We start from the raw sequence: 56,627 nt of genomic DNA on the forward strand, positions 1-56,627 counted from the left end.
GTGCAGCGACCTGGAGGCAAGCTGGAATGCCGACGACGCCAGCGGTGAGCGCCGAATAGGGTACCCGCTTCCCCGCGCCGACAGCCATAGTTGGCTCTGTCTAGAGGGCAGTTCGATTGCGCAAATGATGGCGAAGATTTGCGGTGTGGATTTGCGCGGCGATCGTTTCCTCCAAGGCGAGGTCGTACAGACGATCGTAGCGCGGATCAGCGCGGTTTTAATCCGCGAAATTACGGCCGGGTCCTACGGCTTGCATATGCTGACTGATTTCGCCTCAGCCGACTATCTATGGGATGTCCTCCAGGATGCTTCCACTGAATTTGGTGGCGGCTTTGCCGGAAATGGGAGGATCTAAAATAGCCACCTATCACTTCAATTCAGACAATGGCGCGCCGGTCTGCGAACAGGTGATGAACGCGCTCGTGAACTGCAACCGAGGCGTCGAGGTGGCCTACGGAGCAGATCAATTCACCGCAACCTTGGCCCAGGCCTATTCGAACTTTTTTGAGCGTGAAACCTTTATTTTTCCGGTGCCTACAGGCACCGCAGGCAACGGTCTCGCGCTCGGCGCCATCACGCCGCCGTATGGCACGATCTTTTGTCACGGGGGTGCCCATATCGTGACGACCGAAGCTGGCGCTCCGGAGTTCTATAGCGGGGGTAGCCGCATGACTTTGCTGAAGGGTGAGCACCATAAGATATCGCCTGCCATGCTCGAGGACAGCCTGCAAAGTCACGGTATCGGCAACGTGCATCATATGGCGGTCAGCGCACTCAGCCTTACCCAAGCCACGGAAGCCGGAGTCGTTTATGAACTGGACGAAATACGAGCGCTGAGTGCGATAGCGCATGAAGCAGGCATGAAAGTCCACCTTGATGGGGCACGCTTGGCGAACGCCATGGTTCATTTGGGCGTAACGCCAGCCGAAATGACCTGGAAGGCCGGGGTGGACATTCTTACCTTTGGCACGATCAAGAATGGAACCATGAATGCCGAAGCAGTGATTACCTTCGATCCTGCAATTGCCAAGGTACTGAGCGTTTTGCACAAACGCGCCGGGCACCTATGCTCAAAGATGCGCTACATGTCCGTGCAGCTCTTGAGCTACCTGGAGGATGATCTATGGCTGCGAAATGCTCTTCAGGCGAACTGGAACGCCGAACAAATAGCTGGTGCCTTAAGGCAGTGCGCAGGTGTTGAGCTGGTTCAGCCAGTGCATATCAATGAAGTGTTCGCCATTCTGCCGCCGAGCCTTCTGCAAGCACTCCGGGACAAGGATATCCATCTAAGGCCGTGGAACTTTCAGGCCAAAGGTCAAGGCGTCCGCATTGTCATGTCCTACTGCGACAGCACAGAGCAAATTCAGCGGTTTGAACAGGCCTGCCGCGAGCACGGACCTTCCCAAGCTTAGAGCCCACCCGGGGTTCACCCTCTGATTGCGCGATGTGATCAACGAGCGGCAACGAGATTTTAGTAGCTCCCAGTTGGAAAGCAGCGCGATGCTCGAATATGGAATGATCGTTGATGCCGCCCGGGTTCTCGAAGGTGTAACACGGGTTACGCCCTTGCTCGAATCCGAACTTCTCAACCGCCGTCTTGGTTTCCGCTTCCTCGTGAAAGCCGAGTGCTTGCAGCGCACCGGATCGTTTAAGATTCGTGGAGCTTACGTCAAGATCGCGTCGCTGAGCAAAAAGGAGCGCGCGGCGGGTGTCGTGGCCTTTTCATCCGGCAACCACGCTCAAGGGGTGGCCGCCGCGGCGGCGGAAATGAATGTCCCATCCACCATAGTCATGCCGCAGGATGCGCCGGCCGTGAAACTGCGCAACACCGCCCAGTACGGGGCCAAGGTGATTACATACGATCGGGTCACGGGCGACAGGGCCAAGATCGCACGAGATGTGGCCGAGCAAACGGGCGCGACTTTGATTGCCCCCTACGATGACTATGTCTTGATGGCGGGGCAGGGAACCGTTGCACTGGAAATCGTCGATCAGCTGGCCAAACTGAAAACGTCCGCGGACGCTCTGGTGTGCCCCGTTGGTGGTGGCGGGCTGATCGCTGGCATCGCCACCGCCATGGCAGAGTTGTCCCCGGCGACCACTATCTGCGCGGCTGAGCCGGAACATTTCGACGATACCAGGCGATCGTTGATAGCAGGCGAGCGCGTTGGAAATGGACCCGGGTACAGCTCGATCTGCGACTCGATCGTAACGCAAATTCCAGGTGAGAAGACCTTTTCGATCAATCAGAAACTTATCTCCCACGGCTACGAAGCGTCGGAAGCTGACGTCATTTTCGCGATGCGATTATTGGCGGATGAGATGAAGATCGTTGCCGAACCCGGTGGAGCAGCTGCGGTTGCCGCGGTCCTGCGGCACCGCGAAATGTGGAGTGGCAAGACTGTCGTTGCAGTGGTATCCGGGGGGAACGTGGATCTGAGCGCCTGGCGCGAATTTCTGAGTTAACCTCCTCGCCGAATCGCAACGTTTGTCGTGGTCGGATGCAAAAGGCCGGCCCGAAAAGCCTCGAGCAACTTTTGCGGGCAACTTCCCGCCTCACGAATTGGCGGGACCTTTCCCGATAACCTGTAAAGGCAACGAATGACCACCTTTATCCTGACGGCAACGTGTCAATCAACGCGAGGAATAGTAGCCGCCATCTCCGGCTTTCTCTGCGAAATGGGCTGCAACATCATCGACAGTTCGCAATTCGACGATCTCAGCACTGGTCGCTTCTTCATGCGCGTCTCCTTCATATCAGAGGACGGGAAAGGAGCCGAAGCGCTTGCCGAGGGGCTAAGGCCGATCGCCGAAAAGTTTCACATGGAAGCAGAGCTTCACATCCAGACGCAAAGGATGAAAGTGCTGTTGATGGTCTCGGCGTTCGGGCACTGCCTCAACGACCTTTTGTACCGTTGGCGGATCGGGGCACTCCCGATCGATATCGTCGGCGTCGTCTCGAACCACTTCGACTACCAGAAGGTAGTGGTAAATCACGATATTCCCTTCCACCACATCAAGGTGACGAAGGAGAACAAACCCCAGGCGGAGGCGCAGCTCATGGACCTTGTCGAGCAGACAGGTACCGAGCTGATTGTTCTCGCCCGCTATATGCAGGTTCTTTCAGACGCAATGTGCCGCAAGATGTCGGGCAGGATCATTAACATCCATCACTCCTTCCTGCCGAGCTTTAAGGGAGCTAATCCCTACAAGCAGGCGTATGAGCGCGGCGTGAAGCTGATCGGTGCCACGGCCCATTATGTGACGCCCGATCTTGATGAAGGGCCAATCATTGAGCAGGATACGGTGCGCATCACGCACGCTCAAAGCGTGGAAGACTACGTCTCAATGGGCCGTGACGTTGAAAGTCAGGTCCTGGCGCGAGCGATTCACGCCCACATCCATCACCGCGTCTTCTTGAACGGCAACCGCACTGTCGTCTTCCCGGCGAGCCCAGGAAGCTACGCATCAGAACGCATGGGTTAAATTTGGCCCCCTGAGGACGCATACTTGTCGTGAGAGGCACCGTCCACCGCCTATTTGCCTTCGATTATTCTTCGCACTGGCTGTGCCTCTTGCTGCGCTTGCAGAGTGCGCCGTTATTGCTGATGCGGCGATGCTGTTCGCCAAGGAGCCGTCCGTTCAGAAATAAACGTGCTCAAGAGGAATGTCGTTCCACATGTTTGCAGGTTGCCCACCTCGAGATCGCCCAGCCCTTCCGGGAATTTTCCAGCACAGTCCAGATGAGCAGGCGTCAAAAGGTCTTGCTTCCAAGACCAATTGTATCGCTATGGTGGGCTTGGACCCGGACGGAAAACAGTTGTCGTTCCTGGAGCATTGTTCGAGCGAACAAATTCGCTCCTTAGATTTCGAACTGTTTCTTGCATCAAAGCGATCTCTTGGGAGGTAACGAAGTGGGGGCGGGCAGTCTTATCCCAAAGAGTGAATTCATCGGACTTGAGAACTTGACCCACCTGGCCGCGGGTGGTGAAACGCCGGTTCTGATCAGCAATGCTGCAGCGGTGACACGATTTATGGTCGACAAGGGTGTTGGCATGCCGGGGCGCGATCGAATGTTTGCGACCGCGACCAGGGCAAGGGAGCGCCTGGCCAGGCTCCTGGCGCTAGATCGCAGGAGATTGCGCTCCTGTGGAACGCAACTGCGGGCCTCCACGCGGTCGCTGTTGGAATAGACTGGCGTCCGGGCGACAACGTGGTCGTCGGTGCAAGTGAATTCGCATCTCTTCTTCACATTTGGCAGGCTGCTGGGATCGAACTGAGGAGAGTTGGGGCCGGCCCTTGCGCCACGTTAGATGAGGTTGCCGATGCGGTGGATTCACATGCGCGAGCGATCGTAGTCAGTCACGTTAGCTACCTTACCGGTGCGCGAAGCGATCTTGCTGCTCTAAGAGAGATTGCCGACAGGTGTGGAGCGCGGCTCGTTGTCGATGCATCGCATTCGCTCGGCGTCGTTCCTGTAGACGGTTCGCTTTGCGACGTCGTTGTTTCCTGTTGCTATAAGTGGCTGCTGGGAACGCATGGGGTCGGAGTGTTCTTCGTAAACTCCAAACGATGGCACCAACTCGAACCAAAGGCAGTCGGTTGGAACTCGGTTATACACGAGGCGGAATGGCGCCAACGGACCAGCTTTCACTTGAAGCCTACAATAGAGAAATTCGAAGGAGGTAACCCCAGCTTTATGAGCATCTACTATCTCGAGAACGCTCTGGCAACGCTCGAGGAAATCGGAATCTCCAGAATTGAATCGCATGTTCTTGAGCTTGGCCGAGCGCTGCTTGACGGGCTTAGTCGTTTGGGCGTTGATCAGCTCACACCTGCGAGACCAGCGGACAGGGCCGGCAATGTATCGATTGCAACGCCCCATTCCGAACAAATGGAGTTGCGCGAGCGCGGAGTTTTGACCTGGGGCGGCGATGGGCGACTGCGGATCTCAGTCCACGCCTACAACGACATGGCAGACGTGGATCGTGTGCTGGAGAAGATAAAAGCGCTTGGACTCTTTCCTAAGTGTCTATCGATTTGAAGTCCGTAAGTCGCATAATTGGCTTTCTGTCATGTGGGGATCGTATCACGCTCGTGCCATGCTCCCTGCGAGCGGAACCCCTGCGGCGTCCGCAGATAATTGGCCCGGAAAATCCGGTTTAGATGCGAGCCGTCGCAAAATCCGCACTCAAGTGCGATCTCGGAAATGGACTTCTCCGTTCTCAGCAAAAGATGGCGTGCGTGATCAAGCCTGATCTGCATGTAGACGGCTTGAGGTGAGCCACGGAGTTCCGACCGAAAGTGGCGTTCAACTTGTCGTTTGCTTATGCCGAGCTTTTCCGCTAAGCGGCCGATAGTGAGCGGGACTTCAAGGTGATGTTGCATCATCAGCACGGCTCGTTTCACAATTTCGTCCCGGACGACGATCTGTAGGCTTCCAGTTGGCTGGGCCGTCTCACCCTTCGCCGCCTCGTTGAACATCATGATCCGCAAGCTCTTGGCGGCCAGGGCTTTACCGAGATGACGGTCGACGAGGAAGGCGGCGAGATGGGCAGCGCTCGCGCCGCCGGAACAGGTAAGCCGGTCTCGATCGACTACGAAAATCTGATCAGAAACAGCCTGAAGCCCTTCGAAGTGCCTGAGGAAATCTGAACCGTGGAACCAACTGACACAACACTTGTAGCCACCCATTAGGCCGGCGCGGTGCAAAACGAACGAGCCCGTACACAGCCCTACGAGTGGTATGCCTGCCTCGGCAGCTTGTCGAAGATGGTCATCGAACCGCTCGTCGACCAGGAGGCTTTCCTCTTCGAGAACCCCGCCGACAACCACTAGGTAATCGAAGCGGCGAAGGTCTCCGATCCGTTCATGCGGAGAGATTGCAACGCCGCAGCTGGACAGGATTGGCGACATGTCAGGCGAGATAATCCGCCACTGGCAGCGGATCGGGCGGCTGCGGTCCCCTTCGTCGGCGGCTAGACGCAGCACGTCAACGAAATTGGCAAACGCCCCTAGGGTAAACCGATGGAACAAGAGAAAACCGACGGAAAGCGGGGCCACTGCTCGGTCTACCTTTTGTGCCAGCTTGGCCGATGAAACGGGGCCTTGTCGCAAATCTACTGTCATGGCGACGCAAACGTCCTTTCGCGGATTTTCCCCGTCGCTCAAATGGGGCGCGAGCCGGTTATCCCGTGTCGCTGAGAGAACACGGCGGAGAGTCTGACATGGTCCACCACTGGTCCCGCGACGCTTGGGCGTCCGTACCTGCCAATGAGCCAGTTACCGTAGCCCTTTACTTGGCGCACGGGTTCGAACTCCTTTCTCTGTCGTCCGCCCTGGACGTCTTTCGCCTCGCCAACAAAGCGGCTGGACGGGAAGTCTTTCGTTGGCGTACGGTTTCGCACCTGGGCCAAGCCGTGCGGGCCAGCTGCGGTCTTGTTGTCGCAGCCGACGCAGACCTGGCCCAAGAACGCAGATATCTGCTGCAGCCTGAACGACCTGCACTGGCTCTCGTCTGCGGCGATGAGCCTGATGAAGGTCGTGAAACCAAGCTGTTGAGCGCATGGTTGCGCGAATGCAGGCTGCGCCGCATTGACACGGGCGCATTCGGAAGCGGTGTCGCTGCTTTGGCGAAAGCCGGTCTGCTCAATGACCGCAAGTGCGCCGTCCATTGGGAGGCATTGCCGGCCTTCAACGAGCGGTTTATGCGCGTAGAGGCGGCGGCGACCGTCTACGAAGTCGACAACAGCGTCTGGAGCTGCGCCGGCGGCACGGCAGCATTCGATATGATGGTCGAGCTTGTAAAACTTCATTGCGGAGAGCCTGTCGCGGTCAATGTTGGGGAGCTCGCCGTGGCTGGACGTGTCCGCACAGGCGATGAACGTCAGCGGCTGCCTTTGCTGCGCCAGCATGGCAGGCTCAATCCCACTGTCGTGAAACTCATCGAGTTGATGCAGAGAAACCTGGCTACACCGCTCACAATGGCTGACCTCGCGGCGGCCGCGGGACTGTCGCGGCGCCAAATTGAACGCCTGTTCCGCAATGATCTCGGCCGTTCGCCCTGCCGCTACTTCCGGGAATTGCGGTTGGAACACGCGAAACTCCTGCTCGCCCAGTCGGCGATGCCAGTCCTTGAAATTGCTGTGTCCTGCGGCTTCGTATCCGCCTCCCACTTTTCGAGGTGTTTCCGCGAAGCGCATCAGATGGCGCCTCATGAAGCCCGGAATTTGCCGACTGGGAGGTTTCTCGGCGTGTCAACGCCAAGACCGGCCAGCGGTGACACACCCTCAGACACCTGCTCCTCTCCAACGCTTGCTTAGCGTGATTGCTGGTGGCCTCAATAGCCGTCTGCCCGGTCGAACAACGGAAAGACATCAAGCCCGCGCTCAAGACGGCGCACATTGTTGGCGATTACAGTTGCTGCGCTCGCCGCGAATGTTGCGCCAGACATATGCGGCGTTACGAAGACCTGGGGGTGGGACCAGAAGCGATGTTCAGCACGAAGCGGTTCTTGGGCGAATGCGTCCAATGCGGCGCCGGCGAGATGACCGCTGTCGAGAACATCCAACAAGGACTCGTCATGGACGACCGCGCCGCGGCTGATGTTGATAAAAAAGCTGCCCGGCGGCATGGCCGAGAATATCTTGCCGTCCAGGAAGTGTCGCGTCTGGGGGGAAAGGGGCAGGGCGTTGATAACCACGTCGTTGCGGCTCAAGAACTCGGGAAGGGAATCTGCTCCGGAATAGCACGCGATTCCTTCGATCTGTCGCGCAGTGCGGTCCCAACCGCTCACCGCGTAGCCGAAATCGCGGATGCGGCTTGCGACTTCCGTGCCGATGCGGCCCAAGCCTAATACACCAGCGCGAAACTCTCTCGTAGGGACGATCTGTTTGCGGTGCCAGATCCGGTCCTTCTGCTGGGAACGGTAGTCCGCGTAACGCCGGTGGAAGGTGAGCACCCAGTACAGGGCATGGGCAGCCATGTCGCGCGCGACGGCTGGGTCAGCGAGCAGGATCACCGGAACGTCGGGCAAGCTTGCATCTGCAACGAAATGCTCGGCACCGGCCCCGAGCGAGAAGATTGCCTTGAGATTCGGATAGCGATTGAGATCGCCGGCAGGGTGGTTCCAGACCATCGCATAGACGACTTCTTTGGGGTCGATGGGTTCACCGAACACTTTCACGAGCAATTCAGGAAGCTCGCGGCTGATTTCTCTTCGCCAGCTTTCATTGTCGTAGCCATGGTTGTTCAACAAGATAGTCATCGGTTCGGCCATCACAGTTGGAGGAGAATCGGCTCGCACGGAAAGGACGGCTGGCCGTTGGACCTCCGTGCAAACTTCTGCAGACGAATGAACGCTGGAAGCCCGGCCGGTGTCTGCCGGGGTTCAAGCTGTCAGATTAGTAGCGATACGAAGGATCGACCCGGTCGCACTGGCGCAACAGGGCTGGCCATTCATACTTGCCGAGCGGAAAATCGTCGTACTGACGATGCGCCAGACGCCAGATGTCTTCACGGCTCTTATCCAGCCTGAGGCCCGTGGAATACGCATCGATCAACACCCGGCACGCACGGACCGTGTAATATAGGTTCATGAAGGCTTCGCCCGCATTAGCACCGACCGCGAGAAACCCGTGGTTCTTCATGATCAGGCATTTCTTGCCTTCGATGTTCTTGGCAAGACGATCCCGCTCCTCAAGGGTCAGCGACAGGCCTTCCCAGTCGTGGTAGCCGATGTCGCCCCACAGCATTGAGCCGTCCTGCGTCAGGAATTCCAGGCCATCCTGTAATGCTGTGATGGCCAGGCCTGCGGGCGCGTGGCTGTGGAAGACCACTTTCATGTCATGATGGGTGTTGTGGATCGCTGAATGGATGACGAAACCCGCAGTATTTACGTCCGGCGGGCCATAAAGAACCTTTCCCTGCTCGTCGACCTTGATCAGGTTCGACGCCGTGACCTCATTATAAAGCAGGCCGAAGCGGTTTAGGAGGAACTGGTGATCGGTACCCGGAACCCGCATCGTGATGTGGTTCCAGATCAGATCGTCGTATCCGTACATGTTGGCAAGGCGATAGAGCGCGGCAAGGTCGACGCGCGCTTCCCATTCTTCCTTGGAGATGTTGGCGTGGCCGCCCTGGACGCTGAAGTCCTCGGCTTTCATCTCGTATGCCATTGGTAATCCTTTCGCTAATGCGTTGTCAGGTGGAACGAAGGAAAGTGCCGTTTTGCTCTTCCAGGAGTTTCACGGCCATCAGATGGTTTTGATCGAAACCATATTTGTCGACGGCTTTTTTGTAGACCCCCTCGACTTGCTCACACATCGGCAGCGTGGCGCCGACAGATGCTGCCAGCTCTAGGGTCAAAGCCATATCTTTGTGCGCAAGCCCGAGTGCAAATCCCGGGTCATAGCTGCCGTCCAGAATCGCCGGGCCGTAGCGATTGGCGACGTAGCTCGCTCCGGTGCTGCCCTGGATGATCCCCAGCATGGTATCGGCGGGAACCCCACCTTTGACCCCGAGCATGAGGGCCTCGCTGAGGGCCACGGAGTTGAGGTAGCAAAGCACGACCTGAGCAATCTTGGCGACGTAGCCGGCTCCATGAGGCCCTAGGTGCATGACCCGGTTGCCGATCTTGTCCAGGACCGGCTTGCAGCGGGCAAAGACTCGGGCGTCTCCTCCGACCATGATCATCAGCGTCCCGGCGGCGGCGCCTTCAATCCCGCCGGAGACCGGAGCATCAAGGAAATCGACCCCGCGAGCCTCGGCGGCCGCGCGGATGCGGCGCTCGCATTCGAGGTTGTTCGTTGAGAGGTCGATCCACAACGCACCTTTTGGCAATGCCGCGACAATGCCTTTCTCGCCGAGCGCCACAGCCTCGATGATCTTCGGGTTTGGCAGGGAGGTGAACACGATGTTGGCACCGGAGGCGGCCTCGGACGCTGTCGTAGCCGTTGCGATCGCCTGGTTGCCGGCTGTGACTCCTGTCGATCGGACGGCATCGACCTTGTTGGAATCGAGGTCGAAAAGCGCGAGCTCGTAACCGGCACGCGCCAAGTTGCTCGCCATAGGCCCGCCCATATTGCCCAACCCGATAAATGCAATCCGCATAAATGTCTCCGTTCAGGGGCAGCCGGCGCTTAACATCCGAAGAGCCCGCCCGAATTTGGCATATCTCCAGCTGGCCCAGTCATCACTGGGTCCCGCATTCCACTCTTTCTCACCCGCATTGACGTGGCAAACGAATATAATTATCGAGTCATATCGAAGAATTCGATTTAAGGACGACTTTGCGGTGAACATTGAGCACATTCGGGCATTCTTGGAGGTTGGCAGCACCGGCAGCTTCCAACATGCCGCCGACCAGTTGAACGTCACGCAGTCGACCATCAGCGCTCGGATCAAGTCCCTCGAGCGCCGGCTGAACCGCCAACTGTTTCACCGTAAGCGCAACGGAGTGGCCCTGACGACGGGCGGGCATCAGTTCCACTCCAGCGCCATCAACATCGTCCGGGCCTGGGAGCGCGGCCAGCAAGTCGCAACTCTGCCGGAAGGCCTGAATGCCTTCGTCACGCTGGGAGTCGAGGACAATCATTGGCCCCGCGTGGTGCCCGGCTGGCTGCAGCGTATGGCCACGGCCTTGCCGGATGGAGTCGCGAGCGCCATCGCCGAGCGCTCGGATACGCTTATGGAGAAACTCCGAGCCGGACTGCTCGACATTGCCGTGCTTTACGATCCGCGCCATTGCGCGGAGGCGCGCATCGAACCGCTCGTCAGCGAAGAACTCGTGATGGTTTCGACAAAACCGCGCGCGGTGGAGAGTGGGGTTGTACCGGGTTATGTTTTCGTAGATTGGGGGGATACATTCCGGGCGCAGCACAGCATGCATTTTCCGGGCGTCTTCAGCCACAAACTCACGATCCGCAGCGCCGCGGTGGCCATGGATCACATCTTGGCCAGCGGTGGTTCGGGTTATTTCCTGGCCGAGTCCGTGGCACCGCACGTCAACTCCGGCCGCCTGCATGTGGTCGAGGGGGCGCCGCGCTTTCAACGAACAGTCTTCGTAGCCGTTCGTATTGACGTCATTGCGCCGGAATTTATCGAAACCGCTGTGAAGGCCTTGCGCGAGGCGATCGCCTGAAGCTCCAACCAGCACAAAGAAATCCCATGAAAATCACCGCGTTGAAGACCCGACTGACGGATGTGCCATTTGCGAAGCCGATTACCACAGCCATTCACAATATGCGTTCGGTCGGCTGCCTGCTTGTCTATCTGGAAACAGATGTCGGGCTCGTAGGCCAGAGTTATATTTTCACGCTGAACGCAGTCCGACTCAAAGCCTTCGACGAGATGGTCCGCGGCTTTTCGCATCGCATTGTGGGCCAGGATCCCCACTATGTGACGGCGATCAATTCAACCATCTGGTCTGAAATCAATCCAACTGGCTATGCCGGCGTCACGATCTCGGCGCTTTCCGCGCTCGACACGGCCTGTTGGGATCTGGTCGGCAAAAGCACGGACCGGCCACTGCATCACCTTTTCGGGGCGTGCCGGGATCGCATCCGCACATACGCGAGCGGCGGCCTTTGGCTTTCCCAAAGCATTGACGAAATGGTTGAGGAGGCGGCGACCTTTCTAAACCAGGGCTTCCGGGCGATGAAGGTGCGCGTCGGTAATACAGACCCGCGAATGGATTTCGAGCGCGTCAAGGCAGTCCGAGAGGCCGTCGGACCTTCTATCGAAATCCTGACGGACGCCAACCAGGCGCTTACGCCAAAGCAGGCGATCCGTCTTGGCAGGATGCTTGAGGAGCTCGACATCGGCTGGCTCGAGGAGCCGGTATCTGTCCATGACCTCGTGGGCCAAGCCGAAGTTCGCAATGCGCTCGACATGGCGATTGCTTCGGGTGAGACGGAGTGGACACGCTTCGGCATCCGCAACACGATCGACGCGCGCGCGGCCGATGTGTTGATGCCGGACCTCCAGAGGATTGGGGGGCTTACCGAAATGCGCCGGGTGGCGGCCTTGGCGGAAGCGTACTGCCTGCCGATTTCGACCCACATTTTCACCGAGCACAGCCTGTGCATTGCCGGATCTGCCGCCAATTGCATCTCCGTGGAACACATGCCGTGGTATGGCCCGCTGTTCCGTGAAGAGATGGAGATCGTGGACGGCGACATCATCATACCCACCCGTCCGGGCACTGGTTTTACCTTTGACGAGGCTGCTGTAACGCGCTTGGCCATGGACTGACGAGCCGCCCTGACATCGAAGAAGTCGATGTCAGGGTCGAATTATATTCGTTAGTTAAATGCTCGGTATTCCTCTAATTCCTAACATGGGGAACCGTCCCGGTAGCTCCGACTGCCGGGGACATCGCCTGGAATGGAACACCAACAGGAGAAAACAATGCTCTCACACACGCTTAAACTCACTGCCGCAGCCTTTATCGCTACCATCGCCGCGACCGCGGTTGAAGCGAAATGCGGCGATGTCACCATCACGGAAATGAACTGGGCCTCGGGCTCGATCGTCACGGCCGTCTCCAAGTTCCTGATGGAGCAGGGCTACGGCTGCAAGGTCACGGTTGTTCCTTCGGCTACCGCTACTGCGGTCACATCGGTTGCAGAGACCGGCCGTCCCGATATCGTCACCGAACTCTGGCTCAACGGCGCGCCAGCTTATCCAGCATTGGTGGCCGCTGGCAAAGTTAAGACGTTGGGCCATGTCCTGACCCCCGGCGGCATTGACGCATGGTGGGTCCCACAATACCTGGTTGACGAACATCCGGAACTTGCGAAGATCGACGGCATCCTGGCCCATCCCGAGTGGGTCGGCGGAAAGTTCCATAATTGCCCCGAAGGCTGGGGTTGTAAGATCACAAACGATCATTTGGCTGAGGCTTTCGATCTGAAGGGCCACGGCATCGACGTTTTCAATCACGGCTCCGGAGAGACGCTAGCAGCGGCGATCGCCGCGGCCAACGAGAACAAGCAGCCTTGGTTCGGTTACTACTGGGGTCCAACATCCGTTCTGGGCAAGTACAAGATGGTCAAGGTCGACATTGGCCCGTATGTCCCAGAGATCCACGCCTGCAACGCGGTGGAAACGTGCAAGACACCCGGTAAGTCGGCCTATCCGCCGGCAGAGGTGGTGACGGCAGCGACAACGGATTTCGAGAAGCGGGAGCCCGAGATTGAAGCGCTCATGTCCAAGGTGACCTTCACAAACGAGCAGATGAGCGAGACGCTGGCCTGGCAGGATAGCAAGAAGGCTTCGGCTGACGAATCGGCGGTCCACTTCCTGACGACCTACAAGACGGTGTGGGCGAACTGGCTCAGCCCCGAAGCCAAGGAAAAGCTCGCGGCAGTCCTGAAGTGAGATCAACAGGCGCGCTCACCGGGCCCACCGCCCACGGGATGTGTGAGCCTAGTGGTTAACTTGGCAAAATGCTTGGCGGTACCTCAGGCACATCGACAAGCACCTCTCGGTCAATTCTGGTGGCCGCGCCCCGACGGGCGTGGCTGCCGGATTGCAGCGATTTAAGGCTCGACATGTCAGCTTACGAAAAAGCTTTTGACTCGCTGGGACTGCGGTCCTGGTGCGACGCCGGCGCCATTGGCGGTCCCATGTCGATGGACGATCTACTTGCCAAGGCCGGCGCGGCGGGGACCGGCCAAACCGAATCTTTCCCGTTTCCATCCCTGGACGTCCTCAATAAGGCGTGCGGCGCCATCCCACGCACCCGCGACATGACGGCCGGCTTGGAACGCCTGTTCCTGGACGTTAAAGACCCCGTCAAAGTCATTCTGGACCCTGTGACGCAGCCCTTGAGCTGGGCTTTGCGCAACGCCATCGATCTAATGCAGTCACTTCCTTGGTGGGCGGCGATCCTGATCCTGGTTGCCATCGCCCATTTCGCCGGACGTCGCACCGGCGTGACGATCTTCGTGCTATCTGCGTTCCTGGGGTTGGCATTCATCGACCATTTTGGCTACGCGATGCAGACGCTCGCCATCATCATGGTCTGTACATTCATCTGTGTCCTGTTCGGCGTGCCAATCGGCATCGCGATGTCACGCAGCAACCGCTTGGAGCGTTGGCTGACGCCTTTTCTGGACCTGCTGCAGACGCTGCCGACCTTCGTTTACCTCATCCCGCTGATTTTCCTGTTCAGCGTCACGGAGCCGAAGCTGTACGGCATCGCGATCATTCTCTATGCGATCGTGCCGTCGATCAGGCTAACGAACCTCGGCATACGGCTGGTGGACAAGGACGTTCTCGAGGCGGGGGAGGCGTTCGGCATGACCTCCTGGCAAAAGCTCTATCGCGTCCAGCTGCCCCTCGCCCTGCCTAACATCATGGCCGGTATCAACCAGACCATCATGCTGTCGTTGTCCATGGTTGTCATCGCTTCGCTTGTGTCCGCGCCCGGCCTCGGAACCCTTGTCCTTCGCGGCATCAACAAACTTGAACTTGGCGTCGGCCTTGTCGCGGGTCTCGGCATTGTCCTCCTGGCCATTGTTCTCGACCGGGTGAGCAGGGCTGCCCTCCAGCGCGTCAACAAGATGCATCAGTCGCGGACATGAGCATGACCGAGAGCTTCGTATCCATCCGCAACCTGTACAAGATCTTTGGAAATAATGCTCCCGGCATGGTGTCCTACGCGAAGGCGGGGATGCACAAGAAGGATATGCTGCAGGCCCATGGCCATGTGCTTGGGCTGCGCGACATCAATGTGGAGATCAAAAAAGGCGAAATCACAGTGATCATGGGCCTTTCGGGCTCCGGAAAATCGACCCTTATCCGACACCTCAACCGCCTCATCGACCCCACGGCGGGTGAGGTCATAGTCAACGGGACGGACATCATGAAACTCGATCGGGCGAGGCTCCAGCAGCTACGCCGGACCCAGATGTCTATGGTTTTTCAAAAGTTTGCGCTCCTACCGCATGAGACGGTCCTCCGAAACGCCGGCATGCCATGCTCGGTGCGCGGGGACGGCCGGGCCAAAACCGACGAGACGGCCCGCAAATGGCTCAGCAGAGTCGGCCTCGCGGGCTCGGAGGCGCTATATCCTCACCAACTCTCGGGAGGCATGCAACAACGCGTCGGCCTCGCGCGGGCTCTGACTTCAAACTCGGAGCTTATGCTCATGGACGAAGCCTATTCGGCGCTGGACCCGCTCATCCGGTCAAGCATGCAGGACCTTCTGCTGGAATTACAGAAGGACCTCCAGAAGACCGTAGTCTTCATCACCCATGACCTCGATGAGGCGCTCAAGCTCGCCGACCATCTGGTGATCCTGAAGGACGGCGAAATTGTCCAGCAAGGGGAACCGCAATACATCCTCCTCAACCCGGCCGATCCTTACATCGAAGACTTCGTCAGCGACATCAACCGCGCCCGGGTGCTTCGCGTCCGATCGGTAATGGAAAAGACGATCGCCAAGGATGATGGCTATGAAGTTCTCGACGGGGACGAAACCCTGGAGCATGCGATCCTGCGATCCCACGGTGCCGCCGACAAGTCATTTGCGGTGCACTCGGAGGGGACTCGAGTCGGCACTCTTAAGATGAGTGACGTTCTGAGGGCGCTCGTACCCACGGCGGCGACAGGCCGGAATCACAGCAACGTTTAGGTCAGGACCACGACGATGGGTTTTCCTTGGCGCTCTTCAACCGAATGGACATGGCTGTTGCCGAACAAATGCCGTAGGCCATGGCTGCGAAGATTTTTGCAAAGGGTTTTCAGGGATCCCAGAAAGTGAACCCATGAGTCCTCTGATGACAGCTTACGGGGCCTTGGTTTTGGGCATTGTCTCAGAGGCTATCGGATCATCCCTGTTGCCCAAAACACAGCAATTTACGAAGCTTGGACCGACTGCGGCTGCCATCGCGAGCTTCATCATTGCGTTGTTCTTTCTCTCCCATGCCCTGAAATTGATACCCCTTGGCCTGACTTACGCTATCTGGTGCGGTATCGGCATGGTGTTGACAGCGGCGGTGAGCGTCTTCCTTTATCGGTCGCCTTTGACCTTCCGGCAATTATTGGCATCCTATTCATCATTTGCGGCGTGGTGGTAATCAATGTTTTCTCGAACAGTATCGGACACTAAGAGATCAAGCGCTTCAAAACGATAGTTTCGCGCCCGCTCCGAGCAGCTCCGCCAGCAAGCGGTCTCGAGCGCGGAAAACAACAGCCTTTGGAGGCGATCCTGCTGAAGATCGGACGCGTGACCTATGCGGGCGTCGTTGGTTGCCGAGCATGGCAAGATGGTTCATCAAGCGCGCGACTCCGAATGTCCAAGGTGCACAGTCCTGGCTGTGGCGCATCCGGTTGACGGACCGCCGAAGACGCGGCGTGGCCACGGGATGGTGTTCCCCACCTTGTGGCTAAAGCCCTTTGCCCGGCTCGTGTTGTCTTCGACCGGCTCAAAGAGCGTCCCAAGGAAAAGAACCGCCCGATCACGATATTGATGATGCGTCCGATCATCTTCAAGACCAGATCGGCCGGATATGCAGCTTTCGCCAGCGTCGACGGGATCGGGCGCCAGCCTTCAACTCCAGCCAACGACCTGTCCACCAGCACATGCATCGTCCGGCCGGCAGAAGCTTGGCGATCGTAGCCGCGCGCTTCAGCTTTAGCCCACGCACCGGTAGCACTGCGATCGCAAAGTTCCTGACTTTGCGGACTGCAATGTGGCTGTCAATTGTGCCGAAAGGAAAGCTCGATCCCAGGGCAATTCCACTGCGGCGGCAATCGCAATCCAGCCACGTCTTTCCATCAGCACAGCCTATTGGATCCCTCAACGCCGAAGGGTCCTACACCAGCTCGGCCTTGTGAAAACACCGGCTTGCCTCGGTCATTCCCACCACAGCCCGAGGTTCCCGTTGACGAAGATCATATAAGTTATAAGTTGACAGCGGATTCGAAGCGGGGCGTGTGACAGAGTTTGGTTCGTATGTGCCGCATCTCACGTGATCCTCGCTTTCTGGCCTTCGAAGCTCTTCTGTGCTGGCCAACGATGAGCTGCGTCATCCGGATCGGTCGAGGATCAACGGTGATCTTCGGCGCATTCCAGCCGAATGAGCGGTTCCACAATCAAGAATTTCATAGGGCTACCATGAGCGAGACAGAAAATATCTATGTCGTAACCGGCGGCACGCATGGCATCGGCGCCGCCTGTGTCCGGCGCCTTGCCGAGCAGGAGAACGCCGCCGTCGTCTTCACCGGTCGCGACCAGGATGCCGCGCGAGAAATCGTATCCAGCATCGCCAATGCACATTTCATCGCCTGTGATGTGCGCGACGAAGCCCAATGCCGAACGGTCGTCAATACCGCGATGATGCTCGGGAATGGAAAGATCGCCGGACTGGTCAACAACGCCGGTATGACGGGGCGAGGGGCTTTCGAGACCGCCACCCTGAGCGATTGGGACGAAATCATGACGGTGAATGCGCGCTCGTCGTTCGTCTTTACCAGCGCGGCGCTGCCAGGACTGCGCGCGGCGCGCGGATCGGTGGTGATGATGTCATCGGTGGCCGGGCTGATGGGCGAGGAGGGTTTGGCCATCTACTCGGCCTCCAAGGCCGCGCTGATCGCCTTGACCTTATCGCTAGCATTGGAGATCAGCGACGTTCGCTTCAACGCCGTTTGCCCCGGCCAGATCGCAACAAGGATGATGGCGGGCACGCTTGCCATTCCTGGCCGCAGGGCTCTGCTGGAAAGCCGCATTCCAGTGGGTCGTTTGGGAACTCCCGAAGACGTGGCCGAGGCCGTAGCTTGGCTGTTGTCGCCAGCTTCATCCTTCGTCAACGGCATCGTCATGCCGATCGACGGCGGCGAGAGCGCGGGGTTGAAGACGCTCACCCTGCCTGAAATTAGCACCAGCGTATGAAAGCCTGTTGACTTATAACTTATAAGTAGTACGGTGGTGATGTGAATGAGCGACAGCGCGGACGGACCCTAGGCGCATTCGCCGAAACGGTGACTTCCACGCATCGGCAGGTATCTCTGCTCCCAAGGCAGACCGGGGAGCCGGCGAATTTGCCGGCTCCCCACCCGGGAACACTCGAAACAAATGGGGAATCACATGACCAAGAATCGCGCTTTCCAATCCATGCTCGCGGCGGCTTTCGTCACCAGCGTGGCCGTCCTGCCCAACGCCGCCCAGGCCAAGGATTGGTGGCCCTTCAAGATCAACGCGGCCAAGGGCGGCGATCTGAAAAAAGTCGAGGCGCTCGATTATGTGCCGCTGGAAAAGGCCGAGAAGCCCTGGAACCTGTGCGTCTTGTTTCCGCACCTCAAGGACAGCTACTGGGTCTCGGTCGACTACGGTATCGTTGAGGAAGCAAAGCGCCTGGGTGTCAAAGTGACGGTCCTGCAGGCCGGCGGCTATGACGCGCTGCCCAAGCAGCTGTCGCAATATGACGATTGCGTCGCATCCGGCGCCCAGGGCATCCTCGTCGCAGCCATCTCGGAAGCCGGTCTGGCGGCCAAGCTGAAGGAGGGCGACGCGAAGGGCCTTGTCCAGATCGCCGTCGCCAATCCCATCCTGGAAACTCCGATCACCGCTCGCATCACTCCCGATACCTACCAGAAGGGCTTTCAGGAGGGTGAGTATCTGAAGAAGTACCTCGGCGACAAAAAGACGACCGCGATCGGCCTGCCGGGTCCGCAGGGATCGGGTTGGGCGGAGAGCTATATGGCCGGCTTCCGCGACAGCACCAAGACCGGCAACATCAAGCTCGCGGCCGAGCTCTACGGTGAGCCCGGCGTTCCGCAAAGCCTGCGCCTCGTCGAGGACGCGTTGCAGACCTATCCGGATCTCAATGTCATCTGGGGCGGGGCAGCGGCGGCGGAAGCCGCCGTCAGCGCCGTCGCCGACGCCGGCCGCGACGATGTCGTGATCATGTCGTCCTACGAGAACCAGACGATGCTGAAGCTGGTCAAGGAAGGCAAGGTGCTCGGCTTTGCCGCCGAGTATCCGGTCATGATGGGCCGCATCAGCGTCGACCTCGCGGTGCGCGCCTTGGAAAAGAAGGAGTACGAGAAGGTTCTGCTGGTGGCGCCGGGCATCGTGACCAAGGACAACGTCGACAAGATCGACCCGACGCAGATTTTCGCGCCCGATGGGTGGAAGCCTGAATTTTCGGTACAATAGTCGCATCTTCGATGGGCGGCAGACCTCGGCCTTGGCCTGCCGCCCTTTTTGCTTCGATCTCGGTGGTGTCAAAAGATGCTTGAACTTACGGGTATGACGAAGCGTTTCGGGGGTGTGGTGGCGCTTGACGGCGTCGACTTCACACTGCTGAGCGGCGAGGTCCATGCCCTTCTTGGCGAAAACGGCGCTGGCAAGTCGACGCTTATCAATCTGATAGCGGGAACCTACGGCTGGACCGAAGGCTCTTGCCGTATCGACGGCCAAACCATTTCCGCGCTGACCCCTCAGAAATCCCGCGATGCCGGCGTCGCGGCTGTGTTCCAGGAATTCAGTCTCGTCCCCGACCTCACGGTCGAGGAGAACCTGTTTCTTGGACGCGAGATCAAGGGAAGGCTTTTCCTGAATCGGCGCGCGATGCGTGCCCGCGCGGAAGAACGCTTCCGCGACATTGGCTTTCACGTCGAGCTGGACAGCAAGATCGAAACGCTGACCCGGGCGCAAAAGCAGATGGTCGAGATTGCCAAGGGCATGCTTTCGGATGCCAAGATACTCATCCTCGACGAACCGACCGCGTCGCTTACCGACGGTGAAGCGGAAAAACTGTTCGCCGCCATCGCGGGCCTCAAGGCTCGGGGCGTCGGGATCATCTATGTGTCGCACCGCATGGCCGAGATCCGTCGGCTCGCTGACCGTGTCACGGTCTTGCGAGGAGGGCGCAAGATCGACACAGTGGCCATCGCCGCGGCATCGGACGCGACCCTGATCGAGATGATGGTCGGCCAGCCGGTCGAACGACTTTATCCGTCAATCAGCCAGCGCCCCGCCGAAATCGTGCTGGCGACCAGGGGGCTGCGTGTCTCCGGTAGCGTGTCGGACGCCTCCATCACGGTCAGGGCTGGAGAAATCGTCGGCCTGGCGGGCCTGGTTGGCTGCGGTCGTAGCGAACTTTGCCGGGCCGTGTTCGGCCTGGAGCGTGTGACGTCCGGTGAGATCGAACTCCATGGCGCGGTGGTTCGAGCGCCAGTGCCGCACAGCATGTTGCGTGCTGGACTTTGTTACTACCCAGCCGATCGCGGCGCCGAGGGACTGGCGCTTAGCCGCCCGGGCCGCGAGAACGTGACCATGGCGGCGCTCGACGACCCGAGACTGTCCCACGCCGGACTGCTCAAGTCCTGGCGCGAACGCCGGGCGATAGCCGCTCCGTTGAAGACACTGGGTCTGCGACCGATGGCGCCGGAACGCGCGGCGTCGTCCTTTTCGGGAGGAAACCAGCAGAAACTCGTGCTGGCGCGCGGCCTGATGCGGCCGGTCTCGGTCCATATTTTCGATGAACCGACAGTCGGCATCGACGTCGGCGCCAAAAGCGAGGTCTACAGGCTTATGAAAAGCCTGGTGGAGAACGGCGCGGCCATTCTGCTGTCATCGTCCGAACTGCCAGAGCTCGTTCATCTGGCGAACCGCGTCTATGTCATGCGCGAAGGGCGCATAGTCGCCGAACTCAAAGCCGACGGCATCACCGAGGCCACCGTGCTGCGTCACTATTTCGACGCCGAAACCGGCGCCACGGAGGCGGCATGAGCCCTGACACGCTGCGGCGACGTTTTGTGGAAACCGGCGGGATCGTCATCCTGCTTCTGGTCGCGGTTGCGGCCGTGGCCGCGATCGTCGAACCGCGTTTTCTGAACCGCCTGAACATCCTCAACGTCCTGCGCAATTTTTCCTTCCTGGCGATTCCGGCGATCGGTCAGATGATCGTCATGACCACCGGTGGCTTTGATCTGTCGGTCGGCGCCACCATGGCCTTGGCGTCCGTGGTCACGGCCGCGGCGATGGCCGCGATGCCCGACGCAAATGGGGTCCAACTGCTGGTCCCAGTGGCGCTGGCCTTGACCAGCGGCGCTTGTGTTGGCCTGGTAAACGGCACGCTGGTGGCGCGGCTTTCCCTCTCACCCTTCATGGTGACATTGGCATCGTTGTCGATCGTCGCGGGAATTACGCTCTATTACACGCAGGGCATCCCGATCTATGGCGTTTCCGACGCCTTCGTCGATGCCATCGGGCGAGGGCAGGTGCTTGGCCTGCCGCCGGTCTTGCTGCTGGCGATCGCGGTGATCGCCATCGCCATCATTCTGCAGCGTCGGACCGCGCTCGGGCGCCACTTCTACGCCGTCGGCGGCAATGTCGGTGCCGCCCGGCTGTCGGGAGTGCGCACACACCGTGTGCTGATTACCGCCTATGTGCTCTCCGGTCTTCTGGCCGCGCTCACCGGCGTGCTGATCACCGCCCGCATCGGCTCTGGCCAGTCGACGATCGGCGGCACGCTGGGACTGGAGACGATCGCCGCGGCGGTGATCGGCGGCGTTTCGTTGCGCGGCGGTTCAGGCCGTGCCGAGAACGTCGCCATGGCTGCGCTATGCCTGGCGATCATCGCCAATGCGATGAACCTCACGCAGATCGACAGCAAATTCCAGACGCTGGTTCTGGGCTCGGTGCTCATCGGCGCACTGGCTTTCGACCGAATTGTTCAGGGGAGGCGGGCCAATGTCTGATCGTCCAGACATGGCGGCTCCGGTTGTTCTTGACCGCGCTCGCCCGGACATCCGCCAGTTCGCGGCGCAGGCCAAGCTGCCGGGGCTTGTATTCCTGGCCCTGCTGGTTCTCGGTCTGCTCGACCCGCGCATCGTTTCAAGCGGCAATCTCTGGAACATCGCGATCCAGACCAGCTATCTCGCACTCTTCGCCATGGCGCAGACAATGGTGCTGCTGACGCGCGGCTTCGACCTTTCGCTTGGTTTTACCGTCTCGCTCGTCAGCGTCATATCGGCGATGGTGATGACCGGAAGCGGTGATATGCCGATCCTGTGGGGAATCGCCGCTGGCCTTGGCGTCGGGCTGCTGATCGGCGGGCTGAACGGCTTCCTCATCGCCGGTGTCGGCATCAATCCCCTGGTGACGACGCTTGGCATGGCCAACATTGTCATGGCGCTGGCGGCAACCGTCAGCGGCGGCTTTCCCGTGCCGGGCATTCCCGAGGCCTTCACGGACGCCTTGGCGGAGGGACGGCTGATCGGCATTCCGGTGCCCATCCTGTTCGCCGCGCTGTGTTTCGCACTGCTGTTCCTGGTCCTGCGCTTCACCGTGTTCGGGCGCGGCCTGTATCTCATCGGCGCCAATCCTCGCGCGGCGAAGGCGGCGGGCGTTCGAACCGGACGCGTCGTTGCGATCGACTACGTGGTCTGCTCGCTGCTGGCCGCGATTGGCGCCATGCTGCTCACCGCGCGCACCGGCTCGGGCGAGCCCAATCTCGGCGGCAACCTGACCCTGGAATCGATAGCGGCGGCGGTGGTCGGTGGCGTGCGGCTGAGCGGCGGCGAGGGAGGCGTCACCGCGGCTCTGCTCGGTGCCCTGTTCATCACCATCATTTCCAACGCCATGAATCTCATGCAGGTCGACGGCTATCTGCAGCAGGTTCTTTTGGGCCTCATCATTCTGGCCAGCCTGATACTGGGCCGCGATCACAAGAAACGCTAACAGCTTCGGACCTTAAATGGCATATCAAGTCTGCATCGATATCGGCGGAACCTTCACCGATTGCCTGGTCTCCGAGCCCGGTGGGAAAATCTCGATCTTCAAATCGCCGACGACGCCCGGCGAATTCGAGAAGGGATTCATCAACGTGCTGCACGTGGCGGCGGCCGGATACGGGCTCGATCCCGCGACGTTCATGACCAAGATCGACTTGATCGTACACGGCTCGACCGTCTCGACCAACGCGCTGGTCGAGCGCAAGACCGTCAAGGTCGGGTTGATCCTCAACGAAGGACATCAGGACATCCTCGTCTTGCGCGAGGGCCCGCGCAAGGGCGCCTTCCAGTGGCGGCTCGACTATCCGGAGCCTTACGTCCCGCGCCACCTGACGAAGACGGCGCGGGGCCGCGTCGATGCGCGCGGGCGGGAGCTCACGCCTTTGTCGAGATCCGATGTCGAGGCGGCGATAGCCGACTTCCAACGCTATGGGGTTGAAGCAATAGCAGTCGGTCTGCTTTGGTCCGTCGTCAATCCTATCCATGAAACAACGGTGCGCGATATCATCGCGCAGGCATGGCCGGAGATCCCGGTGACGCTTAGCCATGAAGTCAATCCGATGTCGCGCGAGTACAAGCGCATCATCGCGGCCGCCATAGACGCGTCGATCAATCCGATCGTGCGCACCTATATCGAGGACTTGCGGCGAGCACTTTCGCAGGCTGGTTTTCAGGGCGAGCTGCTGCTGGCCAACTGCGTCGGTGGAATGATGCCTCCCGCCGAGATGCTGCGGCGGCCAATCTACAGCGTCATGTCGGGGCCGACGCTGGCGCCGATGGCGGCGCTGGCGCTGAGCGACGAAGCCAATGTCATCGTCGGTGACATGGGCGGCACCACCTTCGACGTCTCGGCTTTGCGCGACCACCAGATCATCGTCACCCCGGACAGCATGATCCACGACGACTCGCTCGGCATCGCGAAGGTGGATGTGAGATCGGTCGGCGCCGGCGGCGGGTCGATTGCCTGGGTAGACGACGGCGGCCTGCTGCGGGTCGGTCCACAGAGCGCTGGCGCGCGGCCGGGGCCGGCATGCTACGGAGCGGGCGGCACCGCGCCGACGGTCACCGATGCCAATGTCGTGCTCGGCATCATCGACCCGGACTATTTTCTCGGCGGGCGAATCAAGATCAGCCGCGAACTGGCCGAGAAAGCGGTTGCGAGCATCGCGACGCGGCTCGGCATCCCGCTGCTCGACGCGGCTTACGCCATCCAGACCACCAGCAACCACAACATGGTCGGGGCCATCGAGGAAATCACCATTCGCGAGGGCATAAACCCACGCGACAGTTTCTTTGTCTGCGGCGGCGGTGCGACCGCCATCCACATCGCCGAGATGGCCGACATATTGGGCTTGAAACGCTACATGATCCCGCGCTTCATGGCTGGGTTGAGCGCGTTCGGCGGGTTGATCTCTGATATTACGCGCGAGGAAAGCGCGGTTTTCCTGACCTCGACCCGGCGCTTCGACGCCGCCGGCGTCTCCGACATCCTGGCGCGGTTGAAGGTGTCGGGCGAGGCATTCCTCGAACAGGCCGGCGTTGAGCCCGAGCTGCGGCGTTTCGAGTTCTCCTTTCTTGGTCGCTACGAGTACCAGTCCTGGGAGATCGAGGTCCATTTCGAGGCCAATGAGGCGCGCCTCGAAGCGGAAAAGCTCCCAAGTCTCGTCGAAGCGTTCCATCAGATGCACGAACGCATCTATTCGATCAGATCCGACCGCGACATTGTCGAATTCACCAACTGGAAGCTGCGCGCGGTGGGCAAGCGGGCTAACCAGGATGCCTGGAAAGATTTCAGGCTGGCCGACCAGGCGACGGCGCCGGTCGCCAAGACCCATCGGCCAGCTTATTTGCATGAAACCCGGCGGACGAGCTCTCTGCCTGTTTACGACATGGACCAGCTGGGCGCGGGGGCGGCGCTTGATGGGCCATGCCTGGTGGAGGCGACGACGTTCACCGCCTTCCTCAAGGACGGACATCGCGGGCGCGTCGACCCGCAAGGCAACATCGTCGTGACCGTCGATTGACACCAACCTTCCCGAACAAGGCACCGTAAAATGAATTCACCTGTCATTCGCCTGGAGACGCCAACGCGCCGCGTCGATCCGTTCCTGATGTCGGTTCTCAAAAGCCGGTTCGAGGCGGTCGTGCGGGAAATGACGCTGGTCGTGATGCGGGCCAGCCGCTCGGCGGTTATCAAGAACGCCCGCGACCTGAGCTGTGCGATCCTGACCTATGATCACCGCCTCGTTTCCACCGAGGACGCGCTGCCGATCCACGTCATGTCGATGGATCTGGCGACCCGTCCGATAACGGAGTTGTTCGACGATATCGCCGACGGCGACATCTTCCTCAACAACTGCCCATACACGGGCGGCACGCATCATGCCGACCTGATCATGGCGATGCCGATCTTCTTCGATGGCAAGCCGCTGTTCTGGGCCGTGGCGCTTTCCCATCACGCCGACACCGGCGCGCCGACGCCTTCGACCTATCTGCCATTCGCCAAGAACGTTTATGAGGAAGGCATCCACTTTCCCTGCGTGCGCGTGGTCGAACAGCACCGGGAGAAGCAGGACATTCTGCGCATCGGCATGATGCGCAACCGTGTTCCAGACATCTGGCTGGGCGACGTGCGCGCCCAGATCGGCGCCTGCAGGACCGGTCGACGCCGTCTATTGGAACTGCTTGAAAAATACGGCCGCGACACGCTGCTGGATTTCGTCGAGGACTGGTTCGACTACGGTGCGCGTCGCGCCATGGCCGAGATCGGCAAATTGCCGAAGGGCAAGTTCTCCTACGAAGTCCGCCATGACCCGGTCCCCGGCGTGGCGGAGGAGGGGATCCCGGTCAGGATCACCATCGATGTCGACCCTGAAGCCGGCGAGATCACGGTCGATGTGCGTGACAACATGGACAACGTCCCTGGCGGTCTCAACCTTTCGGAAAACACCTGCACGGGCTCATGCCGCATTGGCGTCTTCAACAATCTCGACGACGGCATCCCGCACAACGAGGGCGCCAAGAGCCGGATCAAGGTGTTGATGCGGGAGGGAAGCGTGGTCGGCAAACCGCGCTACCCCGTAGGCACCTCGGTGGCGACCACCAATGTCAACGACCGCTTGATCATCGCCGGGAATTGCGTGTTCTCGACCATGGGAGAACCGTATGGCCAGGCCGAGAGCGGCTCGCACCTGCCAGCGGGGATCGGCGTAATTAGGATCCGTTCAAGGATGGGCAGCCCTACGTCAACCAGGTCTTCATTGGCTACGCCGGCGGCGGCGCGCGTCACGGCTATGACGGCTGGTTGACATATTGCGGTCCGGCGAATGGCGGCCTGATCGCGCTGGATTCCGTGGAGGTGGATGAATCCATGTATCCCATCATCATTGAATCGCGCGGCGTGGTGGCGGACACGCAAGGCATTGGCGAGTTCGAGGGCGCTCCCGCGGTGGGCGGTGTCTTCTATCCCGTCGACCATGAGATGACACTGGTCTACTCGGCCGACGGCACAACCTTTCCGCCGCGTGGCGTGCTCGGCGGCGGTGACGCCAAGGCCAGTCATAGTGCCAAGCGCGGCACGGACGGCAAGCTGGTGGAATTGCCTGCGTTCCATGAGGAGGCGTGTCGCGCCGGCGAGCGCATCGAGTTCGTTGCCTGTGGCGGCGGTGGCTACGGCGACCCGACCAAGCGCGATGTCCGCCGTGTCGCGGCCAGCGTTGACCGCGGCTGGCTGACGAGCGAAGCGGCTCGCCAATCCTACAAGGTGGCCCTGGTGCTGGACGCCGAGCAGGGCGTCTGGGTCGTCGACCAGGATGCCACCGCGCGCCTTCGGGCGGCCTGAGCCAGCGCGAAGGGAGGTCGCCAGCAAATGACCGGCGGCTTCGATCATGCCCGCTTGGCGGCCGCGTCCTGCTCGTCGAAATACCGCAACAGGTTCATGCCACCGCGCACGATGTCGCGTTCGATCGCCTTACGCGCCACCTTCTTGTTGCGGGTCCGGAACGCTTCGATCAGCGTCTCGTGCTCCTCCGCGCCGATGTAATCGTTCTCGGCCTGCAGATAATACACGTTGAGGATAGGGCCCATCGAGACCCACAGGCTTTCGATCTGGGCGATCAGCATATCCATCTTGGACAGGCGGTAGACGCCGAAGTGGAATTCACGATTGGCGCGACGGGCGCGGTCAGCATCGCCGGAGGTTTCGCCGGCCACGAAATCGCGATGGATCTCGACCAGTTTTGCAATGTCCTTCTCCGAAACATGCTCGACAGCGAGTTCGGCGGCTAGTCCCTCGAGCGCGATGCGAATGAGCCGGACCTGCCAGTAACGCGACCGGGTCAGCTCTGGAACGGTGATGAACCGTCCTGACCGCAGTTCCAGCGCCTGCTCGCTGACGAGCCTGAAACAGGCCTCGCGCACAGGCGTGACGCTGGTGCCCAGCCGTTGCGCCAGATCCTGCATCAACAGTCTTTCGCCGGGCCGGAAATTGCCGGCGATCAGGGCTTCGCGCAGCGAGATATAGGTTCTCGCCGACAGACTGCCTTGCTCGATTGGCTGCATCGTGCTCATGGTCCACCGCTGCATGTTGGCCGCACCGAATCGGCAACGGATAGGTACGAGCAGCTCTTATATCCTATAAGTCCGGTTGCGAAAAAGGCTAAGAACTGGCGGGTTTCCCAGCGGAGAGCTTGCGCAGGATTGTCTCGATGATATCCAGCGATTTCTCGACTGTCGCCCGGTCATGGCTCCCTGACAGGTAGAGACGCTTGAGCGGAAGCGGCTGGCCGATCAGCCGGTTCGCCACCATCTCTCTGCGGAATGCAAGATCGAAAACATCGTCATTGCGCAGCAGGTCCTGATAGTCGCGGTAAGGCCCGCTGAGGAAATAGATCAGCCAGACCGAGCCAAACCCGGCGCTCTGCGCGGGCAGGCCGAGGCGATCGACAATGCCGTCCAGCTGCGTGCGCATGAAAGCGCCGAGGGCAAAGAGACGGTCGTAGAAGCCTGGTTTCGACAGCTCCTCGATCGTCGCCTGCATGGCGGCGAGCGTCGACGGTGTCCCGTTGAAAGTACCGCCCATGAACACGGATCCTTCCCCGGTCCGGCCGACGAGCGCCATGAGATCGCGACGACCGGCCACCACGCCGACGGGATAGCCTGAGGAGGCCGCCTTGCCGAAGGTCGCCAGATCAGGCGTGACGTCGGCGATCGACTGATAGCCGCCGAGCGCGTGGCGAAAGCCGGTGATGACCTCGTCGAAGATCAGCACGACACCATGATCGCTGGTCAGGCGACGCAGGTCGCGCAGGAAAACATCCGTCGCGATCACCGACCCCATATTGTGAGCGATTGGCTCGATGATGATCGCCGCGACCTCGCCTGGATTGGCCTTGAGATAATTCTCGACGGCCTCGGCATCGTTGTACGGCAGCACGATGGTATGTCGGGCGGCGTCCTCAAGGATGCCGGCGCTGATCGGGTCGTACTTGCCGACCGCCTGCGCGTGCGACTGCACGTTCATGGCGACATAGTCGTGCCAGCCGTGATAGCCGCCTTGAAACTTGATGAACCGCTTGCGACCGGTGGCGGCACGGGCAAGACGCAGGGCGTGATAGGTTGCCTCCGATCCCGAGTTGCAGAGGGCGACGAGATCCGCGCACGGGATGCAGTCGACGAGGGCCTCCGCCACCTCGATCTCCAGCCGCATCGTTCCCGCCCCGACAAGATCGATGTCTTCGGATACTGCCGCGATGCGTTCGCGCACCGCCGGATGACAGTGGCCAAGCACGTTGGCGCCGAAGCCGCAATGGAAGTCGGTGTACTGGTGTCCGTCGACGTCGTAGAGAAACGCACCCTGCGCCCGGGCGAAGACATGCGGCGCGCCGAGCCTGCGGCTCGGGCTGAGCAATCCGCCCGGCATCACCGCGCTGGCACGTTCGATGAGTCGGGTGGTGTTATTCTGATCGGTCATCGGAATGTTCGTGCATGGTTATGGTTGTCCGTCAGATCAGCCAAGGGCTTCCAGGACGGTGGCCTCGATCCCCGCCGCGTCCAGACGGTAATGCTTGTAGAGATGCGTTGGCGGCGCGATGAGGCTGTATTCGTCACGGATGCCATGGCGTATCAGCCGTGCCGGGCTGCCCGCCTCCGCCAGGATTTCCGCCACCGCGCCGCCCAGACCGCCGAGGATATTGTGTTCCTCGATCGTTAGAACGAAGCGGGAGTGAGCGGCGGCCGAAAGCACGGCCTTGGTATCCAATGGCTTGATCGTATGCATGTCGATCAGCCCGACGGATTTGCCCGCCGCGCGCAGCGCGCGGTAAGCCTCCCGCGAGGGATGGACCATCGAGCCGCAGGCGATGATGGTCAGGTCCGATCCTTCGCCGTGAACGATCGCCTTGCCAAACTCGAAGTGGACGCCGTCTTCATAGACTACCGGTTCCTGGCCGCGGCCAATGCGGAAGTAGATTGGCTGCGCATGATTGACAGACGCCTTGACGGCGGCCGCCAGTTGCGGGCCGTCGGCCGGCGCGACGACCGTGAGGTCGGCGATGCTTCGCATGATGGCAAGATCCTCTGTCGCATGGTGGGAGGTGCCGTAGAAGCCGAGTGAAATACCGGCATGATGACCGATCAGCCGTACCGGCAGAGCCGAATAGGCGACGTCGGTTCTGATCTGTTCGCAGCACAGCAGCGCCAGGAAAGAAGCGAATGTTGCGACGAACGGCATGGCGCCGGTGCTGGCCATGCCGGCAGCAGCCGAAACCATATTCTGTTCTGAAATGCCAAATTGGGTGAAGCGTTCGGGAAAGCGCTGCGCGAACCGCACCAGCCCGTTGGAATATTGAAGGTCGGCCGTACCGACCACGACCGGATAACCCTCTTCGACCAGATCGATGAGCGCATTGGCCAGGTAACTCAGGCCAGGCGCGCGCGCGTTGATCTGGCGGTACTGCCAGGAGTTGGCATCGATCGGGCCGTTCATTGTGTTTTGCCTCCGCGCTTGATCTCTTCGGCGGCCAGGGCCTCGTCCGATGGCGCGAGATAGCCCAGATGCCAGCCGGGTTCGGTTTCCATGTAACCAACGCCCTTGCCTTTAGAGGTCTTGGCAATGATGCAGACGGGCCGGGTGCGATCTGCCTCGGCCTTCAACTGTCGCAGCAGCGTCGCGAGAGCGACGACGTCGTGCCCATCGACCTCGTGCACCCGCCAGCCGAACGCCGCCCATTTGTCGGCCAACGGTTCGATGCCGATGATGTCATCGACCTGCCCGTCGAGCTGGTATCCGTTACGATCAACGATGGCGATCAGATTGCCGGCCTTATGGTGGGCGGCAGATAGCGCCGCTTCCCAGACCTGGCCCTCCTGCATCTCGCCGTCGCCGAGCAGGACATAGACGTCGAAGCGCCGGTTGGCGGCACGGGCGCCGAGCACCATCCCGAGGCCGCCGGACAAAGCATGGCCGATCGACCCGGAGCTGAAGTCGACGCCGGGTACCTTGCGCATGTCGGGATGATCGCCAAGCGGATTGCCGAGCCGGGTGTAGCCATCGAGGACATCCTTGGAGAAGAAGCCCCAGTCGACCAGCAGCGGGTAAAGGCCGACCGCGGCGTGTCCCTTGCCCATAAGGAAGCGGTCGCGGTCCGGCCATTGCGGCTCGCCGCGTCTCAGCCGCATCGCATCGTAGTAGAGCGTGGCGAATATTTCCGCGCAGGAAAACACAGACGAATAATGCCCAACCTTGGCGATCTGGATGAGGCGCAGCGTCTCGAGCCGGACGAACTCTGCCCTGTCGCGCAACAGGGCGATCCGCTCCGCGTCGGGTGGCAGGGCGTTGTTTGAAGGAGTGGGTGCGTTGGCCATTGGGCGTCACTCTCGGGATCATTTTTTCTCGACAACTTATAAGTTATAAGATATTCCTGGCCGAAGCAACCGCCTATCTGGTCGCAAGGAGAATTTTGATGAACAACGAATCGCGCGTGCTGGACATGGCCAGGCACTTTCATTCCCAAACCGATCCGCGCCTGCATGAGGATCATGGTCCGTTGACGATCGTTGCCGGCGAAGGCGCGACGGTCACGGATGACGCGGGCAACCGCTATATCGAGGGCATGGGCGGACTCTGGTGCGCCTCGCTTGGCTTCAGCGACAGCCGGCTGGCCGACGCGGCTGACCGCCAGATGCGCAAGCTGGCCGTCTATCACACCTTCAATCACCGCTCGAATGAGCCCACCGTCGAGCTCGTCGAACAGCTTACCGCGTTGGCGCCGTTCGACAACGCGCGCGTCTTTCTGGTCGGCTCCGGTTCGGAAGCCAATGATACGATGGTCAAGCTCGCCTGGTATTACCAGGCGGCGCGGGGGCGTCCGGAGAAACGCAAGATCATCAGCAGGTTTGGCGCCTTCCACGGCAGTACGATCATGGGCGCGGCGCTGAGTGGCCTGCCGCACATGCACAAGTCCTTCAACCTGCCGCCGCTTCCCGTTGTATTCGCGGCGCGACCGTTCCACTATCTCGATAGTCTGCCGGGCGAGGCGGAGCATGACTACGCCACGCGCCTGGCCCGGGAACTCGAGGCCCTGATCCTGGCGGAGGGGCCAGAGACGATCGCCGCGATGATCGCCGAGCCAGTCATGGGCGCCGGCGGCGTGCTGGTGCCACCGGAGGATTATTTTCCAAAGGTTCAGGCGGTGCTGCGCAAATACGACATCCTGATGCTGTCCGACGAGGTGGTCTGCGGCTTCGGACGCACCGGAAACTGGTTCGGCAGCCAGACATTTGGCATGGAACCGGACATGCTGTCGGTCGCCAAGGGGCTTTCTTCCGGTCACCTGCCGATTGGCGGCGTCATTATCTCCGACAACGTCTACCAATGCGTCGCCGACGAGGCCCACAAGGTCGGCGTGTTCGGCCACGGTTTCACCTATTCCGGCCATCCGGTGACAGCGGCCGTCGCCGCCGAGGCGATCAGGATCTACCGCGAGATCGATCTCGTGAGCCAGGCGCGCCGTCTCGGCGACTACCTGCATGCAGCGCTCGCGGACGCGCTCAACGACCATACACTGGTCGGCGAGGTCCGCGGCCGCGGTTTTATCGCGGGGATCCAGATCGTCGAGGATCGCGCCACCCGTCGCGCTTTTGCGCCGGAGCTGCGAATTGGCACCGATGTTGAGCGGCGGTGCCGCGAGCACGGCGTGATGATCCGCAATATGGGCGACGTGCTGGCGATCTGCCCGCCGTATGTGATCACCCCCAATGAAATTGATGCCATGGTTGATGGCATTCGGGCAGCTCTTGATGAGACCGCGGCGGAGCATCTTCGGACCGGCCAGTTGGCATGAACCCGCGGGGCGAGGCGGCGAGACATCGCGCCTCGGCGCGAGCGCGCATGGCCGTGTCGTTCTGCCGCGCGACAAGGGCGCTTCGCTAAGGCGCGAGCCGCAGCATGTCGAATCCTGATCACCATAAGCCGAACGGAGGCCAGACCATGCTTCAGAAAACCAGCCATTTCATGCGGCAGGCCAATCTCATCAACGGCGAATGGGTGCAGGCCGACAGCGGCCAGACGGTCGACGTCAACAATCCGGCCACCGGCCTCAAGATCGGCACCGTGCCGAAATCGGGCAAGGCCGAGACCCGCCGCGCCATCGAGGCCGCCGCCACCGCCTTCAAGACCTGGCGCAAGACGACTGCGCTCGAGCGCTCGAAGCTGCTGCGCAAGCTGCATGACGCGATGATGGACAATCAAGACGTGCTAGCCGAGCTGCTGACCATCGAGCAGGGCAAATCGCTGTTCGAATCCAAGGGCGAGATCGGCTCGGCCGCGTCCTACATCTTGTGGTTCGCCGAAGAAGGCCGCCGCACCTATGGCGACGTCGTACCGTCGCCGTGGGCGGACCGCCGCATCCTGGTGACCAAGGAGCCGGTCGGCGTCATCGCCGCCATCACGCCGTGGAATTTCCCGTCCTCGATGCTGGCCCGCAAGCTCGGCCCGGCACTCGCCGCCGGCTGCACCGCGGTGGTCAAGCCGGCTTCGCAGACGCCGTACTCGGGTCTGGCCTGGGGCGCGCTCGCCGAGGAAGTCGGCTTCCCCAAGGGCGTCGTCAACATCCTGACCGGCTCGGCCAGCGAGATCGGCGACGAGATCTGCGCCAATCCGCTGGTGTCGAAGATCACCTTCACCGGCTCGACCGAGGTCGGAAAGCTTCTCATTCAGAAGTCGTCGGTCACCGTCAAGAAAGTGTCGATGGAGCTCGGCGGCAACGCGCCGTTCATCGTCTTCGATGATGCCGACGTCGAGCGGGCGGTTGCCGGCGCGATCACGGCCAAGTATCGCAATTCCGGCCAGACCTGCGTCTGCACCAACCGCTTTCTCGTCCAGGCCGGCATCTATGACAAGTTCGTCGAGAAGCTCGCCGCCGCCAGCAAGGGCCTGAAGGTCGGTTCGGGCCTCGAAGAGGGCGTGCAGCAGGGGCCGCTGATCGACGAGAAGGCGGTCGAAAAGGTCGAGGAACTGATCGCCGATGCGACGTCGAAGGGCGGCAAGGTCGTTGCCGGCGGCAAGCGCCATGCGCTTGGCGGCTCGTTCTTCCAGCCGACGGTCATCGCCAATGCGACGCCCAAGATGCGGTTCATGAAGGAAGAGATCTTTGGCCCGGTCGCACCCGTGTTCAAGTTCGAGACCGAGGAAGAGGCAATCGCGCTCGCCAACGACACCGAGTTCGGCCTCGCCTGTTATTTCTACACCGGCGATCTCGGTCGTGCCTTCCGGGTCATGGAAGGCCTGAAATACGGCATGGTCGGCGTCAATGAGGGCCTGATCACCACGCCGGAGGCACCGTTCGGCGGCGTCAAGGAATCGGGACTCGGCAAGGAAGGCGGACATCAAGGTATCGAGGACTACCTCGACACGAAATATGTCTGCATCGGCGGACTCGGCCTCTAATGGGCCGGCTTTGCCAACGCCTCACACCACCTCCAGAGAACAGCCGCACAAGCTAGTCTACTACAGAACCATTCTTCCGGATCTTCTCGAAAACAAACAGCTTGCCTTCGCGCACGCTGCCTTCAAGTGATCTCGCCTTCGCCAGATGCGCCGCAATCGCGCTGGCCAGCATGCAGCCCGTCCCGCGCATCGATACGGCAAGGCGCGGTATGTCAAAGCGGATTGGTTCTTGATCCAAGCGCAACAGAATATCGGTCGATCGAGGTCCAGCCGCGTGGCCGCCCTTGATCAGCAGGGCCTGCATCCCGGCCACCAGCAATTCCTGGCCTTGCCACACTGCGCCGCCTTCATCCACTGCTGGCTCTGAGCCAACAAGAAGCGCCAGCTCCATGAGATTGGGCGTGACGAGGCGGCAAAGCGTCATCAAATTGCGCTTCATGGCGGCGACGGCCCTTGCGTCCAGCAGCGCCCGGCCTGACGTCGAGGCCAGCACCGGATCGAGCACTGCCGGCACCTGCGGATTTTCGCGTAGCACAGCCGCGACGGCAACGACGATCTCGGCCGTTGCGAGCATGCCGATCTTAATTACCGCCACCTTGTTGGCCTGCAGCGCGGCGCGCATCTGATCGGCCACAAGATCGGGCTGCGAAGGATGGATTTCCATCACGGCTTCGTGCGTCTGCACCGTCAGCGCTGTGACAGCCAGGCAGGTGCGCACGCCAATGGAAGAGATCGTCTCGATATCGCGTGCAATTCCAGCCCCACCGCTGGAGTCTGATCCGCCGACCACGAGCACATGCGGTTCTCGCCTCAGCGCCATGGCTTTGTCTTTTCGATCCATTCTCGCGTGCGCGCTTCGGGATCGGCATTCAACGTGATGTCGGTGACCACCGCCGCGCTGTCCGCGCCAGCCTCGAAGATACCGTCGAGCCGGTCAGGGGTGAGGCCGCCAATGGCGACCAATGGGATGGGTGCTGCCCGGCGCTTCCACTCGCTGATCCGCTCGAGCCCTTGCGGCGCCCATTTCATCTGCTTCAGGACGGTGGGATAGATGGGGCCGAGCGCGATATAGTCGGGCTCGGCAGCGATGGCCGTTTCCAGTTCTAGATGATCGTGCGTGGAAAGCCCGAGCTTCAATCCGGCGTACTTAATCGCCAGCAGGTCGGCCGCAGCCAAATCCTCCTGGCCGAGATGGACGAAGTCGCAGCCTTCCTCGATTGCCGTGCGCCAATAGTCGTTGACGATCAGTTGGCAACCTTGGACCGCGCAGACGCCGTTCGCGCGGCGGATTTCCGTCCGCAGCGTGGCCTCGTCCCTATCCTTGATGCGCAACTGAACCAGCTTGACGCCAAGCGGCACCAGCCGTTCGATCCAGGCGGAGCTGTCGACGATCAGGTAGAACGGATCGAGCTTCATGAAAAAACCGCCCTGCCAATTGTCGGCGTCGACGGCACGGCGACGTCGCGCGGTTCGAGCATTCCCGAGCTGAAAGCTTCACGGCCGGCATCGACCGCCTTGCCGAACGCACGCGCCATGCCGACCGGATCGGCCGCCTTGGCGACCGCGGTGTTCAGGAGTACGGCATCAAAGCCGAGCTCCATGACGGTTGCCGCGTGCGACGGCCGTCCGAGCCCCGCATCCACGATCAGCGGAACGCCTGGGAAATGGCCGCGCATCGAGCGCAGCGCCGTGATGTTGATCGGTCCGAGAGCGGAACCGATCGGCGCGCACCACGGCATCAAGACCTTGCAGCCCGCCGCAAGCAGCCGCTCGGCAACGACAAGGTCGTCGGTAGTATAGGGGAATACAGCAAAACCGTCCTCGCACAGGATGCGGGCGGCTTCGACCAGACCGAACACATCCGGCTGCAGGGTGTCGTGGTTGCCGATCACTTCGAGCTTGACCCAGCTCGTACCGAAGACTTCGCGCGCCATTTTCGCAGTCGTGACCGCTTCCTTGACGGAGTGGCAGCCAGCAGTGTTGGGCAGGATTCTGACGCCGAGCGAGCGGATCAACGACCAGAATTTTTCGCCGGCCCTGCCGCCTGCCATTTCACGGCGCAAGGAGACGGTCAGCACCGACGTGCCCGACGCCTTGACCGCATCGGAAAGGATAGCCGGCGAAGGATATTGAGCCGTGCCGAGAAGCAGGCGGGAGGGAAGCGTCGTCCCGAGAAGATCGAACATGGCTAGCCTCCCTGCATGGGCGAGAGGATTTCGATCCGGTCGCCGTCGTTCAATTGGAATTCCGCCCGGCTGGCTTTGTGCACGAGGTCGTTGTTGACGGCGGTCGCGAGCCAATCGCCCTCATAGTCAAGCGCGGCAAGCAGCTCGGCCAGCGTGGTGGCGGCAACCTCATGCACTTTGCCGTTGACCATCAGTTTCATGAGCAAGCTCCTTGGTTCCGTCTTGATTGAAAACCAGGTCGGCAGCCTGGCGCGCCATGGCGGGAGCCAGGAGAAAACCGTGACGATAGAGCCCGTTGATCGCGATGATCTCACCGTTCGTTTCGGCGCGCGGCAAATTGTCGGGAAAGGCTGGACGGACGCCAACACCGGTTTCAACGATCTCGGCCTCGCCAAAGGCCGGATGGAGGGCATAGGCGGTACCCAGCAGCTCCAACATGGAGCGCGCCGTAACCGGTCCGGCGGACTGGCTTTCAATCATCGTCGCACCAACCATGAAACGGTGGTCGGTGCGCGGCACTGCATAGAGTGGAAAGCGCGGATGCAGCAGCCTGACCGGGCGCGACAGCGAGGTATCAGGGGTGCGCAGGATGAGCATTTCGCCGCGAACGCCGCGCAACCTGTCATCGGCGGCTGCCATTCCCGTGCAATCGATCTGACGATCGAAACCAAAAACATGCTGGGCGTCGGCGCCGAAGTGGAATTCGACACCCATGGCCGCGAGCTTGTCATGAAGCGCTGCCATCGCCTGGCGCGGATCGAGATGGCCCTCATCGGGAAAGAGCAATCCGCGGCGGAAGCGGCCGGCTAAGTCGGGCTCCAGCAAGGCAATTTCATCTTCCTCGACGCGCCGATAGCCCGTCGTGCGGCTGGCGAACCGGTCGAGCTCGCCCGCATCGCGCGGCGCGGCCACGACCAGCGTTCCGGTCCGCGTCACCTGGCCGGGCGTTGCGGCATCCCACCAGTCGGCGGCACCGCGCCCGAGATCCAGCACCGGCTGCTCGGCGCTTTCGCGCTCGCACCATGGCGCCAACATGCCGCCGGCGAACCACGACGCATTGCCCCCAAGGCCAGGCCTTGTCTCGGCAACGGAAACCGCCGCGCCGCGTGCGGCGAGCTCGAAGGCGGCGGTGAGGCCGGCAACGCCGGCCCCTTTGACCAGCACCTTCATGATGGCTCATGCGCCTGTGGCGAAAGCGGTGCGCCGGTCTCGTCCGCCGGCACGTAGAGATCGCCGCCCTCGCGGTATTTCGCCGCCATCGCCGCCATGCCCTCTTTCTGTGCCTCGGCGCGGATGTCGTGAGAGATACGCATGGAGCAGAATTTCGGTCCGCACATCGAGCAGAAATGCGCCACCTTGTGCGCCTCCTTGGGCAAGGTCTGGTCGTGGAAGGACCGCGCGGTTTCCGGGTCGAGCGACAGATTGAACTGGTCCTCCCAGCGGAACTCGAAGCGCGCGCGGGAAAGCGCATCATCCCTGACTTTCGCTGCCGGATGGCCCTTCGCCAGGTCGGCGGCGTGGGCGGCTATCTTGTAGGTGATCACGCCGATCTTGACGTCGCTGCGATCGGGAAGGCCGAGATGCTCCTTGGGCGTGACGTAGCAGAGCATGGCGGTGCCGAACCAGCCGATCATCGCGGCGCCAATGCCTGAGGTGATGTGGTCGTAGCCCGGCGCGATGTCGGTCGTCAGCGGTCCAAGCGTATAGAACGGCGCCTCGCCGCAGACAGCGAGCTGCTTGTCCATGTTCTGCTTGATCTTGTGCATCGGCACGTGGCCGGGGCCCTCGATCATCACCTGGCAATCCTTCGCCCAGGCGATCTGCGTCAGCTCGCCAAGCGTTTCCAACTCGGCGAACTGCGCCGCGTCGTTGGCATCGGCGATCGAGCCCGGACGAAGGCCGTCGCCGAGCGAGAAGGAGACGTCGTAGGCTCTGGCGATGTCGCAGATCTCGGCGAAATGCTCGTAGAGGAAGCTCTCCCGGTGATGGTGCAGGCACCATTTGGCCATGATCAAGCCGCCGCGCGAGACGATGCCCGTGACCCGGTCAACGGTCAGCGGGATGTAATGCAGCCGCACGCCGGCGTGGATGGTGAAATAGTCGACGCCCTGTTCGGCCTGTTCGATCAGCGTGTCGCGGTAGACCTCCCAGGTCAGATTCTCGGCAATGCCGTTGACCTTTTCGAGCGCCTGATAGAGCGGCACCGTGCCGATCGGCACCGGCGCATTACGCACGATCCATTCGCGGATGTTGTGGATGTTGCGGCCGGTCGAGAGGTCCATCACCGTGTCGGCGCCCCAGCGGATGGCCCAGACCATCTTTTCCACTTCCTCGGCCATCGACGAGGTGACCGCCGAGTTGCCAATATTGGCGTTGATCTTCACCAGGAAATTGCGGCCGATGATCATCGGCTCACTCTCGGGATGATTGATATTGGCGGGAATGATCGCGCGTCCGCGAGCCACCTCGTCGCGCACGAATTCCGGCGTCACGAAGTCTGGAATCGCCGCGCCGAAGGCTTCGCCGTCGCGCTCAAGCTGGCCGCGCAGCATCTCGCGGCCAAGGTTCTCGCGGATGGCGACGAACTCCATTTCAGGCGTGATGATGCCGGCGCGCGCATAGGCAATCTGGGTCACTGCCTTACCGGCCTTAGCTCTGAGCGGCCGGTTGCGTATGGGAAATTCCGGTGTCAGGCGCTCGCCAGTCGCAAATCCATTGTCTTCCGGCTGGACATGACGGCCGTCATAGGCTTCGACATCGCCGCGTGCCGTAATCCATTCATGGCGAAGCCGGGCCAGGCCTTTTTCGATACTGGTTTCGACAGTCGGGTCGGTATAGGGGCCGGACGGATCGTAGACGGTGATGGGCGGCTCGCCGGCCGTCGGGTGGACGGAGATTTCGCGCATCGGCACCTTGATGTGCGGATGGAGGACGCCAGACTTGTGGATTTTCCGTGAGGCAGCCAGCGGCCCTGTCGACACGGCGGGGGTGAGGGCATTCATCTTTAGGCTCCTTTGCTCATGCATTGGAGACCCAGTTCTGTGCCGGAAGGATGAAAAGACGCTTCTGTGGACCTGCCGAAACAGGACCTCGGGCGTGAACTCCCGCAGAGCGCTTGCACCGTCCCTACGCCAGTATGAACTGGATCAGGTTCAACGGGTCACTGCGCCGCGAAAGCCAGCAGTATCTCAGCCCCTTGCCGGGACTCCCCTGGTGAATGCCTCAGGTTGAACGGGCCGGCGCGGCTTTGTCAAGCGCATTTGGCCCGCCCACTGTCAAATCAACCAGGACCGCGTCGTCTTCTTGGCAATCTGGCATCTGCCCCTGCTCTGTTCCACATCCTATTTGGGTGCAAGGCCACCACTCAGCGGAACCCTCAGAGAAGGAAACCGTCCAGATTTGGCTAGTCTGCTCGACGATAAGTCCAGAGCTGTGCCGGCGGTATGTTGCGGACGACGAAGTCATAGTGGGAAACCACGTAACGGTCTGGCATCTTGATCACCGGCGACAGAGGTCCGTATGTGATCTGAATCACGGGCCGGCCGGCAGGAATACGGGCAAGCAGATCCTCAACCAGCGCGACACGCTGTTGCATTGGAAAGCTCAACAGCGGGACTGCACTTATAACACAATCGAACTGTTCACCTTTGCGCTCACCCAGCGCTTCGTCCAGCGCAAATGCGTCGCCCAATCTGAAGTCCACATTCGGAAAGCGTTGCACCAGGCCGTCGTAGAAAATCCTGGAATATTCGACTGAAACCAGCTGGCGCGGCTTGATTCCCCTGGCCAGGATCGCCTTTGTGATGACACCGGTTCCCGCGCCAAGCTCCAGAATCGGCAATCCTGACCGTGGGTTCACCACGCTTGCCATCCGGCGTGCCGCATAAACCGAAGTGGGAATAAGGGCTCCCACGCCCTTCTTGTCCTTCTGCCAGCCTTTGAAGAATTGGACTTCTTCCTCAAACCTTTTGCCGAGCCGCTCCTTCAGTCGCAAAATCATATCTTCTCCCTGCGTCAGCCGCTTACCCAACGTCATGAATTTGGCAAAGCGCGTTTTGGCCAATCTCGCCACCCTTTACAAGCCCGTTAAGACTGCTTGCCTGTCACGACGCGGTCAGCATGAATTGCCCATTAACGCACTTTCATGTTTGCTGGGCCTATGTTTCGCCCTCGCCTGCTGCCCGAAAAAAGTTTCCCGAGCTATGCGTATCTGCCCGGCAAATATCCGCATCCGGTGCGTGATCCCTTGGGCCACAGTTACCGATCAGATCCGGTGACCGTCGCCGTTGGCGAAGCGCTTGGCTCAGATGTGTTTCGATGGGGAATCGACCTTTTCAATCACGGCTACTACTGGGAAGCCCATGAAGCCTGGGAGCCTCTCTGGCAGGCTGCGAAACAAAGTGCTCAGCACCGCCTGTTCTTCAAGGGACTAATCCTGTTGGCGGCGGCCGGCGTGAAGATCCGTGAGGGAAAGCGGGTGGCTGCGGCGCGCCATGCGACAAGAGCTGCAGGGCTTTTTCGTCAGGTGGGGAGTCCGGGCGGCCTGTTTGAGAAAGCACTGGGAATGACACCTGCCGCGCTCGCTGAACATGCCCAAGCGATCGTAGCTTACCCGGTTGTTCTCCGGGAGCCAAAGTCTGCCGAGCCTGAGCCCGCCTTTAATTTCATACTCGCACCAGTATCCGAGAGCGTTTGATCGGCAATTCAGTGGTTCAAGTGTCCAGCTAGCTTTGTAGCAGGAAATGGGCTGTGAAAACCGCTCACCACCCGCATGCGTCACAAACAATAAGAGTGCAGTAATGTTTTATGGGCAACTCGCGGCCGCTTCGATGTCGATGGTCTTGAAGGTCGGGGGGCTGACCGGTCGCGCTCGTAGCCAATCGATTGATGACAGAGATGCCGGCCAGGCTTCAATGACGGGGATGGCGAAAAGCTGAGTGCTCGGGCTTGCGGGCCGAGCTTGTCGGCCGCTCGATGGAAAGTGTCATTTGAGGTGGGGTCTCGGCCGCGTGCAGCTGAAAGACACGCTCGTCCAGTTCCTTGTCCACTTCCGTCAGACGATGATTGAGGCGAAGGTAGTCCGTCCAGGTCGGCGTGCGAAACGTTTCTGTCCAATGCATAGGCTTCTGCAAGTTCCGCTGGAGCGTCCAGTTCCGAGCACCGACGCGGCTGTGTACATGGCGCCGCTGCCGCATGAGGTCGAGGAAGGCCTCGAGATTTCTCTCGGCTATCAGATATTCGACCTTGACCACGATCGGGCCGCTCCTCGGCTTCAAATTGAGAGAGACAGCTGGGGCATCGAATTCCTCCAAGGGATCGGGCTCGGAGTCGCGGCGCTCGCGAAGAGGAAAGAGAACGCCGGCTGCAGCGACGATCAACAGGGCTCCAGCGGAACCCTCTAGCGCCCAGGTCAGCGAATGGTTTTCGGCCACCGTGCCCCACACCCAGCTGCCTAGCGCGATGCCACCATCTATCAAAGCATAGTAGATCGAAATGGTGCGCCCCACGACCCAGCGCGGGCTCGCCAGCTGCACGCTCACACCAACCCCGGACCAGGCGGTGACCCAGCCCGCGCCGCCCAAGGCGAGTGCGATTGCCGCCACCGCAATCGAAGTTGTCAGTGCCAGGGAGAGAGAACACGCCGCGCAGGCCACGCAGGAAAGCCTCATCAGCCTTTCTTGCGACAAGCTCCGTCTGAACAGGCTGTTGGAGAGGCCGGCGAAGACGGCACCGGTCCCGAAGCCGGCCATGAGCGCGCCATAGGCAAGCGGGCCTCCTCCCAGCTGGTCGCGGACAACCACCGGCAGCAGCGCGAGTATGGCGATGCTCGCCAGGCCAAAGAGGGTTCCGCGCGCGATCGCTGCCTTGATCTCCGATGACATCGCCGTGAAGCGCAGCCCGTCATAAATTGCCGTCCTCATCGACTCGCGTGGAAGAGGGGAAGAACGAACCTTCCACTTGCACCGCCAAATGGTGGCCAAGGGTACGAAATAGGTGAGCGTGGTCAGGGCGAATGCCGCCATGAGGCCAAATGAGGCAACCACAATGCCGCCGAGCGCCGGGCCAACAGTCCGGACGGTGTTGAAGCCGACAGAAAGCAGGGTGACGGCAGCGGGAACATCGCGTCGATCCACGATATCGCCAACCGACGCTTGCCAGGCCGGATCATTGAGAGCACCGCCGCTTGCGATCAAGAAACTGAAGCCGAGGATCATCCACGGACTGACAAAGCCCAGCGCCACGGACGCCGTCAGCATCGCGGACGCAATCACCATAAGGCACCGACCGGCGAACATGACCCGGCGCCGGCTGAAATTATCGGCGAGAGCCCCGGCAAAGACGGACAAGACGAAAGCGGGCAGGTTCGATGAAGCCTGCACCAACGCAACCATCAGATCGGAAGTGGAGATCGTTGCCATCAGCCAGCTGATGGCGACAGTCTGCATCAACCAGCCGAGGCTTGAAACCTGCGTCGCGAGCCAGATCGAACGAAAGGTGGGCTGCAAAAGTGGCCCAAAGGTCGTTGGTGCAGCCAAATCTTCGTTTGATCCAGCCACCCTACTCATTTTGCGAACCTTTGCTTTCCGTTATTGTCGTTTCCCATGTAATCTAGGCTGAACCGTGGCGGCTGGAAGAATAGAGAGGAACTGTTTGCCTCCGACGAGTGCAGCACAGTTTCCTCGGCATTGAGGGTCGCGGCACGCGGGCGTGGGCCGGCTCACTCGCCTTCGAAGATGTCTTGTTAAGGTCGGATTCACTTGTCGCTTAACGCACCAGGCTTCATCAACGCGCACTTTGCCGAGCGATGCCTTTTCGCGAAACGCGACCCTGTTCTTTGTTGAAGACTCATTCATCAGCGGCTTTCGATGCGCTGCGTGTGGCTTAGGGAGAGTGAGGACGCTTGCAGATCTTCGACAGGATCGATTCACTGATAGGCGCAGACGATTGCCGGGCCGCGATCGAAGAGGCGCGCGCCTTGCTACTTCGATTCGAACAAAGGTCTGATGCGCTCACGCATGCGATAGACGACTTTCTGCTCGACCTGATAACGCTGGCTTTCATTGTTGAATGTTACGGACGCGGCTTTGAACTTTTGGCGCGAACGCTGGCCCGTAGAAGACTGGCAAAGGTCAGGCTTTTGTCGGAAGGGGTCGATTCCGCCAGAGAGAAATGACGCCCAAAGCTTGTTGCTAACCGGCTATCGCGCCGCGTTCCGCCACAGTGACGAAGGCAATTGACGACGTTCGACCACCAAAAAATAGGCGGAAAACCGGGGCCCTTTATGAGGCAGACTGGGTGCGGATTGTTCCGCGAATCTGAAAACTCTGGGTCCATTTCGTGGCGTCCGGCCGTCCGCTGGCCTTCATCGCGGCAATCGCCGCCCGCCGCCTCAGATGCCGCCCATGCAGAGGTACTTCATTTCAAGATAGTCTTCGAGGCCATGGCGGGAACCTTCCCGCCCGATGCCGGACTGTTTTATCCCACCGAAGGGCGCGGCTTCTGAGGACATGCGTCCTGTGTTGATCCCCACCATGCCATATTCCAGCGCCTCGGCCACACGCCAGACACGCTTCAGGTTCGAAGCATAGAAGTAGGCGGCGAGGCCGTATATCGTATCGTTGGCCTCACGCACGGCCTGATCAGCATCCTCGAAGCGGATAATCGGCGCCAAGGGTCCAAAGGTCTCTTCTTGCGCCAGGATCATTTCCCTTGAGACGTTGCTGAGGATCGTCGGCTGGAAAAAGTTGCCATTGCTGCCGATCCGGCCGCCGCCACATCGGATCGCGCCACCTTTGGCCAAGGCATCGGCAATGTGAAGTTCGACCTTGGCCAGTGCATGCCCGTCGATCAGCGGACCGATGGCGACACCTGGATCGAAGCCGTCGCCGACCTGAAGCTCACGGACACGCTCCACGAATTTGGCGACGAATTCGTCATGAACGCCCGACTGGACGTAAAGCCGGTTGGCGGAAACGCAGGTCTGGCCGGCATTGCGAAACTTGGCCTGGATCGCGCCGTCGACGGCAGCATCGACGTCGGCATCATCAAAGACGATGAAAGGCGCATTGCCACCCAACTCTAGACCGACTTTCTTTATCTGGTCCGAGCACTGGCGCATGAGCAATCGGCCGACCTCGGTCGAACCGGTGAAACTGATCTTGCGGACCTTGGGGTTGAAGCAGAGTTCGCGGCCGACCGTATCGCCTTCGGAGGCGTAGATGAGGTTGACGACGCCTTCGGGAAACCCGGCAAGGTGGGCCAGAGCAAACATTGCACCTGCCACCAGGGGCGTCTGTTCAGCAGGTTTGAGCACAATAGTGCAGCCGGCGGCGAGAGCCGGCGAAATCTTGCGCGCAACCATTGAAGCCGGAAAGTTCCAGGGCGTAATCGTACCGACGACGCCGATCGGCTGTTTGATAACCAGCATGCGACGGTCTGCAGAGGGCGCCGAGATCGTCTCGCCGTAGATGCGGTTGGCCTCTTCGGCGTACCATTGCAGATACGCGGCCGCATGCGCCACCTCAGACTTCGCTTCGGCGAGCGGCTTGCCCATTTCCGCGGTGAGAATGGCGGCAAGATCATCGGTGTGATCGACGATCAGTTGGTGCCAACGCCAGAGGATGTCGCTGCGCTCGCGCGCGGTCAGTGCGGCCCATTCAGGTTGCGCCACGCAGGCTTTGTCGATCGCCGTGCGCGTCTCCTCAACACCCATGTCGGGCAATTCCGCCAGCACCTCGCCGGTCGAAGGGTTTGATACCTCGAAGGTCCGCTCACTTGCTGGGGTGCCAAGAGCCGGCACCCGGTCAATGGCTCCGAACAGCTCGCGCGACTTCAGGTGGCGAAGCAGTGGCTCGTACAGGGGCAAACCCGTATCCTCCTCGATGCGTGTTTAAACGCGACGTATTTTGGATTTATCCGCGCGCCTCAGCTATCGCATAGGGCCTGGGTGAAGGGCCACTAGGCCCACTCGGTTCCACTCTGGGCATCGACCCATATCGTTTGAGGCTCGCGCAGACGAAGTCACCCTGCCGCGCTGTCAAATACTCCAACTGATCGTTGCGGCCAACCGCTCAAGGTTGGATCGTGTGAGCTGAAGCTGCACAGGGCTAATCGCAGCGCGGGGCTATCCCTGATCTACGATCTTGATTTGACGATAAGAGCGTTCCTTGCGCACCATCTCGTACGATTCGATGTAGGCCATCCCAAGAAGGTATCCCAGCAAGTGCAGTTTGTGAGAGGCTGCCACGAGATGCAGTTCTTTGAGATTGGCACTGATGAAGGCAAGTGCCTCGCCACGGTTGGTAACCAGTCCCTTCTTTTTCATAGCACGAACCCTGCTGCCACAATTGACCCCACCTTGATTGAGCGCGATTTTATCAGTTCAGATGCTTTCCGACGCAGGCTTCGACCGGCATATCCATGCCGATGTCGAGGATCGGCGCGCTGTGCGTAAGCCACCCAACAGAAATGAGATCGACTCCCGTTGCCGCGATGGCTGGTGCCGTTGACGGCGTTATGCGCCCCGAGGCCTCGGTGGTCGCGCGGCCGTCGACCATTGCGACCGCCCGGGTGAGTTGCTTGACGGACATATTGTCCAGCAGGACGGCGTCCACCCCGGTGGCTAGTGCGATCTCGAGCTGGTCCAGTGTGTCGACCTCGACCTCAACCTTGACCATATGCCCAACGGCGGCGCGCGCCCGCTCAATGGCCGTGCGGATGTCGCCGGCAATGGCGATGTGATTGTCCTTGATGAGCACCGCATCATCGAGCCCGAAGCGGTGGTTGGCGCCGCCGCCAGCGCGCACGGCATATTTTTCCAGCGCGCGTAGGCCCGGAGTCGTCTTTCGCGTACACACGATCCTTGCTTTTTGTCCACGCACCGCCTCGACGATCTCGGCTGTTGCCGTCGCAATGCCGCTGAGATGGCAGAGAAAATTGAGCGCTGTACGCTCGGCCGCAAGCATGCCACGCGCCGGTCCACTCACCGTTGCAATGGTCTCACCCGCCGCGACCTTGCTGCCGTCCAGGCGTCCAAAACGTATGTCGATCGACGGATCAACAAGCATGAAAGCGTAGGCTACCAGATCAAGACCGGCAAGAACGCCAGACTGCCGCGTTCTGAAGGCAAAGGTGGCCTTGCAGTCAAAGGGCACAATCGCATCGCTGGTAAGATCGCCGGCTTTGCCCAGATCCTCCAGAAGAGCGCTCCGCACGATCGGTTCGATTACGATACCCGGAAGAGGTGGAGGTGACGTCATCAGGCACTCCGTTCCGCGGGCCGCAGACTAAGTTCGGCCGCAACCGTCATTGCTGAGGCGAGGGTCAAGCGCGAAGACCGGGCCTGCGCGCTGCGTGTGGGGAAGTCCGACCTGTAATGCGAGCCACGGCTTTCCTCGCGCCGAAGCGCTGCAATGGCGATCATCAGCGCGACCAAGGCGGGATCGGAAGCGGCAGTGTTGCGAACCGCGATCGGCAGCAGCGTTTCCACGGTGTCGGATAGTGCTTGCCGGTCCCGTATAACACCGAGCCCATTAGAGACCGCGTGGCGAACGGAGGAGGGGTCGGGCCGCGGGGGTGCGGTTGCGACAAGCCTTGGCCACTGCCAGCCTGCAGGAGCGGCAGCTACGCTTTGCGCGACCCACAACGAGGTCGTCACGGCCTCGGTCAGCGAGTTGCTGGCAAGCCGGTTCGCCCCGTGCAGACCGGTGCAGGCAACCTCACCGCAAGCCCACAAACCTGGCACCGTGCTGCGGCCCGCGGCATCCACGGCCACGCCGCCCATGTGATAGTGTGCCGCTGGGCGAACCGGGATGGGCTCGACTGCCGGATCGATTCCGGCGTCCCGGCAATGCCGGGCAACAGCTGGGAAGCGCTTGGCGAACTTCTGGCCGAGGGACTGCCGGGCATCAAGGTAAACACGATGTCCGGTGCCAAGCTGGTGCCACACGGCACGCGCCACGACATCGCGGGATGCGAGTTCGCCGCCAAGCGTGTTGGACAGAAAGCGGTGCCCACGCTCATTGATCAGGACTGCGCCTTCGCCGCGGACCGCTTCGCTCACCAACGGCATAGGCCGCTGCGAAACGTCGAGCGCCGTCGGGTGGAACTGGATAAATTCCAGATCGGCGAGTTCTGCACCAGCGCAGGCGGCGAGCGCCAGGCCGTGCCCGAATGAGCCGGCCGGATTGGTCGTGTCTCTGAACAGGGCGCCGATACCGCCGCTCGCAAGAACCACGCGGCGCGTCGGAAATATAATCGCCTGTCCACCTTTTGCCGCCACAACGCCGCTGACCGCACCATTTTCCACAATGAGCCGGCGGGCTTCCATGCCTTCCAGAATTGTGATCGAAGGCGTTCGCCTCACAGCGATGATGAGCGCGCGTACAAGCTCGCGGCCCGTAGAGTCTCCCCCGGCATGGACGATCCGGCGACGGGAATGCGCTGCCTCGAGCCCGAGCCGCAGTGTCCCGTCCCACGAGCAGTCGAAGGCGACGCCCAGGTCCATCAAATTCTCGATGGCTCGATCTGCCGCATTCAAAACGCGTCTGACCACACTCTCGTCGCAGAGGCTATCACCTGCAGCAAGCGTGTCTGCAAGATGCAGGTCTGGACTGTCGTCAGCGCCGAGGCTTGCCGCCAACCCGCCTTGCGCGAGTGTGCTGGAGGCTTCGGTCCCGAGCCGCGTCGGGGACAGAAGGTAAACGGGATGCGGCGCCAGATGAAGCGCGGTCATCAGCCCGGCAACGCCAGCGCCGATGATCACAGGCGCTCCCCTGATGTCGCCGACCTCTGGCGTCATACGGCAAGCATCCGCTCGACAGCGCGCCGGGCCCGATCCACGACTGGAGGATCGATGGTGACGACGTGGCGGGTTTCTTCCAGCGCCGTGCGAATGTTTGCGAGCGTGATACGCTTCATGTGCGGACAGAGATTGCAGGGCCGCACGAACTCGACGTCGGGGTGCTCGATGGCGACGTTGTCGCTCATTGAGCACTCGGTCATCAACACGACGCGCGCAGGCTTGTGGCGTCCGACGAAATCCGACATCGCCGCCGTCGAACCGGCGAAATCCGCAACCGCGACAACTTCCGGCGGGCATTCGGGATGGGCAAGCACGGTAACGCCAGGATAGGCATCGCGCAGCTCGCGAATGTCGGCTGGCGTGAAGCGCTCATGCACTTCGCAATGGCCCGTCCAGGCGATGATCTCGACCGAAGTCTGTGCCGCGATATTTCTGGCCAGGTATTCGTCGGGCAGCATGATCACCCGCTGCACGCCGAGCGAGTCGATTACCGCCAACGCGTTGCCAGAGGTGCAGCAGATGTCCGACTCGGCCTTCACGGCTGCGGACGTGTTGACGTAGGTCACGACCGGCACGCCAGGGTAGCGTTGCCGCATCAGCCGCACATCGTCCGCCGTGATCGAGTCCGCCAGCGAGCAGCCGGCGCCAAGATCCGGAATGAGCACCGTCTTGTCCGGATTGAGGAGCTTCGCCGTCTCGGCCATGAAATGCACGCCGGCGAGCACGATGATGTCCGCATCGATGGTCATTGCCTTGCGGGCCAGCGCCAGGCTGTCGCCGACGATATCGGCGACGCAGTGGAAAATCTCGGGTGTTTGATAGTTGTGGGCCAGGATGACAGCGTTGCGATCGCGCTTTAGCGCCAGAATGGCGTCGACGTCGTCGCTGAAAGCCGTCCATTCCACTGGGGGGATGATGCGCTGGACGCGCTGATACAGGGACGTGGCCGAAGGTATCGTCCCGCTCACCGGCGCCTCCCGTTTATAATCCATTCGACTATAAGGGGTATATATCTAGGTCGACTATAAGCGTGTCAACCCCGAGCCAGCGGCAATTTTGTCCCCGCCACGGCAGTTTCGTCGAGCACGGCACGGCGGAACTGATAGAGCTTGGCCGGGCGGCCACCCGTATCCAGGGACGTCTCGCCAGTCTGCTCGACCAGTTCTTGCTGCTCTATGAGCCGGCGAAAGTTGGGCTTGTTGATCAGCCGGCCTGCCAGGGCTTCCACGTTCCGTTGCAGCTGCAGCAGCGTAAACACCGGCGGCATCAGCTCGAAGACAACTGGCCGGTATTTGATCTTCGAGCGCAAGCGCGCAAGGCCGGTCGCCAGGATGCGGCGATGGTCGGCAATCATTGCAGTTCCGGCTGTTGAGTCGGATGCGACCGAACGACGGTCGCGGGTGGCCTCCGCCACCAAACCGGCCTCGTAAAGCAACTCATAGCGCTTGAGCGCCAACTCTTCATTCCAGGAGCGGTCCTCGAACGCGAAAGCAATGGCAGCCCGCCGCCGCCGCTCACTGCGCGTCGCGGTTTGCTCGGCATCGGCCGCCCAGGCAAGCAGACGCGGCTTCAGAACATCCGCAATCAGTTTCGGCACTCCGAGGCGGTGGTCCTCCCACGGAAAATAATCGTACCAGCTCCGCCAGGCGCAGGTGGATGCGCCGGTGGCATGTTCCTTCCGGGTCAAAGCGAGATAGCTGATGGAAATAACGCGCTGCTGACGCCCGTCATCTGCGCGGTCGCGATCAGCGAAGGTATAGAGCTGCTCAATATAGCCGAGGGGATGACCAGTCTGCTGCTCGACCCATGCCCTTAGACCTGACTGCAGCGATCGATGCTCCAGCGCGAACGGCCCCGAGGGCAGGCAATCCCCCTGCCCGATGGTGAGGACCGCTGGTTCACCGTCATTGACGGACACGACAACGGCAATCAGCTCCGCTTCGACTTGCTTAGCCTTGGCGGCGGCCCTACCATTCCGTGTTGCTTTTGGGCGATCGTCCATGGTTGCCTGGGTTGGGCAGAGTTCCGTAAGAAGCTTCTCAATCGATTTAGGCAGCGTGTAGCAGGCTCTTTGGCCTGTCAACACCACACTCACCGTAAAGGCCTAGACCTTCGGTCTACACAAGAGTCTCGCAAACGCGAAACCGCTCGGCAGTGACGCAAGGGAAGTGGACTGGGCGCGAGATTAAGAACCCGCTTTCGCACTCGTGCGCATTCGAAGCGGCGTCGCAGCTTGCGGAATAAATAGTCAGCAAATTATTGTGCACTGCAATTTCTTCTTCGCATCTGCACAAATTTGTGGCAGATGGCTTCGGGTTGACGTTAGGTGAGGGAAGTCGGTGAGCGCAACGCGAGCAATCAGGGCCCTGACCCCACCGGACATTGCGACACGCAAGGGTGGGACGCCGCTGGTCTGTCTGACTGCCTATACAACGCCCATTGCACAACTGGTCGATGCTCACTGCGATGTCGTGCTTGTCGGGGACAGCGTCGGCATGGTGCTTCACGGCCTGCCTTCGACGCTCGGCGTTACGCTTGAGATGATGATCATGCACGGCCAGGCGGTGCGGCGAGGCCTGGAACGGGCGCTGATGGTCGTTGACATGCCGTTCGGCACCTATGAGGAAAGTCCTGGGCAGGCCTTTGACAATGCCGCCCGCGTGATGGCGCAAACCGGCTGCGCGGCGGTCAAGCTCGAAGGCGGCGAAAGCATGGCCGCGACGATGCGCTTTCTTGCTGCGCGTGGCGTGCCGGTGATGGCTCATGTCGGCCTGACGCCGCAGGCGGTCAATGCATTCGGCGGCTACCGCGTCCAGGGGCGAGGCGACGATGCTGACCGCATCCAGCGTGACGCGGTCGCGGTCGCCGAAGCTGGCGCCTTCGCGGTCGTGCTGGAGAAGATCCCTGAAGCCCTGGCGCGGCGGATCACGCAGGAGATTGCAATCCCGACCATCGGCATTGGCGCCTCGCCGGCCTGCGACGGCCAGATCCTGGTCGTTGACGACATGCTGGGCCTGTTCGGCGCCTTTCGTCCAAAGTTCGTCAAGCGATACGCCGAGCTGGGCGAGGCGGCTTCCGCGGCAATCTCGGCCTACTCGCACGACGTTCGTGAGCGCCGCTTTCCAGCGGCAGAACACGTGTTCGGCGACGAGCCGAAGACCTGAAAAGAGGAGATCCAACGTGGGCATTCCCATTATTCGGACAGTTGCTGAACTGCGCAGCATAGTAGCCGTGTGGCGCCGGGATGGTTTGAAGGTGGGGGTCGTACCGACCATGGGAGCTCTCCACGAGGGTCACCTCAGCCTGGTGCGTGCCGCCCTCGCAAAGGCCGATCGGGTGATCGTGACGCTCTTTGTCAACCCCAAGCAGTTCAACAGCCCTGCGGATCTGATCGCCTATCCGCGCACCGAGTATGACGATGCCGTCAAACTGGCGCCGCTCGGCGCCCACATCCTCTACGCCCCGGACGCCGCGGATGTGTATCCGCAAGGCTTTGCCACGACGGTCTCGGTGAGCGCGGTGAGCGAGGGGCTTTGCGGCGCGTCCCGGCCTGGCCATTTCGACGGGGTGGCGACCGTCGTCACCAAGCTTTTTCTCCAGACCGGTGCCGATATGGCATTCTTTGGCGAAAAGGATTTCCAGCAACTGCACGTGGTGCGGCGGCTTGTTCGCGATCTCGACATCCCGATCGACATCATCGCGAGCCCGACGGTCCGCGAAGACGATGGCCTGGCGATGTCGTCGCGCAACGCACGGCTGTCGGCGGCCGAACGGAGCGCAGCACCCCGCCTGGCCGAAATCCTGTTCGAGACAGCCCGACGGCTGAACCGCGACCACTGCATCGATCGCGTGCTCGACGAAGCACGACAGGCCATCCTTGCTGCGGGATTTTCGCAGGTCGAGTATCTTGAGTTGCGCGCGGACGAGGACCTCGCCATCATCGCCGCCCCGAGCCGACCGGCGCGACTGCTCGTTGCCGCCTGGCTTGGCCAGACGCGGCTCATCGACAATGCCGAGGTGTGGTCGCCAGGCTCGGTACGAGGTTTCGTGCAGGCCGTCGTCGCAGCGTGATGTTCTTCGCTCCTCTCCCAGCAAGCAAGGAGCGCCTCCAGGGTTATGGTCGCGAGCGCCGGGCGCTGCCGCATTGGGATGTGCCGTGCACACCGCCGGCAAAAATCCGCAGGCAGTGGGCGCCTGAGTTGCTGCCCCCTAGACGCCGATCACGAGCGCGCCGCCGGTCAGCCCGGCGCCGGCCGCGGCGAGCAGAAGCCTTTCGCCCGGCGCAAGCGGGTTGGCCTGATGGGAGAGGGACAGCGACAGAGCAATTGTCGCGGCAGAGGAATTGCCGAACTCCGCAATGCTTCTCACCACCTTCTCAGGGTCAATATCGAGTTTGTCGGCCACGGCATCGAGAATGCGGGCGTTGGCCTGGTGTGGAACAAACCGATCCACGGCCTGAGCTGAAACGTTCGCTATTTCCAGCGCCTCGGCCGAACAGCGCGTCATCATCTCGACCGCCTTGGCGAACACGGCGCGTCCATCGGCGATTGTCATGCGGGTCTCGGCTATGTCGAAATCTCCGGCAAACGGCCGGCTGCTGCCGCCTGCCGGGATCTGAATCAGGCCATAACCGGACCCGTCGGAATCCAGCGAAGCGCCGAGGACACCGTGATGCGGGTCGGACGACGGGACCAGCAAAAGCGCGCCTGCCGCGTCGGCGAACAGCACCGCGCTGGCGCGTTCGGCCGGGTTGATGCGGCGGCTCAGAATGTTGGCGGCGATGACCAGCGCCGGCTTGCCGTGGGTGCGCACGAAGGCGTCGGCGAAGGTAAGCGCATAAACGAAACCGGCGCAGGCGCCGGCAAGATCGACCGCGCCGGCATGAGCAAGGCCCAAACGGTGCGCGATTAACGGCGCACTTGGCGGCAGCAGATGATCGGGCGTCGATGTTGCCAGCAGCAGAAGGCCGACCGCGGCCCGGTCGATCGCAGCCATGTCCAGCGCCATATCTCCCGCATTCCCGGCCAGGCCCGACAAGGTGTCGGAGGGCTCCGCCCAGCGGCGGGACCGGATGCCGGTCCGCCTCTCAATCCAGCCGGCCTCCAGGCCAAGCGAGGCTTCAATCTCGGCATTCGGCACGACCCGCGCCGGCGCGTGGTGGCCGAACCCAACGATTTTCGCGCCTCGGATCATCGGGCTTGCCCAACAAGGTCGGCGGCCTGGTCAATTGTGTCATGCAGGCGACCAAGCTCGCTGGCGCTTACGCAATAGGGCGGCAGGAGATAAATCACATTGCCGAGTGGGCGTACCAGGAGATCGCGCTCAAGGAAGAAAGCGCGCAGCTTCGGGCCGATTTCAGCCAGGTAGCCGGAGTTGGCGACCGCCAGTTCGAAGGCGGCAATCGTGCCAGTCACCCGGACATCGGCGAAGCGGGAATCTTCGGCAAAGCGGCGAGCCCCTTCGGCTTGCAGTCGCGACAGGGTTGTGACGCGATCGATGACCGGCTCATCGCGCCAGACAGCTATGTTGGCAAGTGCGGCCGCGCAGGCGATCGGATTGGCGGTATAGGAGCTCGAATGAAAGAAGGTGCGACTGCGGTCCGGCGAATAGAAGGCCAGAAAGATGGCGTCAGTGGCGAGCGTGGCGGCAAGCGGGATCGCGCCGCCGGTCAGCCCTTTCGACGTGCACAATATGTCAGGCGCAATGCCAGCCTGCTCGCAGGCAAACAGCGTGCCTGTCCGCCCCCAGCCGGTCATCACCTCATCGGCGATGAACAACGTCCCTGAGGCCTCGGCGATACGTTTCAGTTCCGCAAGAATGCGGCGCGAATACATCCGCATGCCGCCGGCGCCCAGGACCAGCGGTTCGACGATCAGCGCCGCCGCCTTGCGATCACGGCTGAACGCCTCGAAGGCGTCGAGCGTTTCCTGCTCGCGGCCCTTGACCGGGAAAGGGATGCTGTCGACGTCAAAGAGCAGGGGTTCGTAGGCGGCGTTGAAGACGCCGCGGGCCCCGACGCTCATCGTCCCGATCGTGTCGCCGTGATAGCTCGATTCCATCACAACGATACGCGAGCGCGGCGCGCCGATGTTGCGGAAATAGCCGAGCGCCATTTTGAGCGCCACTTCGACACTGGTTGAGCCGCTGTCGGAATAGAAGACCCAGTCCAGACCCTTCGGCGCCAGGCCGATGAGCGCGCTCGCCAGCTCTTCGGCCGGCGCGTGGGTGAGACCGGCGAATATGATCTGGTCGAGCGTTTCGGCAGTTGAGCGGATTGCCTCGACGATCGCCGGATGGCGATGGCCGTGGGTCACCACCCACCATGAGGATATCGCGTCGAGGATACGCCTTCCGTCATCCGTCTGCAGGTATGCGCCTTCGGTCCGAACGATCTTCGGCAGAGCCGGTTCGACGGCGTGCTGGGTAAAGGGATGCCAGACGGCTGAGCGGCTCATAGGCTGGCCTGCTGAAAAGGCGCCATGTCGAAATGCGCTGCCATGGCCGACAGGAGAGTGTCGGGCCCCAGCAAATCGAGGAAAGGCAAGCGGCCAAGCACACGCACCTTGCCGATCGCAGCGATGGTGCATTCCGTGTCGGGCATAGGGTCGCCGATGAATGCGACGCCCAAAAGCGGAATGTCGCGGCGGCGCAGCGCCTCGATCGAGAGAAGCGTGTGGTTGATCGTGCCGAGAGCCGTGCGCGCACAAAGCACGACCGGCGCGCGCCAGCGGGCGAACACATCGATGAACAGGACGTTGCGGTTGAGCGGCACCATGAGACCGCCGGCTGCCTCGACGATCAGCGGGCGCGCCGTTATGGGCAGAACGAGGCGGTCGGGATCGATCAAAACGCCATCGAGTTCGGCGGCACGATGCGGCGAGAGCGGTCGGACCAGCCGCCAGGCTTCCGGGACGATCCGCTCTGGGGGAAGCTCCGCGAGTCTTACTACCGTCTGGGTATCGGTTTCGCCATCGAGCCCCGACTGCACCGGTTTCCAGTAGGCGCCGTTTAGCAGCCTGGCCAGACCGGCCGCAACAACCGTCTTGCCGATGCCGGTGTCCGTGCCGGTGATGACGAAGGTTTGATTCATGCCGCCATTCGCTCCCATTCCTCTGCCAGTGCCTTGATCATGGCAGCGACGTCAGCCTGCTCGACATTGAGCGTCAGTGAAATCCTGAGCCGGGCAGTGCCCTCGGGCACCGTCGGCGGGCGGATACCGCGCACATCGAAACCGCGCGCCTGCAGCGCGCTGGCGAGCGCCATGGCGCGGGCGTTTTCGCCGACGATGACCGGAAGGATCTGCGAGCCGCTCGGCGCGACCCCGCAGCGGACTTCGATCTCCCGGCCGGCGAAGGCGACGAGTGCTGCCAGCCGCTCGCGGCGCTCGGGTTCGTCACGCAGGATGGCCAGCGCCTCGGTTGCTGCGACCGCCATGAGCGGCGAGGGGGCGGTGGCATAGATGAAGGGCCGGCAACGGTTGATGAGATAGTCGCACAAGACGGTGGATCCGGTGACCAGCGCACCGGAGGCGCCAAGCGCTTTGCCGCAAGTGTGCAGCACGACAACATTGTCGCCGCCTTCGAGGTCGTGCGCAAGGCCGCGTCCGTCGCGACCATACACCCCTGTGGCATGCGCCTCGTCGATCAGCAGGAATGCGTCGTGTCGGTCGCCAAGTGCTGCCAGATCGGCCAGGGGCGCGCGGTCGCCATCCATGGAATAGAGGCTCTCGACCACGATCCAGGGGCGACCCGTGCCGCCCGAACGCCGCCAGGTCAAGATGGCGTCTTCGAAGCCGCCGATGTCATTATGTGGGACCTCCGCCACCGCCGCCCGGCCAGCCCGCGCGCCCTCATGGGCGCTGGCATGGATGAGTGCGTCAAGGACGACGAGATCGCCCTTTTGCGGAAGTGTGGTCAGGACGGCGAAATTGGCGACATAGCCCCCACTGAAGAAAAGCGCACGTTTGGCACCGAAGAAACGTGCCGCCTCGGCTTCGAGGGTCTCGTGCTCGGGTCCATTGCCGCGCAACAGGCGAGACCCCGTGGCGCCGATCGGCGTGCCGGCTGCGAGTGCTGCTGCGACGGCTTTGGCCAGGCGCGGCGAGGCTGCCAGGCCGAGATAATCATTGGAGGCGAAATCAAGGCCAGCCCGCGGCGACAGCGCGCGCAAACGGTTCTTGCGCGCGAGCCCGCTCAGCGTCGTCTCATAGCGGTCGAGTAAGCCCCCTGCGCTCACCGGGCGGAAAGCTCCATCGGTTCAATACCGAGCTTGCGAAAGAGCGCAGTGTCCTTATCCTCACTCGGATTGTCCGCCGTCAGCAGCGTATCGCCGACAAAGACGGAATTGGCGCCGGCAAAGAAGCACAGTGCCTGCATCTCCTCGCTCATTGCCGTGCGGCCAGCCGACAGGCGCACATAAGATTGCGGCATCAGGATACGAGCGAGCGCAATCGTTCGGACGAATTCGAGCGGCTCTATCGGCCGCTCATGACCAAGCGGCGTGCCTTCGATCGGGATCAGCATGTTGATCGGGACGCTGTCGGGCGGCTCCGGCAGATTGGCGAGCGTCACCAGCATGTCCACGCGGTCGACCGGTTCCTCGCCCATGCCGACGATGCCGCCGCAGCAGACTTTGATGCCGCTGTCGCGGACATTGGCCAACGTTTCGAGCCGGTCAGTGAACGAGCGCGTCGTGATGACTTCGCTGTAGTAGCGCTCGGACGTATCGATGTTGTGATTGTAGTAATCGAGGCCCGCTGTCTTTAGCTGCTGCGCCTGCTCAACATCGAGCATGCCTAGCGTCATGCAGGTTTCCATGCCGAGCGCCTTGACCCCTTCCACCATGGCGACCACGACCTCCATGTCGCGCGCCTTGGGGCTACGCCAAGCCGCGCCCATGCAATAGCGCGTCGCACCCGTATCGCGGGCCTTGCGGGCTTCCTCGA

Annotated in this window: 53 protein-coding genes and 1 riboswitch (2 of these 54 cut by a window edge); of the genes, 26 read left to right on the forward strand and 27 right to left on the reverse strand. The window is 61.3% G+C overall.

Translation table 11 applies throughout. The features are described from left to right. The 5 genes from NKH13_RS24175 to NKH13_RS24195 all read left to right on the forward strand — a co-directional run. Positions 1 to 355: the 3' portion of a sarcosine oxidase subunit gamma family protein gene (locus tag NKH13_RS24175; RefSeq protein WP_352914842.1), read on the forward strand. 269 nt of this gene lie to the left of the window's left edge; 355 of the gene's 624 nt are visible here — the last part of the coding sequence; its start codon lies beyond the left edge, outside the window; the stop codon is at positions 353 to 355. Next, positions 306 to 1,412, forward strand: coding sequence for a threonine aldolase family protein (locus tag NKH13_RS24180; protein WP_352914845.1), 1,107 nt, complete (start codon positions 306 to 308; stop codon positions 1,410 to 1,412). The genes NKH13_RS24175 and NKH13_RS24180 overlap by 50 nt, the downstream gene beginning before the upstream one ends. A gap of 88 nt (positions 1,413 to 1,500) precedes the next feature. Next, a complete protein-coding gene (locus tag NKH13_RS24185; RefSeq protein ID WP_502914582.1) occupies positions 1,501 to 2,466 on the forward strand; it encodes a threonine/serine dehydratase family protein in 966 nt (321 codons plus the stop codon). A 135-nt stretch (positions 2,467 to 2,601) separates the two neighbouring features. Beyond that, the gene (gene purU / locus NKH13_RS24190; RefSeq protein WP_352914848.1) at positions 2,602 to 3,486 is read left to right on the forward strand and encodes a formyltetrahydrofolate deformylase; all 885 of its coding nucleotides are present in this window, start codon (positions 2,602 to 2,604) and stop codon (positions 3,484 to 3,486) included. 544 nt (positions 3,487 to 4,030) lie between these two features. Continuing rightward, positions 4,031 to 5,044: an aminotransferase class V-fold PLP-dependent enzyme gene (locus NKH13_RS24195; protein ID WP_352914968.1), complete on the forward strand. Its 1,014-nt coding sequence runs from the start codon at positions 4,031 to 4,033 to the stop codon at positions 5,042 to 5,044. Positions 5,045 to 5,073: 29 nt separating this feature from the next. Here the strand turns inward: NKH13_RS24195 and NKH13_RS24200 are convergent, their stop codons facing one another. Continuing rightward, entirely contained in the window at positions 5,074 to 6,129 is a 1,056-nt protein-coding gene (locus NKH13_RS24200; RefSeq protein ID WP_352914851.1) for a GlxA family transcriptional regulator, read from the reverse strand. A 98-nt stretch (positions 6,130 to 6,227) separates the two neighbouring features. Here NKH13_RS24200 and NKH13_RS24205 point away from each other — a divergent pair, with 98 nt between their 5' ends. Continuing rightward, positions 6,228 to 7,322 (forward strand): GlxA family transcriptional regulator, encoded by a 1,095-nt coding sequence (locus NKH13_RS24205; protein WP_352914854.1) that lies wholly within the window; start codon positions 6,228 to 6,230, stop codon positions 7,320 to 7,322. A gap of 17 nt (positions 7,323 to 7,339) precedes the next feature. On the opposite strand, the gene NKH13_RS24210 is transcribed toward NKH13_RS24205, so the two are convergent. The 3 genes from NKH13_RS24210 to NKH13_RS24220 all read right to left on the reverse strand — a co-directional run bounded on the left by NKH13_RS24210 (position 7,340) and on the right by NKH13_RS24220 (position 10,110). Further along, the gene (locus NKH13_RS24210; RefSeq protein WP_352914856.1) at positions 7,340 to 8,266 is read right to left on the reverse strand and encodes a 2-hydroxyacid dehydrogenase; all 927 of its coding nucleotides are present in this window, start codon (positions 8,264 to 8,266) and stop codon (positions 7,340 to 7,342) included. A 136-nt stretch (positions 8,267 to 8,402) separates the two neighbouring features. After that, positions 8,403 to 9,176, reverse strand: a complete 774-nt coding sequence (locus NKH13_RS24215) for a class II aldolase/adducin family protein (RefSeq protein ID WP_352914859.1) — start codon at positions 9,174 to 9,176, stop codon at positions 8,403 to 8,405. A 25-nt stretch (positions 9,177 to 9,201) separates the two neighbouring features. Next, a complete protein-coding gene (locus tag NKH13_RS24220; RefSeq protein WP_352914861.1) occupies positions 9,202 to 10,110 on the reverse strand; it encodes an NAD(P)-dependent oxidoreductase in 909 nt (302 codons plus the stop codon). Between the two features lie 184 nt (positions 10,111 to 10,294). On the opposite strand from NKH13_RS24220, the gene NKH13_RS24225 reads away from it, so the two are divergent. From NKH13_RS24225 to NKH13_RS24290, 14 genes are all read left to right on the forward strand, one after another. Continuing rightward, positions 10,295 to 11,140 carry a LysR family transcriptional regulator gene (locus NKH13_RS24225; RefSeq protein ID WP_352914863.1) on the forward strand — a complete coding sequence of 282 codons (846 nt, stop codon included), beginning with the start codon at positions 10,295 to 10,297 and terminating at the stop codon, positions 11,138 to 11,140. Between the two features lie 26 nt (positions 11,141 to 11,166). Further along, entirely contained in the window at positions 11,167 to 12,252 is a 1,086-nt protein-coding gene (locus NKH13_RS24230; protein ID WP_352914864.1) for a mandelate racemase/muconate lactonizing enzyme family protein, read from the forward strand. A gap of 156 nt (positions 12,253 to 12,408) precedes the next feature. After that, positions 12,409 to 13,380, forward strand: a complete 972-nt coding sequence (locus tag NKH13_RS24235) for an ABC transporter substrate-binding protein (RefSeq protein ID WP_352914866.1) — start codon at positions 12,409 to 12,411, stop codon at positions 13,378 to 13,380. Between the two features lie 248 nt (positions 13,381 to 13,628). Further along, positions 13,629 to 14,588, forward strand: a complete 960-nt coding sequence (locus tag NKH13_RS24240; RefSeq protein WP_352914868.1) for an ABC transporter permease — start codon at positions 13,629 to 13,631, stop codon at positions 14,586 to 14,588. Then, positions 14,585 to 15,640 (forward strand): quaternary amine ABC transporter ATP-binding protein, encoded by a 1,056-nt coding sequence (locus NKH13_RS24245; RefSeq protein WP_352914870.1) that lies wholly within the window; start codon positions 14,585 to 14,587, stop codon positions 15,638 to 15,640. The genes NKH13_RS24240 and NKH13_RS24245 overlap by 4 nt, the downstream gene beginning before the upstream one ends. 145 nt (positions 15,641 to 15,785) lie before the next feature. Beyond that, on the forward strand, positions 15,786 to 16,085 hold the full coding sequence (locus NKH13_RS24250) for a DMT family transporter (RefSeq protein WP_352914873.1): 300 nt from the start codon (positions 15,786 to 15,788) through the stop codon (positions 16,083 to 16,085). Between the two features lie 977 nt (positions 16,086 to 17,062). Beyond that, a complete protein-coding gene (locus tag NKH13_RS24255) occupies positions 17,063 to 17,899 on the forward strand; it encodes an SDR family NAD(P)-dependent oxidoreductase (protein WP_352914876.1) in 837 nt (278 codons plus the stop codon). A gap of 195 nt (positions 17,900 to 18,094) precedes the next feature. After that, on the forward strand, positions 18,095 to 19,165 hold the full coding sequence (torT, locus tag NKH13_RS24260) for a TMAO reductase system periplasmic protein TorT (protein WP_352914878.1): 1,071 nt from the start codon (positions 18,095 to 18,097) through the stop codon (positions 19,163 to 19,165). A gap of 75 nt (positions 19,166 to 19,240) precedes the next feature. Then, a complete protein-coding gene (locus NKH13_RS24265) occupies positions 19,241 to 20,743 on the forward strand; it encodes a sugar ABC transporter ATP-binding protein (protein WP_352914881.1) in 1,503 nt (500 codons plus the stop codon). Further along, positions 20,740 to 21,714 (forward strand): ABC transporter permease, encoded by a 975-nt coding sequence (locus NKH13_RS24270; RefSeq protein ID WP_352914882.1) that lies wholly within the window; start codon positions 20,740 to 20,742, stop codon positions 21,712 to 21,714. The genes NKH13_RS24265 and NKH13_RS24270 overlap by 4 nt, the downstream gene beginning before the upstream one ends. Further along, complete coding sequence (locus tag NKH13_RS24275; protein ID WP_352914884.1) at positions 21,707 to 22,696, forward strand: ABC transporter permease; 990 nt, start codon at positions 21,707 to 21,709, stop codon at positions 22,694 to 22,696. The genes NKH13_RS24270 and NKH13_RS24275 overlap by 8 nt, the downstream gene beginning before the upstream one ends. A 16-nt stretch (positions 22,697 to 22,712) precedes the next feature. Further along, on the forward strand, positions 22,713 to 24,773 hold the full coding sequence (locus NKH13_RS24280; RefSeq protein ID WP_352914887.1) for a hydantoinase/oxoprolinase family protein: 2,061 nt from the start codon (positions 22,713 to 22,715) through the stop codon (positions 24,771 to 24,773). A gap of 30 nt (positions 24,774 to 24,803) precedes the next feature. Beyond that, positions 24,804 to 26,057 (forward strand): hydantoinase B/oxoprolinase family protein, encoded by a 1,254-nt coding sequence (locus NKH13_RS24285; RefSeq protein ID WP_352914890.1) that lies wholly within the window; start codon positions 24,804 to 24,806, stop codon positions 26,055 to 26,057. After that, a complete protein-coding gene (locus NKH13_RS24290; protein ID WP_352914970.1) occupies positions 26,009 to 26,590 on the forward strand; it encodes a hydantoinase B/oxoprolinase family protein in 582 nt (193 codons plus the stop codon). Before NKH13_RS24285 ends, NKH13_RS24290 begins: the two co-directional genes overlap by 49 nt. A gap of 44 nt (positions 26,591 to 26,634) precedes the next feature. Here NKH13_RS24290 and NKH13_RS24295 read toward each other — a convergent pair whose 3' ends face one another. The 4 genes from NKH13_RS24295 to NKH13_RS24310 form a co-directional block, all read right to left on the reverse strand. Beyond that, on the reverse strand, positions 26,635 to 27,318 hold the full coding sequence (locus tag NKH13_RS24295) for a GntR family transcriptional regulator (protein WP_023737066.1): 684 nt from the start codon (positions 27,316 to 27,318) through the stop codon (positions 26,635 to 26,637). Between the two features lie 88 nt (positions 27,319 to 27,406). Beyond that, entirely contained in the window at positions 27,407 to 28,720 is a 1,314-nt protein-coding gene (locus tag NKH13_RS24300) for an aspartate aminotransferase family protein (RefSeq protein WP_352914893.1), read from the reverse strand. Between the two features lie 36 nt (positions 28,721 to 28,756). Further along, positions 28,757 to 29,734, reverse strand: a complete 978-nt coding sequence (locus NKH13_RS24305; protein ID WP_352914895.1) for a transketolase family protein — start codon at positions 29,732 to 29,734, stop codon at positions 28,757 to 28,759. Continuing rightward, entirely contained in the window at positions 29,731 to 30,612 is an 882-nt protein-coding gene (locus NKH13_RS24310; RefSeq protein ID WP_352914897.1) for a transketolase, read from the reverse strand. The genes NKH13_RS24305 and NKH13_RS24310 overlap by 4 nt, the downstream gene beginning before the upstream one ends. Before the next feature lie 98 nt (positions 30,613 to 30,710). On the opposite strand from NKH13_RS24310, the gene NKH13_RS24315 reads away from it, so the two are divergent. Both NKH13_RS24315 and NKH13_RS24320 read left to right on the forward strand, forming a co-directional pair. Then, complete coding sequence (locus NKH13_RS24315; protein WP_352914898.1) at positions 30,711 to 32,090, forward strand: aminotransferase; 1,380 nt, start codon at positions 30,711 to 30,713, stop codon at positions 32,088 to 32,090. 146 nt (positions 32,091 to 32,236) lie between these two features. Continuing rightward, positions 32,237 to 33,694, forward strand: coding sequence for an NAD-dependent succinate-semialdehyde dehydrogenase (locus NKH13_RS24320; RefSeq protein ID WP_352914900.1), 1,458 nt, complete (start codon positions 32,237 to 32,239; stop codon positions 33,692 to 33,694). 52 nt (positions 33,695 to 33,746) lie between these two features. Here NKH13_RS24320 and NKH13_RS24325 read toward each other — a convergent pair whose 3' ends face one another. From NKH13_RS24325 to pmtA, 7 genes are all read right to left on the reverse strand, one after another. Next, entirely contained in the window at positions 33,747 to 34,514 is a 768-nt protein-coding gene (locus NKH13_RS24325) for a hydroxymethylpyrimidine/phosphomethylpyrimidine kinase (protein ID WP_352914902.1), read from the reverse strand. After that, complete coding sequence (locus NKH13_RS24330) at positions 34,505 to 35,110, reverse strand: thiamine phosphate synthase (RefSeq protein WP_352914904.1); 606 nt, start codon at positions 35,108 to 35,110, stop codon at positions 34,505 to 34,507. Before NKH13_RS24330 ends, NKH13_RS24325 begins: the two co-directional genes overlap by 10 nt. After that, positions 35,107 to 35,880, reverse strand: a complete 774-nt coding sequence (locus tag NKH13_RS24335) for a thiazole synthase (RefSeq protein ID WP_352914906.1) — start codon at positions 35,878 to 35,880, stop codon at positions 35,107 to 35,109. Before NKH13_RS24335 ends, NKH13_RS24330 begins: the two co-directional genes overlap by 4 nt. A gap of 2 nt (positions 35,881 to 35,882) precedes the next feature. Further along, positions 35,883 to 36,080 carry a sulfur carrier protein ThiS gene (gene thiS / locus NKH13_RS24340; RefSeq protein WP_023679205.1) on the reverse strand — a complete coding sequence of 66 codons (198 nt, stop codon included), beginning with the start codon at positions 36,078 to 36,080 and terminating at the stop codon, positions 35,883 to 35,885. Next, positions 36,049 to 37,050 carry a glycine oxidase ThiO gene (gene thiO, locus NKH13_RS24345; protein WP_352853587.1) on the reverse strand — a complete coding sequence of 334 codons (1,002 nt, stop codon included), beginning with the start codon at positions 37,048 to 37,050 and terminating at the stop codon, positions 36,049 to 36,051. The genes thiS and thiO overlap by 32 nt, the downstream gene beginning before the upstream one ends. Continuing rightward, positions 37,047 to 38,882, reverse strand: a complete 1,836-nt coding sequence (gene thiC / locus NKH13_RS24350; RefSeq protein ID WP_352914907.1) for a phosphomethylpyrimidine synthase ThiC — start codon at positions 38,880 to 38,882, stop codon at positions 37,047 to 37,049. The genes thiO and thiC overlap by 4 nt, the downstream gene beginning before the upstream one ends. Before the next feature lie 103 nt (positions 38,883 to 38,985). Then, positions 38,986 to 39,102, reverse strand: a riboswitch (TPP riboswitch). Between the two features lie 181 nt (positions 39,103 to 39,283). Beyond that, positions 39,284 to 39,880 (reverse strand): phospholipid N-methyltransferase PmtA, encoded by a 597-nt coding sequence (gene pmtA / locus NKH13_RS24355; protein ID WP_352914972.1) that lies wholly within the window; start codon positions 39,878 to 39,880, stop codon positions 39,284 to 39,286. A gap of 159 nt (positions 39,881 to 40,039) precedes the next feature. Between pmtA and NKH13_RS24360 the strand changes: the two genes are divergently transcribed. Next, positions 40,040 to 40,576 carry a DUF309 domain-containing protein gene (locus tag NKH13_RS24360; protein ID WP_352914909.1) on the forward strand — a complete coding sequence of 179 codons (537 nt, stop codon included), beginning with the start codon at positions 40,040 to 40,042 and terminating at the stop codon, positions 40,574 to 40,576. A gap of 214 nt (positions 40,577 to 40,790) precedes the next feature. Here the strand turns inward: NKH13_RS24360 and NKH13_RS24365 are convergent, their stop codons facing one another. After that, the gene (locus NKH13_RS24365; RefSeq protein WP_352914911.1) at positions 40,791 to 42,446 is read right to left on the reverse strand and encodes an MFS transporter; all 1,656 of its coding nucleotides are present in this window, start codon (positions 42,444 to 42,446) and stop codon (positions 40,791 to 40,793) included. Between the two features lie 335 nt (positions 42,447 to 42,781). Between NKH13_RS24365 and NKH13_RS24370 the strand changes: the two genes are divergently transcribed. Next, the gene (locus tag NKH13_RS24370) at positions 42,782 to 43,054 is read left to right on the forward strand and encodes a hypothetical protein (RefSeq protein ID WP_023762395.1); all 273 of its coding nucleotides are present in this window, start codon (positions 42,782 to 42,784) and stop codon (positions 43,052 to 43,054) included. A 216-nt stretch (positions 43,055 to 43,270) separates the two neighbouring features. On the opposite strand, the gene NKH13_RS24375 is transcribed toward NKH13_RS24370, so the two are convergent. The 6 genes from NKH13_RS24375 to NKH13_RS24400 form a co-directional block, all read right to left on the reverse strand. After that, positions 43,271 to 44,746, reverse strand: a complete 1,476-nt coding sequence (locus NKH13_RS24375; RefSeq protein WP_352914913.1) for an NAD-dependent succinate-semialdehyde dehydrogenase — start codon at positions 44,744 to 44,746, stop codon at positions 43,271 to 43,273. Between the two features lie 258 nt (positions 44,747 to 45,004). Beyond that, positions 45,005 to 45,205 carry a hypothetical protein gene (locus tag NKH13_RS24380; RefSeq protein ID WP_352783658.1) on the reverse strand — a complete coding sequence of 67 codons (201 nt, stop codon included), beginning with the start codon at positions 45,203 to 45,205 and terminating at the stop codon, positions 45,005 to 45,007. Between the two features lie 52 nt (positions 45,206 to 45,257). After that, entirely contained in the window at positions 45,258 to 46,139 is an 882-nt protein-coding gene (gene nadC / locus NKH13_RS24385; protein ID WP_352914916.1) for a carboxylating nicotinate-nucleotide diphosphorylase, read from the reverse strand. After that, positions 46,139 to 47,680: an L-aspartate oxidase gene (locus NKH13_RS24390; protein WP_352914919.1), complete on the reverse strand. Its 1,542-nt coding sequence runs from the start codon at positions 47,678 to 47,680 to the stop codon at positions 46,139 to 46,141. The genes nadC and NKH13_RS24390 overlap by 1 nt, the downstream gene beginning before the upstream one ends. Next, positions 47,677 to 48,651 (reverse strand): quinolinate synthase NadA, encoded by a 975-nt coding sequence (nadA, locus tag NKH13_RS24395; protein WP_352914922.1) that lies wholly within the window; start codon positions 48,649 to 48,651, stop codon positions 47,677 to 47,679. Before nadA ends, NKH13_RS24390 begins: the two co-directional genes overlap by 4 nt. Before the next feature lie 65 nt (positions 48,652 to 48,716). After that, positions 48,717 to 49,685: an NUDIX hydrolase gene (locus NKH13_RS24400; RefSeq protein ID WP_352914924.1), complete on the reverse strand. Its 969-nt coding sequence runs from the start codon at positions 49,683 to 49,685 to the stop codon at positions 48,717 to 48,719. A gap of 337 nt (positions 49,686 to 50,022) precedes the next feature. Here NKH13_RS24400 and panB point away from each other — a divergent pair, with 337 nt between their 5' ends. Beyond that, positions 50,023 to 50,847, forward strand: coding sequence for a 3-methyl-2-oxobutanoate hydroxymethyltransferase (gene panB, locus NKH13_RS24405; protein ID WP_352914926.1), 825 nt, complete (start codon positions 50,023 to 50,025; stop codon positions 50,845 to 50,847). Positions 50,848 to 50,863: 16 nt separating this feature from the next. Next, a complete protein-coding gene (panC, locus tag NKH13_RS24410) occupies positions 50,864 to 51,754 on the forward strand; it encodes a pantoate--beta-alanine ligase (protein ID WP_352914928.1) in 891 nt (296 codons plus the stop codon). Between the two features lie 138 nt (positions 51,755 to 51,892). Here panC and bioZ read toward each other — a convergent pair whose 3' ends face one another. The 5 genes in view from bioZ to bioB are tightly spaced (each overlapping or abutting the next) and all read right to left on the reverse strand, a layout consistent with a single transcriptional unit that may run on beyond the window. Continuing rightward, complete coding sequence (gene bioZ / locus NKH13_RS24415) at positions 51,893 to 52,876, reverse strand: 3-oxopimeloyl-[acyl-carrier-protein] synthase BioZ (protein ID WP_352914930.1); 984 nt, start codon at positions 52,874 to 52,876, stop codon at positions 51,893 to 51,895. After that, positions 52,873 to 54,138: an adenosylmethionine--8-amino-7-oxononanoate transaminase gene (locus tag NKH13_RS24420; protein ID WP_352914932.1), complete on the reverse strand. Its 1,266-nt coding sequence runs from the start codon at positions 54,136 to 54,138 to the stop codon at positions 52,873 to 52,875. Before NKH13_RS24420 ends, bioZ begins: the two co-directional genes overlap by 4 nt. Continuing rightward, positions 54,135 to 54,773 (reverse strand): dethiobiotin synthase, encoded by a 639-nt coding sequence (gene bioD / locus NKH13_RS24425; protein ID WP_352914933.1) that lies wholly within the window; start codon positions 54,771 to 54,773, stop codon positions 54,135 to 54,137. Before bioD ends, NKH13_RS24420 begins: the two co-directional genes overlap by 4 nt. Beyond that, a complete protein-coding gene (locus NKH13_RS24430; protein ID WP_352914936.1) occupies positions 54,770 to 55,918 on the reverse strand; it encodes an 8-amino-7-oxononanoate synthase in 1,149 nt (382 codons plus the stop codon). Before NKH13_RS24430 ends, bioD begins: the two co-directional genes overlap by 4 nt. Next, positions 55,915 to 56,627 carry the 3' portion of a biotin synthase BioB gene (gene bioB / locus NKH13_RS24435; RefSeq protein ID WP_352914938.1) on the reverse strand. It continues 292 nt past the right edge of the window, so the window shows 713 of its 1,005 coding nt (coding positions 293–1,005); the start codon falls outside the window, past its right edge; its stop codon occupies positions 55,915 to 55,917. Before bioB ends, NKH13_RS24430 begins: the two co-directional genes overlap by 4 nt.

The sequence above is a fragment of the Mesorhizobium sp. M1348 genome (genome assembly GCF_040317925.1).
GTDB lineage: Bacteria > Pseudomonadota > Alphaproteobacteria > Rhizobiales > Rhizobiaceae > Mesorhizobium.

What these genes read in the sequence shown, in the direction of transcription:
- NKH13_RS24180 (WP_352914845.1), top strand. Translation starts at nt 306, where the DNA reads ATGCTTCCACTGAATTTGGTGGCGGCTTTGCCGGAAATGGGAGGATCT.
- NKH13_RS24185 (WP_502914582.1), top strand. Translation starts at nt 1,501, where the DNA reads ATGCTCGAATATGGAATGATCGTTGATGCCGCCCGGGTTCTCGAAGGT.
- purU (WP_352914848.1), top strand. Translation starts at nt 2,602, where the DNA reads ATGACCACCTTTATCCTGACGGCAACGTGTCAATCAACGCGAGGAATA.
- NKH13_RS24200 (WP_352914851.1), bottom strand. Translation starts at nt 6,129, where the DNA reads ATGACAGTAGATTTGCGACAAGGCCCCGTTTCATCGGCCAAGCTGGCA.
- NKH13_RS24205 (WP_352914854.1), top strand. Translation starts at nt 6,228, where the DNA reads ATGGTCCACCACTGGTCCCGCGACGCTTGGGCGTCCGTACCTGCCAAT.
- NKH13_RS24210 (WP_352914856.1), bottom strand. Translation starts at nt 8,266, where the DNA reads ATGACTATCTTGTTGAACAACCATGGCTACGACAATGAAAGCTGGCGA.
- NKH13_RS24215 (WP_352914859.1), bottom strand. Translation starts at nt 9,176, where the DNA reads ATGGCATACGAGATGAAAGCCGAGGACTTCAGCGTCCAGGGCGGCCAC.
- NKH13_RS24220 (WP_352914861.1), bottom strand. Translation starts at nt 10,110, where the DNA reads ATGCGGATTGCATTTATCGGGTTGGGCAATATGGGCGGGCCTATGGCG.
- NKH13_RS24230 (WP_352914864.1), top strand. Translation starts at nt 11,167, where the DNA reads ATGAAAATCACCGCGTTGAAGACCCGACTGACGGATGTGCCATTTGCG.
- NKH13_RS24235 (WP_352914866.1), top strand. Translation starts at nt 12,409, where the DNA reads ATGCTCTCACACACGCTTAAACTCACTGCCGCAGCCTTTATCGCTACC.
- NKH13_RS24240 (WP_352914868.1), top strand. Translation starts at nt 13,629, where the DNA reads ATGTCGATGGACGATCTACTTGCCAAGGCCGGCGCGGCGGGGACCGGC.
- NKH13_RS24245 (WP_352914870.1), top strand. Translation starts at nt 14,585, where the DNA reads ATGAGCATGACCGAGAGCTTCGTATCCATCCGCAACCTGTACAAGATC.
- NKH13_RS24250 (WP_352914873.1), top strand. Translation starts at nt 15,786, where the DNA reads ATGACAGCTTACGGGGCCTTGGTTTTGGGCATTGTCTCAGAGGCTATC.
- torT (WP_352914878.1), top strand. Translation starts at nt 18,095, where the DNA reads ATGACCAAGAATCGCGCTTTCCAATCCATGCTCGCGGCGGCTTTCGTC.
- NKH13_RS24265 (WP_352914881.1), top strand. Translation starts at nt 19,241, where the DNA reads ATGCTTGAACTTACGGGTATGACGAAGCGTTTCGGGGGTGTGGTGGCG.
- NKH13_RS24270 (WP_352914882.1), top strand. Translation starts at nt 20,740, where the DNA reads ATGAGCCCTGACACGCTGCGGCGACGTTTTGTGGAAACCGGCGGGATC.
- NKH13_RS24275 (WP_352914884.1), top strand. Translation starts at nt 21,707, where the DNA reads ATGTCTGATCGTCCAGACATGGCGGCTCCGGTTGTTCTTGACCGCGCT.
- NKH13_RS24280 (WP_352914887.1), top strand. Translation starts at nt 22,713, where the DNA reads ATGGCATATCAAGTCTGCATCGATATCGGCGGAACCTTCACCGATTGC.
- NKH13_RS24285 (WP_352914890.1), top strand. Translation starts at nt 24,804, where the DNA reads ATGAATTCACCTGTCATTCGCCTGGAGACGCCAACGCGCCGCGTCGAT.
- NKH13_RS24295 (WP_023737066.1), bottom strand. Translation starts at nt 27,318, where the DNA reads ATGAGCACGATGCAGCCAATCGAGCAAGGCAGTCTGTCGGCGAGAACC.
- NKH13_RS24300 (WP_352914893.1), bottom strand. Translation starts at nt 28,720, where the DNA reads ATGACCGATCAGAATAACACCACCCGACTCATCGAACGTGCCAGCGCG.
- NKH13_RS24305 (WP_352914895.1), bottom strand. Translation starts at nt 29,734, where the DNA reads ATGAACGGCCCGATCGATGCCAACTCCTGGCAGTACCGCCAGATCAAC.
- NKH13_RS24310 (WP_352914897.1), bottom strand. Translation starts at nt 30,612, where the DNA reads ATGGCCAACGCACCCACTCCTTCAAACAACGCCCTGCCACCCGACGCG.
- NKH13_RS24315 (WP_352914898.1), top strand. Translation starts at nt 30,711, where the DNA reads ATGAACAACGAATCGCGCGTGCTGGACATGGCCAGGCACTTTCATTCC.
- NKH13_RS24320 (WP_352914900.1), top strand. Translation starts at nt 32,237, where the DNA reads ATGCTTCAGAAAACCAGCCATTTCATGCGGCAGGCCAATCTCATCAAC.
- NKH13_RS24325 (WP_352914902.1), bottom strand. Translation starts at nt 34,514, where the DNA reads ATGGCGCTGAGGCGAGAACCGCATGTGCTCGTGGTCGGCGGATCAGAC.
- NKH13_RS24330 (WP_352914904.1), bottom strand. Translation starts at nt 35,110, where the DNA reads ATGAAGCTCGATCCGTTCTACCTGATCGTCGACAGCTCCGCCTGGATC.
- NKH13_RS24335 (WP_352914906.1), bottom strand. Translation starts at nt 35,880, where the DNA reads ATGTTCGATCTTCTCGGGACGACGCTTCCCTCCCGCCTGCTTCTCGGC.
- thiS (WP_023679205.1), bottom strand. Translation starts at nt 36,080, where the DNA reads ATGAAACTGATGGTCAACGGCAAAGTGCATGAGGTTGCCGCCACCACG.
- thiO (WP_352853587.1), bottom strand. Translation starts at nt 37,050, where the DNA reads ATGAAGGTGCTGGTCAAAGGGGCCGGCGTTGCCGGCCTCACCGCCGCC.
- thiC (WP_352914907.1), bottom strand. Translation starts at nt 38,882, where the DNA reads ATGAATGCCCTCACCCCCGCCGTGTCGACAGGGCCGCTGGCTGCCTCA.
- pmtA (WP_352914972.1), bottom strand. Translation starts at nt 39,880, where the DNA reads ATGATTTTGCGACTGAAGGAGCGGCTCGGCAAAAGGTTTGAGGAAGAA.
- NKH13_RS24360 (WP_352914909.1), top strand. Translation starts at nt 40,040, where the DNA reads ATGTTTCGCCCTCGCCTGCTGCCCGAAAAAAGTTTCCCGAGCTATGCG.
- NKH13_RS24365 (WP_352914911.1), bottom strand. Translation starts at nt 42,446, where the DNA reads ATGAGTAGGGTGGCTGGATCAAACGAAGATTTGGCTGCACCAACGACC.
- NKH13_RS24380 (WP_352783658.1), bottom strand. Translation starts at nt 45,205, where the DNA reads ATGAAAAAGAAGGGACTGGTTACCAACCGTGGCGAGGCACTTGCCTTC.
- nadC (WP_352914916.1), bottom strand. Translation starts at nt 46,139, where the DNA reads ATGACGTCACCTCCACCTCTTCCGGGTATCGTAATCGAACCGATCGTG.
- NKH13_RS24390 (WP_352914919.1), bottom strand. Translation starts at nt 47,680, where the DNA reads ATGACGCCAGAGGTCGGCGACATCAGGGGAGCGCCTGTGATCATCGGC.
- NKH13_RS24400 (WP_352914924.1), bottom strand. Translation starts at nt 49,685, where the DNA reads ATGGACGATCGCCCAAAAGCAACACGGAATGGTAGGGCCGCCGCCAAG.
- bioZ (WP_352914930.1), bottom strand. Translation starts at nt 52,876, where the DNA reads ATGATCCGAGGCGCGAAAATCGTTGGGTTCGGCCACCACGCGCCGGCG.
- NKH13_RS24420 (WP_352914932.1), bottom strand. Translation starts at nt 54,138, where the DNA reads ATGAGCCGCTCAGCCGTCTGGCATCCCTTTACCCAGCACGCCGTCGAA.
- bioD (WP_352914933.1), bottom strand. Translation starts at nt 54,773, where the DNA reads ATGAATCAAACCTTCGTCATCACCGGCACGGACACCGGCATCGGCAAG.